The 57671-nt window shown below is 64.3% G+C and carries 47 protein-coding genes (2 of these 47 cut by a window edge); 19 read left to right on the top strand and 28 right to left on the bottom strand.

The features are described from left to right. The 4 genes from fumC to AC5ZG5_RS14940 form a co-directional block, all read left to right on the top strand. Positions 1–437, top strand: the 3' end of a protein-coding gene (gene fumC / locus AC5ZG5_RS14955) for a class II fumarate hydratase (RefSeq protein WP_456642474.1). The gene continues 985 nt to the left of window position 1, outside the view; the window shows 437 of its 1422 coding nt (coding positions 986–1422); its start codon lies off the left edge, out of view; its stop codon occupies positions 435–437. Positions 438–764: 327 nt separating this feature from the next. Beyond that, positions 765–953: a DUF4169 family protein gene (locus AC5ZG5_RS14950; RefSeq protein WP_028161785.1), complete on the top strand. Its 189-nt coding sequence runs from the start codon at positions 765–767 to the stop codon at positions 951–953. Further along, positions 950–1213, top strand: a complete 264-nt coding sequence (locus AC5ZG5_RS14945) for a ribbon-helix-helix domain-containing protein (protein WP_035688975.1) — start codon at positions 950–952, stop codon at positions 1211–1213. The genes AC5ZG5_RS14950 and AC5ZG5_RS14945 overlap by 4 nt, the downstream gene beginning before the upstream one ends. A gap of 117 nt (positions 1214–1330) precedes the next feature. Next, complete coding sequence (locus AC5ZG5_RS14940) at positions 1331–2905, top strand: ABC-F family ATP-binding cassette domain-containing protein (RefSeq protein WP_456642473.1); 1575 nt, start codon at positions 1331–1333, stop codon at positions 2903–2905. Between the two features lie 213 nt (positions 2906–3118). On the opposite strand, the gene AC5ZG5_RS14935 is transcribed toward AC5ZG5_RS14940, so the two are convergent. Further along, positions 3119–6808, bottom strand: coding sequence for an AsmA family protein (locus AC5ZG5_RS14935; RefSeq protein ID WP_456642472.1), 3690 nt, complete (start codon positions 6806–6808; stop codon positions 3119–3121). A gap of 131 nt (positions 6809–6939) precedes the next feature. After that, complete coding sequence (locus AC5ZG5_RS14930) at positions 6940–8169, bottom strand: cytochrome P450 (RefSeq protein ID WP_456642471.1); 1230 nt, start codon at positions 8167–8169, stop codon at positions 6940–6942. A 138-nt stretch (positions 8170–8307) separates the two neighbouring features. Between AC5ZG5_RS14930 and AC5ZG5_RS14925 the strand changes: the two genes are divergently transcribed. Beyond that, a complete protein-coding gene (locus tag AC5ZG5_RS14925) occupies positions 8308–8946 on the top strand; it encodes a TetR/AcrR family transcriptional regulator (protein ID WP_028161781.1) in 639 nt (212 codons plus the stop codon). Positions 8947–8987: 41 nt separating this feature from the next. Here the strand turns inward: AC5ZG5_RS14925 and AC5ZG5_RS14920 are convergent, their stop codons facing one another. From AC5ZG5_RS14920 to AC5ZG5_RS14900, 5 genes are read right to left on the bottom strand one after another with little or no spacing between them, the layout of a single operon-like run. Continuing rightward, complete coding sequence (locus AC5ZG5_RS14920; RefSeq protein WP_130230761.1) at positions 8988–10298, bottom strand: MFS transporter; 1311 nt, start codon at positions 10296–10298, stop codon at positions 8988–8990. Further along, the gene (locus AC5ZG5_RS14915; protein ID WP_456642470.1) at positions 10298–11047 is read right to left on the bottom strand and encodes an ABC transporter ATP-binding protein; all 750 of its coding nucleotides are present in this window, start codon (positions 11045–11047) and stop codon (positions 10298–10300) included. The genes AC5ZG5_RS14920 and AC5ZG5_RS14915 overlap by 1 nt, the downstream gene beginning before the upstream one ends. Beyond that, positions 11028–12827, bottom strand: a complete 1800-nt coding sequence (locus AC5ZG5_RS14910) for a branched-chain amino acid ABC transporter ATP-binding protein/permease (protein WP_456642469.1) — start codon at positions 12825–12827, stop codon at positions 11028–11030. The genes AC5ZG5_RS14915 and AC5ZG5_RS14910 overlap by 20 nt, the downstream gene beginning before the upstream one ends. Next, positions 12827–13684, bottom strand: a complete 858-nt coding sequence (locus AC5ZG5_RS14905) for a branched-chain amino acid ABC transporter permease (RefSeq protein WP_456642468.1) — start codon at positions 13682–13684, stop codon at positions 12827–12829. The genes AC5ZG5_RS14910 and AC5ZG5_RS14905 overlap by 1 nt, the downstream gene beginning before the upstream one ends. A gap of 23 nt (positions 13685–13707) precedes the next feature. After that, the gene (locus AC5ZG5_RS14900) at positions 13708–14904 is read right to left on the bottom strand and encodes an ABC transporter substrate-binding protein (protein WP_245287164.1); all 1197 of its coding nucleotides are present in this window, start codon (positions 14902–14904) and stop codon (positions 13708–13710) included. 295 nt (positions 14905–15199) lie between these two features. Here AC5ZG5_RS14900 and AC5ZG5_RS14895 point away from each other — a divergent pair, with 295 nt between their 5' ends. Then, positions 15200–15931: a cytochrome c biogenesis CcdA family protein gene (locus AC5ZG5_RS14895; protein WP_456642467.1), complete on the top strand. Its 732-nt coding sequence runs from the start codon at positions 15200–15202 to the stop codon at positions 15929–15931. Between the two features lie 94 nt (positions 15932–16025). Beyond that, positions 16026–17714 (top strand): SulP family inorganic anion transporter, encoded by a 1689-nt coding sequence (locus AC5ZG5_RS14890; protein WP_456642466.1) that lies wholly within the window; start codon positions 16026–16028, stop codon positions 17712–17714. A 206-nt stretch (positions 17715–17920) separates the two neighbouring features. Here AC5ZG5_RS14890 and AC5ZG5_RS14885 read toward each other — a convergent pair whose 3' ends face one another. Continuing rightward, positions 17921–19336 carry an FAD-binding oxidoreductase gene (locus AC5ZG5_RS14885; protein WP_456642465.1) on the bottom strand — a complete coding sequence of 472 codons (1416 nt, stop codon included), beginning with the start codon at positions 19334–19336 and terminating at the stop codon, positions 17921–17923. 86 nt (positions 19337–19422) lie between these two features. On the opposite strand from AC5ZG5_RS14885, the gene AC5ZG5_RS14880 reads away from it, so the two are divergent. Further along, positions 19423–19935, top strand: coding sequence for a thioesterase family protein (locus AC5ZG5_RS14880; RefSeq protein WP_456642464.1), 513 nt, complete (start codon positions 19423–19425; stop codon positions 19933–19935). A 10-nt stretch (positions 19936–19945) separates the two neighbouring features. Here the strand turns inward: AC5ZG5_RS14880 and AC5ZG5_RS14875 are convergent, their stop codons facing one another. The 4 genes from AC5ZG5_RS14875 to AC5ZG5_RS14860 all read right to left on the bottom strand — a co-directional run bounded on the left by AC5ZG5_RS14875 (position 19946) and on the right by AC5ZG5_RS14860 (position 22962). After that, positions 19946–20119, bottom strand: coding sequence for a DUF1328 domain-containing protein (locus AC5ZG5_RS14875; RefSeq protein ID WP_027578166.1), 174 nt, complete (start codon positions 20117–20119; stop codon positions 19946–19948). A 174-nt stretch (positions 20120–20293) separates the two neighbouring features. Further along, complete coding sequence (locus AC5ZG5_RS14870; protein WP_456642463.1) at positions 20294–21679, bottom strand: phospholipase D-like domain-containing protein; 1386 nt, start codon at positions 21677–21679, stop codon at positions 20294–20296. Between the two features lie 24 nt (positions 21680–21703). Next, positions 21704–21949 (bottom strand): hypothetical protein, encoded by a 246-nt coding sequence (locus AC5ZG5_RS14865; RefSeq protein WP_028168840.1) that lies wholly within the window; start codon positions 21947–21949, stop codon positions 21704–21706. Further along, positions 21949–22962 carry a chymotrypsin family serine protease gene (locus tag AC5ZG5_RS14860; RefSeq protein WP_456642462.1) on the bottom strand — a complete coding sequence of 338 codons (1014 nt, stop codon included), beginning with the start codon at positions 22960–22962 and terminating at the stop codon, positions 21949–21951. The genes AC5ZG5_RS14865 and AC5ZG5_RS14860 overlap by 1 nt, the downstream gene beginning before the upstream one ends. 245 nt (positions 22963–23207) lie before the next feature. Between AC5ZG5_RS14860 and AC5ZG5_RS14855 the strand changes: the two genes are divergently transcribed. From AC5ZG5_RS14855 to AC5ZG5_RS14845, 3 genes are all read left to right on the top strand, one after another. Next, positions 23208–25745 carry an ATP-dependent helicase gene (locus AC5ZG5_RS14855; protein WP_456642511.1) on the top strand — a complete coding sequence of 846 codons (2538 nt, stop codon included), beginning with the start codon at positions 23208–23210 and terminating at the stop codon, positions 25743–25745. A gap of 109 nt (positions 25746–25854) precedes the next feature. After that, positions 25855–26778, top strand: a complete 924-nt coding sequence (locus AC5ZG5_RS14850; protein WP_130230423.1) for an ABC transporter ATP-binding protein — start codon at positions 25855–25857, stop codon at positions 26776–26778. Continuing rightward, positions 26775–27536 (top strand): ABC transporter permease, encoded by a 762-nt coding sequence (locus AC5ZG5_RS14845; RefSeq protein ID WP_456642461.1) that lies wholly within the window; start codon positions 26775–26777, stop codon positions 27534–27536. The genes AC5ZG5_RS14850 and AC5ZG5_RS14845 overlap by 4 nt, the downstream gene beginning before the upstream one ends. Before the next feature lie 138 nt (positions 27537–27674). On the opposite strand, the gene AC5ZG5_RS14840 is transcribed toward AC5ZG5_RS14845, so the two are convergent. Then, positions 27675–28007, bottom strand: coding sequence for a hypothetical protein (locus AC5ZG5_RS14840; RefSeq protein WP_456642460.1), 333 nt, complete (start codon positions 28005–28007; stop codon positions 27675–27677). Positions 28008–28294: 287 nt separating this feature from the next. On the opposite strand from AC5ZG5_RS14840, the gene AC5ZG5_RS14835 reads away from it, so the two are divergent. The 3 genes from AC5ZG5_RS14835 to AC5ZG5_RS14825 all read left to right on the top strand — a co-directional run bounded on the left by AC5ZG5_RS14835 (position 28295) and on the right by AC5ZG5_RS14825 (position 31329). After that, complete coding sequence (locus AC5ZG5_RS14835; RefSeq protein ID WP_456642459.1) at positions 28295–29068, top strand: L,D-transpeptidase; 774 nt, start codon at positions 28295–28297, stop codon at positions 29066–29068. Positions 29069–29320: 252 nt separating this feature from the next. After that, positions 29321–29575 (top strand): acyl carrier protein, encoded by a 255-nt coding sequence (locus AC5ZG5_RS14830; protein ID WP_028168850.1) that lies wholly within the window; start codon positions 29321–29323, stop codon positions 29573–29575. Between the two features lie 32 nt (positions 29576–29607). Beyond that, complete coding sequence (locus tag AC5ZG5_RS14825) at positions 29608–31329, top strand: fatty acyl-AMP ligase (RefSeq protein ID WP_456642510.1); 1722 nt, start codon at positions 29608–29610, stop codon at positions 31327–31329. Between the two features lie 165 nt (positions 31330–31494). Here AC5ZG5_RS14825 and AC5ZG5_RS14820 read toward each other — a convergent pair whose 3' ends face one another. The 4 genes from AC5ZG5_RS14820 to AC5ZG5_RS14805 form a co-directional block, all read right to left on the bottom strand. Continuing rightward, positions 31495–32505, bottom strand: a complete 1011-nt coding sequence (locus tag AC5ZG5_RS14820) for a hypothetical protein (protein ID WP_165435600.1) — start codon at positions 32503–32505, stop codon at positions 31495–31497. Beyond that, a complete protein-coding gene (locus tag AC5ZG5_RS14815) occupies positions 32480–33862 on the bottom strand; it encodes an MBOAT family O-acyltransferase (protein ID WP_456642458.1) in 1383 nt (460 codons plus the stop codon). The genes AC5ZG5_RS14820 and AC5ZG5_RS14815 overlap by 26 nt, the downstream gene beginning before the upstream one ends. A gap of 58 nt (positions 33863–33920) precedes the next feature. Beyond that, the gene (locus AC5ZG5_RS14810; RefSeq protein WP_456642457.1) at positions 33921–34829 is read right to left on the bottom strand and encodes an acyl-CoA desaturase; all 909 of its coding nucleotides are present in this window, start codon (positions 34827–34829) and stop codon (positions 33921–33923) included. A gap of 169 nt (positions 34830–34998) precedes the next feature. Then, the gene (locus AC5ZG5_RS14805) at positions 34999–37260 is read right to left on the bottom strand and encodes a fused MFS/spermidine synthase (RefSeq protein WP_456642456.1); all 2262 of its coding nucleotides are present in this window, start codon (positions 37258–37260) and stop codon (positions 34999–35001) included. Positions 37261–38202: 942 nt separating this feature from the next. On the opposite strand from AC5ZG5_RS14805, the gene AC5ZG5_RS14800 reads away from it, so the two are divergent. Then, entirely contained in the window at positions 38203–39810 is a 1608-nt protein-coding gene (locus AC5ZG5_RS14800) for a phytoene desaturase family protein (RefSeq protein WP_456642455.1), read from the top strand. Between the two features lie 58 nt (positions 39811–39868). Here AC5ZG5_RS14800 and AC5ZG5_RS14795 read toward each other — a convergent pair whose 3' ends face one another. Further along, positions 39869–40141 carry a hypothetical protein gene (locus tag AC5ZG5_RS14795; protein ID WP_456642454.1) on the bottom strand — a complete coding sequence of 91 codons (273 nt, stop codon included), beginning with the start codon at positions 40139–40141 and terminating at the stop codon, positions 39869–39871. Between the two features lie 237 nt (positions 40142–40378). Then, the gene (locus AC5ZG5_RS14790; protein ID WP_165435592.1) at positions 40379–40711 is read right to left on the bottom strand and encodes an H-NS histone family protein; all 333 of its coding nucleotides are present in this window, start codon (positions 40709–40711) and stop codon (positions 40379–40381) included. A gap of 576 nt (positions 40712–41287) precedes the next feature. Between AC5ZG5_RS14790 and AC5ZG5_RS14785 the strand changes: the two genes are divergently transcribed. Both AC5ZG5_RS14785 and AC5ZG5_RS14780 read left to right on the top strand, forming a co-directional pair. After that, the gene (locus AC5ZG5_RS14785; protein WP_456642453.1) at positions 41288–42175 is read left to right on the top strand and encodes a 50S ribosomal protein L11 methyltransferase; all 888 of its coding nucleotides are present in this window, start codon (positions 41288–41290) and stop codon (positions 42173–42175) included. 218 nt (positions 42176–42393) lie between these two features. Beyond that, on the top strand, positions 42394–42684 hold the full coding sequence (locus AC5ZG5_RS14780; protein WP_456642452.1) for a hypothetical protein: 291 nt from the start codon (positions 42394–42396) through the stop codon (positions 42682–42684). A 31-nt stretch (positions 42685–42715) separates the two neighbouring features. Here the strand turns inward: AC5ZG5_RS14780 and AC5ZG5_RS14775 are convergent, their stop codons facing one another. After that, a complete protein-coding gene (locus AC5ZG5_RS14775) occupies positions 42716–42901 on the bottom strand; it encodes a hypothetical protein (RefSeq protein WP_028167486.1) in 186 nt (61 codons plus the stop codon). Between the two features lie 192 nt (positions 42902–43093). Between AC5ZG5_RS14775 and AC5ZG5_RS14770 the strand changes: the two genes are divergently transcribed. Continuing rightward, positions 43094–44923, top strand: coding sequence for an aminopeptidase P family protein (locus AC5ZG5_RS14770; RefSeq protein ID WP_456642451.1), 1830 nt, complete (start codon positions 43094–43096; stop codon positions 44921–44923). 214 nt (positions 44924–45137) lie between these two features. Continuing rightward, complete coding sequence (locus AC5ZG5_RS14765; protein ID WP_456642450.1) at positions 45138–46415, top strand: multidrug effflux MFS transporter; 1278 nt, start codon at positions 45138–45140, stop codon at positions 46413–46415. A gap of 128 nt (positions 46416–46543) precedes the next feature. Here AC5ZG5_RS14765 and ligA read toward each other — a convergent pair whose 3' ends face one another. The 8 genes from ligA to AC5ZG5_RS14725 form a co-directional block, all read right to left on the bottom strand. Continuing rightward, a complete protein-coding gene (ligA, locus tag AC5ZG5_RS14760) occupies positions 46544–48694 on the bottom strand; it encodes an NAD-dependent DNA ligase LigA (RefSeq protein ID WP_456642449.1) in 2151 nt (716 codons plus the stop codon). A 9-nt stretch (positions 48695–48703) separates the two neighbouring features. After that, positions 48704–50377 carry a DNA repair protein RecN gene (gene recN / locus AC5ZG5_RS14755; protein ID WP_456642448.1) on the bottom strand — a complete coding sequence of 558 codons (1674 nt, stop codon included), beginning with the start codon at positions 50375–50377 and terminating at the stop codon, positions 48704–48706. 18 nt (positions 50378–50395) lie between these two features. Beyond that, entirely contained in the window at positions 50396–51292 is an 897-nt protein-coding gene (locus AC5ZG5_RS14750; RefSeq protein ID WP_028167491.1) for an outer membrane protein assembly factor BamD, read from the bottom strand. Positions 51293–51533: 241 nt separating this feature from the next. Beyond that, entirely contained in the window at positions 51534–52493 is a 960-nt protein-coding gene (gene lpxC / locus AC5ZG5_RS14745; protein ID WP_456642447.1) for a UDP-3-O-acyl-N-acetylglucosamine deacetylase, read from the bottom strand. Between the two features lie 350 nt (positions 52494–52843). After that, on the bottom strand, positions 52844–54637 hold the full coding sequence (gene ftsZ / locus AC5ZG5_RS14740) for a cell division protein FtsZ (RefSeq protein WP_028167493.1): 1794 nt from the start codon (positions 54635–54637) through the stop codon (positions 52844–52846). Positions 54638–54727: 90 nt separating this feature from the next. Beyond that, positions 54728–56047, bottom strand: a complete 1320-nt coding sequence (ftsA, locus tag AC5ZG5_RS14735) for a cell division protein FtsA (protein WP_028167494.1) — start codon at positions 56045–56047, stop codon at positions 54728–54730. Continuing rightward, entirely contained in the window at positions 56044–57042 is a 999-nt protein-coding gene (locus tag AC5ZG5_RS14730; protein ID WP_028167495.1) for a cell division protein FtsQ/DivIB, read from the bottom strand. The genes ftsA and AC5ZG5_RS14730 overlap by 4 nt, the downstream gene beginning before the upstream one ends. Before the next feature lie 473 nt (positions 57043–57515). After that, a protein-coding gene (locus AC5ZG5_RS14725; RefSeq protein ID WP_456642446.1) for a D-alanine--D-alanine ligase family protein crosses the window boundary here: on the bottom strand, positions 57516–57671 show its 3' portion. The gene runs 837 nt beyond the window's last position; only the last 156 of its 993 coding nucleotides appear in the window; the start codon falls outside the window, past its right edge — the gene reads right to left on this strand; its stop codon occupies positions 57516–57518.

The following is a 57671-nucleotide window of genomic DNA, read 5'->3' as shown; positions in this document are numbered from 1 at the left end:
CGATCATGCCGGGCAAGGTGAACCCGACGCAATGCGAGGCGATGACGATGGTATGCACGTACGTCTTCGGGAACGAAACCGCCGTCACCATCGCGGGCAGCCAGGGACACTTCGAGCTGAACGTCTACAAGCCGGTGTTGGCGTATTGCATGATGAGTTCCGTTCAGCTCCTGTCGGATGTTATCCGCTCCTTCACCGAGCATTGCGTGGTCGGGATACGTGCCGACGAGAAACGCATCGGTGAGTTGATGCAGCGATCGCTGATGCTCGTCACTGCGCTTGCGCCGAAGATCGGATACGACAACGCCGCGAAAGTCGCGAAAGCAGCACATGCGCGCGGCACGACGCTCAAGGAAGAGGCGCTGCGGCTCGGCTATGTATCGGAACGTGAATTCGACTCCCTGGTGCAGCCGGACAAAATGACACATCCGGGTTAAGTGAAACTGCAAATTGCATAATTTTCCCGGGAAAAAACGGTGATGCGTTGCGCTGACTCGCTACGAATTAGCGCTAGCCCCGCGCGTGATATAATTATGGATCATAACGCCTAAAGAATAAGATCGGTTGCAGCGGGCGTTGCGTTGACGCATGGGACAGCAGCGAAATATAGGTTTTCGTGGGGCGAAGCTGACCTTTTGATGCTTATCACTAGGCGCTATATAGGGATTTCGGATGGGCATGTGCAGTGCTTGCGCGCAACTTGGCTGCGGCCTGTTTCGCCAACAGGCATTTGCGCCTTCGGATCGCTGGATGATGGGGCGAGCATGGGGGACGTGATCAACTTGAACCGAGCAAGAAAACAAGAGCAGCGCAAAGAAGCTGCGAAGCAGGCCGAAACCAACCGCGCACGATTTGGTCGCACCAAGTCCGAACGGAAAGCGGACGAGCTTCGCAAAGCGCGCGACGAGAAGCTGTTGGATCAGCATCGTATCGACGGCGGAGACGCATCATGAAATCGCCCGTCGTCAAACGTTCGATCGTGGTCGCAGGCCACAAAACCAGCGTCAGCCTGGAAGAAGCGTTCTGGAATGGCATGAAGGAAATCTCGGGCCTCCGGAACATGACGCTGTCGGAGCTGGTCGGCGAAATCGACAGCAATCGCCAGCAGGGCAATCTGTCGTCGGCGATCCGGCTTTTCGTGCTGGAGTATTTCCGTTCGCGCGCGGTCGCCGCGACGACGGTCCAGGCACCGGACAACAGGCCGCAAGCCTGATCCGTTGCAGATAGCCGGTGCTCAGGCACCGGCTTCACCGACAAACCTGAGTGGAGAGCGAAATGGATATCGCCAAGCTAACCGCGCCGCGAAACCTGTCCATTTCGGAAGCTCTCCATGCCTGCCTTTGTCGTCCTGGATTCCATCTCGCTTCACGCGCCTGACGGCCGCTCACTGTTCGATGAGCTGACGCTCGCGATTGGACGCGAGCGCACCGGCATCGTCGGACGGAACGGCTGCGGCAAATCGACACTGCTGCGCCTGATCGCGGGCGAGATCGAACCGGCAGCCGGATCGGTTTACCGTGCCGGATCGATCGGCATGCTCGCGCAGATCGCCGACGAACGGGCGACGGTGGCGCAAGCCGTCGGCGTCGATAGCGAGCTCGCGTGCCTGCGCCGGCTCGAGCGCGGCGACGGCACACTCGAGGATGCCGCCGCGGCTGACTGGACACTGGAAGCACGACTACAGACCGCGCTGACGGAAGCGGGCCTGCCCGCGCTATCGCTCGATCGCGCGGTGGCATCGCTCAGCGGCGGCGAGCGAACGCGCGTCGCGCTGGCGCGCCTGTTGATCCAGGCACCTGACGTGCTGCTGCTGGACGAGCCCACCAACAATCTCGACGCCGACGGCCGCGAGGCGGTGGCGCAATTGCTCGGGCGATGGCAAGGCGGCATCGTGGTCGCAAGCCACGACCGTACGCTGCTCGAGCATGTCGACCGCATCGTCGAACTGACGCCGGTTGGCGTCACGATTTTCGGCGGCGCGTGGCCTGATTTCGCCGAGCAGCGCGACGCGGCGCGCTCGCGTGCGGAAACCGAACTGGAGCGGGCGACTGACGCGCTGCGCAGCGCCGAGCGCGCGACGCAGAAGGCGCGCGAAAGAAAGTCGCGCCGCGACAAGGCCGGCCGAGCCTGGCGCGCCAAGGGCATCGAAGACAAGATGTTCATGGACCGCGAGAAGGAACGCGCGGAGGCCAGCGCCGCCCGCGAAGGCCATCTCGCCGAGCGCCTGATGGGCGAGCGCGCGGATGCCTTCGAGGAGGCCCGCGCGCGGGTGGAGATCGTGACGCCGCTGTCGATCGACTTGCCGAAGACCGCCCTTCCCTCCAATCGCGAGCTCGTCGCCTTCGACGGCGTGGCGATGGCCTTTGCCAACCGCCGCCTGTTCGGGCCGCTGTCGTTCGAACTGCGCGGCCCCGAGCGCGTTGCGATCGACGGCGCCAATGGCACGGGCAAGAGCACATTGCTGCGCCTGATCACCGGAGAGGCGCAGCCGACCGCCGGCATGATCCATCGTCGCACCGAGCGGATCGCGATGCTCGACCAGCATGTCGGCCTGCTCGATGCCGGCACCGGCATCTTGGACAATCTGCGCCGGCTCAACCCGGAATTGTCAGCCAATGAAGCGCATGCCGCGCTGGCGCGATTTGCCTTCCGCAACAGGGCCGCATTGCAGATCGTGGATACGTTGAGCGGCGGCGAGCGCCTTCGCGCAGGTATGGCTTGCGTGTTTGCGCGGCCGGAGCCGCCGCTATTGCTGCTGTTGGACGAACCCACCAACCATCTCGACCTCGCCGCGATCGAAGAACTGGAAGGCGCACTGCGCGACTTCGATGGCGCGCTGGTCGTCGTCAGCCATGACAGGGCGTTCCTGCAGGCGATCGGGATCGAACGGGAGATTACGCTCTGAGGCGGCGAACCCCGGGTTCACCTCGCCCCGCTTGCGGGGAGAGGTCGAAATTCGAGCACAGCTTGAATTTCGGGTGAGAGGGAGCCTCCGCGAGTCCTTCTGTCACCGTGCTCGCGGAGAGAGCCCCTCACCCCAACTCTCTCCCCGTAAGAACGGGGAGAGGAAGCGCAGCCCCGGTCGCGGACGCAGTTCGACCCTGACCTTAATCGCGCTCTAATTCTGCGCCGCCGGACGCGATGGTGGGTTGGCGACCTGGGGCGTCAGTGCGAGCGGCGGACGGGGCTTTGGTTTCGCAGCGCCCGGCGGCGGCTTGACGTCGATCGGCGGCGGCAATGGCGCGAGCTGCGGTTGGCTCGCGACTGACGCGGGCGGATTGGCGGCTGGCGCGCTGGCCGGAGGTTGGACCTGCGGCGGACGCGGTGCGCTCGTTTTCGGCTTTTGGGCTCCCTTGCGCGGATCGCGGCCCGGGATCGGCACGTCAGTTGCTGTCGGTGGGATCGTCGCGCTTGCATCGGGAGCTTCCGCCGGCTCCTGCGGCGGGATCAGCGGCGGCGTCGGCTGGAACGTTGGAGGCGGCTCGCCGCGCTCAATCGCATCCAATCGCCTGGTCTCGCGGTCGATCGCGCGTACCGCGAGCCACGACGATAACGCCGCGACATCGACGCTACGGGTGAGCCCGTCGGGCGTGCCCACCGCGAGCAACTGGATTTCCGGCCGGCTCGCCGCGGTGATCGCGGTCGGCACCAGCACCGCGCGGATGTCGGCCTGATCGGCCGGAATGTCGTAGCCGCCGGAGATCGTGGCGTTGACGCCATTGGCCGCCAGCGTGCTGGCGCCAACGCGGATCCGCCCGTCGCGAATGTTGAACGGAAGCTGGGCTGAGGCGACCGACAGCACGCCGTTTGCGAGCGCCTGCTCGACGATCTGCTTCAGCCTAGCGTCATCCGAAACCTGCCCGTTCTCGCTGGCGCGGATCGCAACGTCGAAGGCGCGCGGATCGAGCCCGGCAATGCGCGCACTTTCAAGCGTGACCGTGCCGCTGCCGGACAGCGCGCCAGCCAGCGCCGACGCGCTGCGGCCCTGGCTCATCAATGTCATCTGCAAGGAGGCGCGCCCCTTGGGCATGTTGAGATTTCGGTAGCGCAACGCCGTTCCGTCAACGCCGCTAAGCTGCACGCTCGCATTGACGGTGATGCCATTCGCACTCGGCCTTGCATCGATGGCGGCGCTGAGATCGCCGCCGCCGATCTTGCCCTTGAGGGCCTCAAAGGTCAGCGCCTGGCCATCGCTCTTGATCGTGCCGCTCACCGGCTGCACTTCGCTGCCGCCCGGCAGCTCGCCGCGCAACGCCTGGAAGACGATGTTGCCGCGCCAGCCCTTGATGATGCCCCCGCCGAGCGGCTCGGTCGAATCATGTCCGCCGGCACCGATCGCAAACGCAAACACCGGTGCAAGCGCGACCTGGTCGAGCCCGATCTCACCCTCGATGTCCTTCTCCTCCCCCATGGCGAGCGCAACCCGGCCACGCAGTCGCGAGCCGCCGATGATGCTGTCGAGATCGTCGAACGAGAGCTTATTGCCGGCGAGTGAGACGCGCGACGACAGGCGGACGCCGTTCACCGGGGTGTCCGACGGCTTGAGATCGAGCAGCGGACTGATGTCGGCGCTCCTGACCCGCAGGTTGATGCTGGCTTTCTTCGCCTCGTCCCATGGCTCGGCTGCGCCTTCGGCGTCCGCATCAAGCCCCGCGCCCCAGATCCTCGCCTTCAGCCGCAACGGCGCGCGCCAGGCGCCGTTGATCGAGCCTTCGAATTGCGCGGGGCCGTCGCCGATGGCGATGACTCGATCGAGGTTGAGCAGCGCGAGCATTGCACGCCCCTGCCCCGCTGAAAATCTGGCGTCGACGCCGAGATCGCTGCGGCTGAGGGCATCGAGATCGGTGCTGCGGATCGCTGCGACCTGCGGCTTCGCTGTCACCGTAGCGGTGCCCTTGAGCTGCACCGCGTCGAGCTCCAACGCGGCGCGAAGGCTGCCGCGATCGGCCTGTCCCTTGTCGAGATCAAGCGCGAGCTTCAGCCGCGCCGGACCGGGGATCGCAGCCAGCGTGTTGAAGCGCGATGCGGCTGACGGTGCGAACGATGAGACCAGACCGGTCAACTGGCTGAACGAGGCCGCGTTTGCGTCGAGCGCGAGCTTTCCGGTCGCGTTGATGCGATCGAAATTGCCGGTGCCCTCGATCGTCACGCTGTCCGGCTGCCCGATCTTAAGTCGCTCGAGCGAGACCATCTTCGGTCCAAAGGCAAGCTTGGCCTGCAGCGGACGCAGCTCCTGCCCGGCCGACGTCGCGCGAGCGATGTCAAGCGAGAGCTGCGCTTCCTCCGGCCATTCGGCCTGCGGTCCCGCCAGCGAGCGTATGACCGCGGTGGCCGCATCGAGATCCAGCCGGTCGGCCTTCACGGTGGCGTCGACCTTCGCGCCACGATTGCCGGTGGGATACGACACCGCGACACGTCCGGCGATCGCACCGCCGTCGATCTCGGCCTTCATGGCATCGACCGCAAAGCCGGTTGCGGCGAGCGTGACGTCGCCACGCAGCTTGAGCGGTTTTTGATTGCGAGACGGCGGATCGCTACGGCCCTGCAGCCATACCATCAGCGCATCGGGATCGGACGACTCGACATTGAGCGCCGCCTTGAAGCTGTCCGACTGGGCGCTTTGCGGGCCAGCACCGCTGAGCGAGACGCGCGTGGCGCCCGGTGCGCGGAAGTCGAGCCGCCGCACTGTCCAGCCCTTGTCGTCGCCGTGAAGCTCGGCGGCGATATCCTGCAAGGGCCGCCCGCCGAGCATGATCTGCTCGGACGAGAATTCGATCTGCGACGGCAGCGCGATGTGCGGAACGCCCGACAGCAGAGCGCGCAGCGCCGGCAGCGCATGAATCGGCTCAGCATTGTTGTCCTTCGAGGCAAAGCGGTCGACATCGAGTTGTCGCGCCGAGAGTGAGGCGCGCAGCAGCGGCGAAGCGCCGAAACGGATGTCGCCTGCGCCCGCGAGCTTCAGCGCGCGCTCGTCATTTCCATAGCTGACCTCGATCTGGTCGAGCCGCGCGGCCGAATAATCGGCTTTGATCCGGGCTCCGACACGCCAGGGCGTCGGCGCGGCCGCGTCGTTCTTTGATGCGGGCGGAGAGGCCAGCGCCAGCACGCCTTCGAAGCGCGGCGCGCGGGCCTCGAAGGTGAGTATGCCGTCGAGATCGGCCGAGAGCGGGCGCTGGCCGGGGTCGATGTTGACATGCACGCGGGTGCCATTGCCGTCGGCGCTCTGGCCGGAGGAGATCCGGAACGGATAGCGGGAGCCGTCGAACGTGAAATTGCCGTCGCCGCGGATCGCGCCGGCAAGCGACCGGACATCGCCGCTGAACGCGATGTCGCTCAATTCCAGCGTGCCACGGCTCGCGGCGTCATGCAGGGCGATGCGGCCGGTGAGGTTGACGCGATCGATCGCCAGCGAGGCGAAGTCGAACGTGCCCTGCGAGGCCGGCCAGTCGATCCGTCCCTTCTGGTCCAGACCGAGATCCACCGACATGCCATTGACGGTGAGCTGCGTAGCGCGCCATTCGCCGCGCATCAGCGAACCCAGGCTGAATTCGACGTCGAGCTTGTCGGCCCGGATCTTGCCGCGATCATTGCCGCCGCCGACCACGGCCGAACGCAGCCGAAGCTGCGGCGCCGGCAGCAGCCGCGCGTCAAGCTCGCCGCCGATGCGCACGGGCGCGCCGATGATTCGCGTCGCCTCTGCCTCGAATTGCGGACGGAACTGGTTCCAGTCAATGAAGTACGGTCCGACCAGCGCGGCGATCAGCGCAAGAATGAACGCGATTGCCAGGCCGAGCAGCGTCGTCTGCACGGTGTCTCCCTTTGAGCCCCGCCCCGCGGCGCACGTGGCCAATACAGCGCCGGAGCAGCCCAGTATATAGAGAGAAGTATGGCGAAGTCACAGCGGTATCGCGCTGCACCCGCTGGCGAGGGTCGAGAAGGTTACCAGCTCGCCGGCAGGCGCCGTAGCCCCCGCAGCACGAAGGTCGGCCGCCACTGTGGATTTTCCGCGTCATCCAGCCGCAGCTCCGGCAGGCGGCGGAGCAGCGTCGAGATCGCGATCTCGGCCTCGATCCGCGCCAATTGGGCGCCGAGACAGAAATGGATGCCGCCGCCGAAGGACAGCGGTTTCACGTTGGGCCTGGTGATATCGAGCCGTTCCGGGCGGTCGGGATAGACAGCCGGATCGTGGTTGGCCGAGCCCAGCAGGCACAGCACGGCCTCGCCCTTGGGTATGCGCTTGCCGCAGAGATCGATGTCCTCCAGAGCCGCGCGCCCGGTCATTTGCACGGAGGAATCATAGCGCAGGAATTCCTCGATCGCGTTGGTGATCAGGCCGGGATTGGCCTTGAGCAGCGCGAGCTGATCGGGATTGCGGTGCAGCGCCAAGAGGCCGTTGCCGATCAGGTTGACGGTCGTCTCGTGCCCGGCCCCGAACAGAAGGATGATGTTGGCGGTCAGCTCTTCGTTGCTGAGCTTGTGGCCATCCTCCTCCGCCTGCACGAGCTGCGTCGTCAGGTCGTCGCCGGGCTGCTTCCGCCGCAGCTCGAAGAGCTGCTGGAAATACATCTCCGACATCTTGGTCCTGGCGTTGCCCTGCTTGATCTCCTCAGGCGACAACGGCACCGGTTCGAGGATGCGCCCGCTGTCGCGCGCGCCGGTATAAAACGTTTCGCGATGCTCCTCGGGGATTCCGAGCATGTCGCAGATCACCGTCACCGGCAGGCGGAACGCAAAGTCCTCGATCAGGTCCATCCTGCCCTGCGGGATGACACGATCGAGCGTCTGATCGACGATCTCCTGAATCCGCGGCCGCATGTCCTCGACCCGGCGCGCCGTGAATGCCTTCACCACAAGGCCGCGCAGACGGGTGTGATCGGGCGGATCCTGCTGCAGCATCATCTGGCTCATGCTGCGGAAGACCGGGTCCTCCATGGCCTTTGGCCCGTAGCGGCGTATGGCACGGCCGGCATAGTCCTTGCCAAAGTGCTTGTCGCGCAACACGAAGCTCACCTCCGCGTGACGGCTCGCGACGAAAGCGCCGAACGGCGTGACATGCATCGGGTCCTCGGTGCGCAGCCGCTCGTAATGGGGATAGGGATTGCGGATGAATTCCGGCGCCAGGGGATTGAACAGCGGATCGCTGTTCGCCGGCCGAGCTTGCTCGTTCATGGTGACCTCAATCGGTTGCCGCGTTGCGACGATTTCACATTGAACGCTACCGGCCGCCGCTTCGTGCGGAGCCAAGCGTTTCCCCCTGAAACTCGATACACTCTTGTATCGAGTTGCATTGTGGCCTAAACAGGGCCGATGTCAAGAGTCAGGACCAGACCGACCAGGGACGATACCTGCGAAAAGCTGTTCGAGGCGGCGGCGCGCGTGTTCGAGGAACAGGGGATCGGCGGCGCCAGCATCGAGGCGATCGCGGCCGCCGCCGGTTTCACGCGCGGGGCGTTCTATTCGAACTTCAAGAGCAAGGAAGAACTCATCATCGCGATGCTCGAGGACCATGTCGAGCAATCGATCCGGCGCAACCTCGACCTGCTTGCTCAACACACCAACCTCGCCGACTTCATCGACGCGCTGAAGCACATGGACCGCACCAGGCAGGATCCGCTCGGCCGCTCGCCGCTTCTGCACATGGAGATGATCCTGTTCGTCGCACGCGCGGAGAAGCGCCGGCCCGAACTTGCGAAGCGCCTGCGCGCCCGGCGCAAGCTGGTCACCGACATCATCGAGACCGCGCGGAAGGATAGCGGCAGGAACGGCCGGCTGGATGCGGCGTGGACCGCCGCAATCGTGCTGGCGCTCGAGGACGGCTTTCGCCTGCACCGCCTGATCGATCCGGAGACCACGCCCGCCGACAGCTTCCTGCGCGCGATCGGCGATCTGCAGCGCACGATCGGGAGCGCCGACCGCGCCGTAGCTGTAGCCCGGGTGGAGCGCTAGCGTAACCCGGGACCCTGCGTCAGCGCGCGAGCGGCCCCGGGTTACGCTGACGCTTCACCCGGGCTACGGCTTTGCAACGTGTGCAAACGGCCCGCCACGGCACGGACCTTTCCCGGCGAAGCCTGCCAGATCGCGAAGGCGGACAACGCGCTCACGGCAATGCTGATCGCAAAGGCCGCCGTGTAGCTGCCGGTGAAATCATACAATAGTCCCGTCGCCCACGGGCCGGCGGCGCCCCCCGCAAGCGCGGCCAGCATGATGGTTCCGAAGATGCTGCCGTAATGCCTGCCCTGGAAGATCTCGACCACGACCGGCCCCATCACCGAGGTCAGGCCGTAGCCGAGCGCGCCTTGCGTGAACACCATCAGATAGACCAGCGGCAACACAGGCGCATATTTCAACGCCATCAGGCTCGCAAAGCAGATCGCAAAGCCAGCGCAACTGATCGCCCACACCGTTTCGCGCCCGATCCGGTCGGAGAGATGGCCAAGCCAGATCTGGCCGGGAATGCCGAGCAGGCTGACGACGCCAAGCGACCACACGGCGACATTCGGGCTGAAGCCGATGTCGAGCAGGAATTTGGTCTGATGCACCTGCACCGCGTACCAAATGTAAAGTCCGCAGAAATAGCCGAGCGCGATCCACCAGAAGCGCGCGGTGCGGAGCGCCCGGGACAGCGTCCAGTCGGTACCGGCCCAGACGGGATCGACGATGTTCGACACCGGCTTTGCCGAAGTGGCGGTCGGCGCGGCGTCGCCGTCCGGCAGTAGCCCGATATCTTCAGGGCGTTTTCGCACCAATAGATTGATCGGCGCGAGCACGACCAGCACGAGGATGCCGATCGCCGTGCAGGCAGTGCGCCAGCCGGTACCCTCGATCATGTGCTGCACCCACGGCAGCAAGGTCACCGAGCCGATGCCGACACCGGCAAAGGCGATCCCGATCGCGAGACCGCGACGGCGGATGAACCAGTTCGGCAGAAAGAATGATTGACCGGAATAGCCGAGGCAGACGCTGCCCGCGCCGACGAGAACGCCGATGCTGAGATAGAGATGCCAGGGCTGCGTCGTCAGCGGCGCCAGCAGGAACCCTGCGCCCATCAGCGCGACGCCGAGTTCCATCACCGCGCGCGGGCCGGCGCGATCCATCAGGCGGCCGATCAACGGACTGGCGATGCCGGAGGCCACGAAGCCGAACGAGAACGCGCCGGCGGTGACGCCGCGATCCCAGCCGAACTCGCTGAGAACAGGCGGATAGAACAGCGAGAACGCAGTGCGCGCATTGACGCCGATCGCCATGGTGACGAAGGTCACCGCGATGATGATCCAGCCGTAGAAGAAGGGAAGCCGCATCAAGGGGTCACCAACGCGTGGCTCTCATGGCCGAAATAGGCGCGCTCCAGCCGCTGCGCCAGATTGCTTTCCTCGGTCGACGCTTCCAGCACGATATTCCCCTGCACCAGGGCGTAGACGCGGTCCGCCGTGGCCAGCGCCTTCTCCAGCAATTGCTCGACCAGCAATACCGCGGTGCCCTGTGCGCGCAAGCGGCCGATGACGTTGAGGACCCGATCGACCAGCACCGGCGACAGGCCGGCCGAGGGCTCGTCGAGCATCAACAGCCGCGGGCGGCGTACCAGGCCTTGCGCGACGGTGAGCATCTGCTGTTGCCCGCCCGACAGCGTGCCGCCGCGCTCGTGACGCTTCTCGGCGATCTCGGGGAAATACGCCAGCGCTTCCTCGACGCGCTGCGCACGCTCGGCGCGCGGCACGTCGTAGCCGGCAAGCAGCAGATTGTCGGTGACGGAGATTTGCGTGAACACACGGTGGCCCTCGATCACATGGACGAGGCCGGCGCGCGCGGCATCCCGCGGCGTCGCGTTGGTCATGTCGCGGCCGTCGAAGCGCACCTGTCCCGCGGTCACGGGCAGCAATCCGGACAGCGCGCGCAGCATCGTGGTCTTGCCGGCGCCGTTGGGTCCGAGCAGCGCCACCACCTCGCCGGCGGCGACCTGGAAATGGATGCCATGAAGCACGCGGATCTTGCCGTAACCGGATTCCAGCGCGGTCACGGAAAGCAAGGGTTCAGCCGCCGAGGTACGCACTGACCACCTCCTTGTGAACGCGGATCTCGGCCGGCGTGCCCGCCGCCAGCGTGCGGCCGAGATTGAGCACGGTGACCTGATGGCAGATGTCGAAGATGAGATCGGCGTGATGCTCCACCAGCAGGACACCGGTGCCGCGTGCGCTGATCGCCTTGATCAGGGACGCCAGCCGTTCGATCTCGTCGTTGGAAAGACCGGCCGCGGGTTCGTCGAGCAGCAGGAAATCGGGATCGAGCATCAAGGCACGCGCGATCTCGATGAAGCGGAGTTCGCTGTGCTGCAGGCGGTCGGCGCGCACCTCCGCCAGCGTCTCCAGCCCGACCACGCCGAGCAGCGCCCGCGCCTTCGCCGCGAGCATCCGCTCGTCTTCGCGATTGCGCGGGGCCGACAGCACCGCCTCGACGAAGGTCGCCCTGCCCTCCACTGAGCCGCCGATCATGACGTTCTCCAGCACCGAGGCCTCGCCGATCACGCGCGGGGTCTGGAACGTCCGCGCAATGCCGCAAGCTGCGCGCAATGCCGGCAGGCCCGGCGGCAGCATGTCATCGCCCAGCGTCATCGTGCCGGCCTTAGCGGCGTAATAGCCGGAGATGACGTTGAGCGTCGTGGTCTTGCCGCTGCCGTTCGGGCCGATCAGACCGTGGATCTCGCCTGGCGCTACGTCGAGGTCGAGCCCGTCGATCGCCTTCACATTGCCAAAGCTCAGCGCGATGTCGCGCAGCTTCAGGTGCTTGCCCCCGCTGCGGCGGCGGACGATGTCGGCGAGAACGGCCGGACGCGGCACGATGGCGCGGTTGCTGGCAAGCGGACGGCGGTTGCGGAAGTCGAGCAGCGCCGCGATGCCGCCGGGCATCACCAGCACGATCACGAGCAGCAGCACGGCGTACAGGAATGTCGACCATGCGGCCAGCGGCGCGGCGATCTCGGGCAGGATGGTCAGGATGATGGTGCCGAGCATCGGCCCCAGGATCGAGCCGCGGCCGCCGATCAGGATCGCGATGAAGAACAGGACCGACAGATCGAAGGTGAAGGCATCGGGCGTGATGTAGGTCTGCAGCGTCGCGAACAATCCGCCGGCGATCGCGGCCAGCGCGCCGGCGAACAGGAAAATCGCAATCAGCATCTTCGGCTTGGAGATGCCGGTCGCTTCCGCCGCCACCTCGGCGTCGCGCACCGCGATCAGTGCGCGGCCGAATCGGCTGCGGGCGACGTTGGCGCTCATCCAGGTGGCGACCGCCGCAAAGGCGACGCAGAGCCCGTAGAAGCCCCAGGGCGTATCGAACGGCGCCGGAAATTCCGGGCCGGCGATGCCGATGCCGCCGCCGGTCACGCTCTGCCAGGCCAGCGCGATCTGCGTCACGATGGTGGCGAAACCGAGCGTCGACATCGCGAAATAGAAGGTGCGCAGGCGCAGCGCCGGCAATCCGACGATCACGCCGAACAGCGCACCGACGCAGCCGGCAATCGGCAGCGCGAGGAACACCGGCACTGCCGGCGTGACATTGCCGGCGACGAGCACGCTCGTCGTGTAGGCACCTAGCGTCAATAGCGCGACATAGCCGATCGCAAGATGGCCCGCGAAGCCGACCACGAGATTGAGGCCGGAGACCAGCACCCAATAGATCGCCATGCGCGTGCCGATCAGCGCCCAATAGTCGTTGCTGACGAACGGCAGCAGCAATGCGAGCGCGAGGATGCCGAGGAACGGCGCGACGTGCGGCAAGGCGGCGCGCCACGCGCCGCTTTCACTTTGGGCAGAGGTTGCAGTGACAGCCGTCATCACACCCTCCGCGCCGTGGTTCCGCCGAACAGGCCTTGGGGCGCCGCCAAGAGGACCACGATGAACAGAGTGAACACGGCAACGGAAGAGAAGATGCCGCCGACCAGGAAATTCGCCGCCTGCTGGAACAGGCCGAGCGCGAGCCCGCCGAAGATGGCGCCGCGGTTGTTGCCGAGGCCGCCGAGCGCCACCGGCACGAAGCCGTAGAAATTGAGCAGCGCGCCATTGGCGAAGAACGCCAGCAGGAGCTGGCCGCCGGAAAAGCCGGCGATGCCGCCGATCACCCCGGCGAGCGCATAGCTTGCGACCCTCAGATTGCGCTCGGGAAGACCGAGCGCGCGTGCGGCGAAGTTATCCTCCGCGATGGCGACGAAGGCGCGGCCGACCAGGGTGCGGCGGTAGAGATATGCGAGCGCCACGATCGTCACCGCGCAGGCAACCACCGGCAGCCAGAACTTCTCGTCCCAGACGCCGCTGCCGAGCCCGATCACGCGCGGGAACGGCTGCGGCTCGGTGCCCCATTTGATCGCCGCGACCTGCTGGATCATCAAGGCCAGCGCCAGCGTCGAAAGCACATAGAGATGCTGGTCGAGACTCTTCAAAACCGGCCGCACCGCGACGAATTCGGTGATGATGCCGACGATCGCGCACGCGGCCAGCGTCAGCACGAAGCCCACGATGATGGGCATGCCCATCTTGAGCGTGAACATCGAGCCGAGCACGCCGCCCAGCATGGCAAGCTGGCCTGCGGTGAAGCTCATCACCCGCGAGGTCGAGAACATCGTGTTGTAGGTGACGCCGACGAGCGCGTAGATCGCGCCCGCCGCGAGACCGGATGCGAGGATCGAGGCGAGCATCGGATGCACCCTCTGCCGCCGGCCTATGTATAGCCCGGCGCAAGTGCGAAGGTGCCGTTCTTGGCGGTAGAGGCCTCCGACATCACGATCTCTTCGGTCGGATAGCCGTTATGCTGCGTCGGCGTGAAGGTGTAGGTGCCGAAATAGCCGGGATATTTCGACAGCGTGTTCCAGTATTTGATGAGTCCGGCGCTTTCGGTCGAACCGCTCTCGGCAACCGCCTTGGCGATCAGCTCGATCGCGTCGATGCCACCAGCGACCCACCACAACAGCGTGTCGTTGAGCGCAATATTCGCCTTGGCCAGGCGCGCCACCAACTCCTCACTCTTTGGCGGCAGCTTGCCGGCTGCATCGTAGCTGCAGCTCTTGTAACCGACCGCGTAAACCTTCTTCCAGTTCTCCGGCTTCTCGACGAGGCCGGCGAGCTCTCCCGAGGCCAGCGAGGGATGGCCGACGAACGGCACGTCCCAGCCCATAGCGGCACGGGTGTTGAACATCCGCGCCTCCATGCCGGTGGTGACGCTCCAGACCACGATGGCCTCGGAGCCCGCATTCTTGGCGCGCAGCATGTCCGGCGTCATGTCCGGCTGGGTCGCATCGATATTGGCCTGGTAGACGACGTCGGCGCCGTCCTTCTTGAACGCCGCCACCGAGGCGCCGACGGCGGTCACGCCATAGCCCGTGGTATCGCCGATGACGGCAACTTTCTTCACTTTCAGCACGTTGAGGCAGTAATTGCGGACGGCGTCGTCCCACTGGCTGTTGGACGGCGCCATGCGGAAAGCGTTCGGATATTTGGTGGTGTCGATCAGGGTTTCGACCACGCAAGGATGAATGTCCGGAATCTTCGCTCGCGCCATGATCGGCGTGGTGGCGAGCGCTTCGCCGGAATTGACCGGCCCCCAGATGGCGTGGACCTTGGCCTGGCTGATCAATTCCTGCGTCGCGTTCACCGCCTTGGTCGGATCACCCTGCGTGTCGCGCATGACGAGCTCGATCTTGCGGCCCTTGACACCGCCACCCGCATTGATGCTGTCCACCGCAAAGTTGATGCCGCGGTTGAAACCGACGGTCGGCGCGGAACTCGGGCCGGTGATCGCCGCGAGGCACCCGATCTTGATCGGCTCGGATTGGGCAATGGCAGGCTTCGGGAATGAAAATGATGCGGCGCCCAAGGCGCCGGCGCTTCCCAACAGCAGGTTGCGGCGCGAAACAGCCATGTGATGCTCCCGTTCGTTTCCTTTTTTGCGGCGCCCATCTCTGAATCGCAGGCGTCCGCATGATTTTTATTTCCCGGCTGGCGGCCGAGGCTTGTCGCGGGATTGAAGTTTGAGCCTGACGGGACCGGCTTGTCCAGCGTTTATCCCGTAGAATTGCGGAGACGATTCGCGAACATTGCCCGGACACGGGCCTGTGACCGATCTCTTGGGCTTTGAGCGCATGAAATCTCTGGAAACTTGTCGCCGTCCACGTCAATAGGTTGCCACGCCAGATGTCGCTCTCGAAGGTCAGTTGATGCACGATGTCTCGATCCCGGCAGCCTTGATCGCCGGACTAGTCAGTTTCCTGTCGCCCTGCGTGCTGCCGCTGGTGCCGCCCTATCTGGTGTATCTGACGGGCGCGACCATCGAGCATGTCGCCCATGACGAGAGCATGAAAGCCTCGAGGCGCGCGGTGATGTCGGCGGCCTTGATGTTCGTGCTCGGCTTCTCCACCGTGTTCGTCGCGCTCGGCGCCAGCGCCTCCCTGATCGGCGGGCTGGTCCGCGCCTGGTCGGCGCAGCTCTCCATCGTCGCCGGCATCGTCATCATTGTGATGGGGCTGCACTTCCTCGGGCTGACGCGGATCGGGATCTTGATGCGCGAGGGGCGGATGAGCATGCCGAAACCGGTCGGGCTGTGGGGCGCCTATGTGATGGGGCTCGCCTTTGCCTTCGGCTGGACGCCCTGCATCGGCCCAATCCTCGCCGCCATCCTTTCGGTCGCAGCAGCCGAGGCGACCGTGACCAAGGGCGCCATGCTGCTTGCGATCTATTCCGCCGGGCTCGGCATCCCCTTCCTGCTCGCGGCATTTGCGGTCGAACAGTTCTCGTCACTGTTCGCGCGGATGAAGCGGCATCTGCGGACGGTCGAGCATGTCATGGGCGTGCTGATGATCATCACCGGCATCGGCTTTCTCACCGGTGCCGTCACCAATGTCAGCATCTGGCTGCTCGAGACGTTTCCGGCGCTGCAGAATATCGGCTGAGGCTTGTGCCAGCGCCAAAGCAAGGCTGGCCTTTGGCATCACGATGTCGAATAGTGGGCGGCCCTTACGCTAGCGCTGATCGCACCGAGGACCGATGGCCGAGGACACGCCCGGGACAGCAGGCCGCTCCTGGCCGATCTTCCGCTCGCTGGCCGCGTTCCGGCCGGGCGATTTGCCCGGCGACCTTATCGCGGGCTTGACACTGGCCGCGATCGCGATACCGGAGCAGATGGCGACTGCGCGCCTTGGCGGCTTCACCCCCCAGATCGGCTTTTTCGCCTTCATCGCAGGTTCGCTCGGTTTTGCCATGCTGGGCAGCAACCGTCTTCTGTCGTGCGGCGCCGACTCCACGATCACGCCGATCTTCGCCGGCGGGCTTGCGCTGATGGCAGCCGCCGGCTCCCCGGAGCATCTCGCGCTTGCCGCGGCCCTGGCGCTGATGGTCGGCGCGATCCTGGTCGTCGGTAGCCTGTTTCGCCTCGGCTGGATTGCAAATCTGCTGTCGACCCCGGTCACCGTCGGCTTTCTTGCCGGCATCTCCATCCACATCATGGTTTCGCAACTCCCCGTCGTGCTCGGCGCACCGCCACCGAAAGGACCGATGATCGAGCGGATCGCCGAGATTGCGGAGCATCTTCCTGCCGCCAATCTCTACAGCGTCAGCATCGGGCTTTTCGTGCTGGCCTTTGTTGCCGGATCCGAGGCCATCAGCGCCAAGATTCCCGGCGCACTCGTCGCGCTGGTGGCGGCGACCGCTGCGGTGATCTGGGGCGGATTGGAGAGCAAGGGCGTCAGCGTGGTCGGCACCGTACCGGGCACGCTGCCGATGCCAACGTTTCCTGAAATCTCGCCGGAACGATGGGTCAAGCTGTTGCCATTGGCTCTCCTGATCGCAATGGTCGTGATGGTGCAGACCGCGGCGACGACGCGGGCATTTCCTTCCGATCCGGACCAGCCTGCCGATGTCGATCGCGATTTTCTCGGCGCCGGGGCCGGCAGCCTTCTTGCAGGCCTGTTCGGTGCCTTTCCGGTGGACGCGAGCCCGCCGCGAACCGGCATCGTGGCCGCGACCGGCGGACGCACGCAGCTATCGGGACTGTTCGCCGCATCGATCGTGCTGGCGCTGCTGGCGTTCGGCGCCGCGCTGCTCCATCACGTTCCGGAGGCTGCGCTGGGCGGCGTCCTGCTTTTCGTGGCGTTGCGCATCATTCGCTTCAGGCAGATTGAAGCGATCTTTCACCAGTCGGTCGGCGAGTTTCTGCTTGTGGTGGCAACGGCAGCTTCGATCATCATCCTGCCGATCGAGCAAGGCGTCGCCGTCGGCATCGCGCTCTCGCTGCTGCATGGCATCTGGAGCACGACGCAGGCGCGGCTCGTCGTATTCGACCGCGTACCTGATACCACGATCTGGTGGCCGGCCAATCCGAACATCAGGGGCGAGCGCGACCCGAAAGTTGCCGTGGTCGGCCTGCAGGCGCCGCTGTCGTTTCTCAATGCCTCGAGCTTTCGTACCGACGCGCTGAAGATCATCAGGACGGCGACACCGAAGCCAGCACTGCTGGTGATCGAAGCCAGCGGCATCGTGGAGATCGATTTCACCGCCGCCCAAACGCTGCTCGCGCTGTTCCGTGAATGCAGCGAGGAAGGCGTGACGGTCGCGATCGCTCGCCTCGAATCGACCCGCGCCCAACAGGCATTTGAGCGCTTCGGCCTCTATCGCACGCTGCCGCAGAACCACGTCTTCCATAGCGTCGCCGAGGCCGTTCGCGCGCTGGCTGGCTAGAGCGCGATGTCATTTGGTTGAATCGGCTTGGCCGCAAGTTCACCTCTCCCGAAGGGAGAGGTCGCGCCGGAGGCGCGGGTGAGGGGTTACGGTCCCTCGATAGAGCAGATCCCCTCACCCGGCGCTACGCGCCGACCTCTCCCTATGGCAGAGGTGAGAAGAGGCAGCGCCCATGGGAACACAATTCGACCATATCTCATCACGCTCTAGGCCGGCACGATCTTGCCTGGATTGAAGATGTTCAGCGGATCGAGCGCCTTCTTCAGCGCCCGCATGGCGTCGATCGCCTCGGGCCCAAGCTCGGCTTCGAGATATTTCTGCTTGCCTTGCCCGATGCCGTGCTCGCCGGTGCAGGTGCCACCCATCGCCTGCGCGCGCTCGACCAGGCGATGCATGAATTCCTCGCCACGCGCCATCTCCTCGGCATTGTCGATGTCGCAGACCAGCGAGCAATGGAAATTGCCATCGCCGACATGACCGACGATCGGCGAGAGCAGATTGAGCCGCTTCAGATCCTCTTCGGTCTCGGTGACGCAATCGGCCAATCGCGAGATCGGCACGCAAACGTCGGTCGCGACCACGCCGGAGCCGGGCCGCAGCGCCTTCACCGACCAATAGGCGTCATGCCGCGCCTGCCAGAGCTTTGTGCGGTCCTCGGGCCTGGTGGTCCAGGTGAAACCCAGGCCGCCGCATTCGGAGGCGATCTCCTTGAAGTTCTTCGATTGCTCGGCGACCTCGGCCTCGCTGCCGTGGAACTCAAGCAGCAGCAGCGGCGTCTCCGGCAGCGTCAGTTTCGAATAGGCGTTGCACGCCTTCACCTGCGCGGCGTTGAGCAGCTCGATGCGGGCGACGGGAATGCCGGTCTGGATCGCCAGGATCGTCGCCTGGCAGGCGCCGCGCACGGTCTCGAACGAACATGCGGCTGCCGCGATCGTCTCAGGAATGCCGCGCAATTTGATCGTAAGCTCGGAGATGATGCCGAGCGTGCCCTCGGCACCGACGAACAGGTGCGTCAGGTCATAGCCGGCGGAGGATTTCTTCGCCCGCGTGCCGGTCGTGATGATCTCGCCGTCGCCGCGCACGACCTTCAGCGCCAGCACGTTCTCCCGCATCGTGCCGTAACGCACCGCGTTGGTGCCGGAGGCGCGCGTCGAGGTCATGCCGCCGAGCGAGGCATCGGCGCCGGGGTCGATCGGGAAGAACAGGCCCTGGTCGCGCAGATGCTCGTTGAGCGCCTTCCGCGTCACGCCGGGCTCGATCACGCAATCGAGGTCTTCGGCGTGCACGGCGAGCACCCGGTTCATGTCGCGCAGATCGATGCAGATGCCGCCGGCCGGCGCATTCACCTGCCCCTCCAGCGAGGTGCCGGTGCCGAAGGCGATCACGGGAACGCGATGTTTGGCGCAGATCCGCACCACATCCTGGACGTCGGCAGTTTCCTGCGCCATCACCACGGCGTCCGGCGGCTGCGGCGGCAGCCATGTCGTGGTGTGGGCGTGCTGGTCGCGCACCGCCTGCGAGGTGATGAGGCGGTTGCCGAAGCGCGCCGCCAGCGCGTCGATCGCGGCCTTGAGGACCGGCGGCTCCGGACGCGCTGGATTGTTCGAAATCGTAGTCGCCACGTGAAATATCCTCCCGGCTTCAGCCGACCGTGGCAAACGTTATATAACGGGTCAAGACCGCCAATCGAACTAACAGGGATGGAATAATGACGACCATTAATGCCGCCAGGGACATCAAGTTGCCCTCAGCCCCGTTTCTGTCCTCGGTGATGCAGATCGAGCCGCAATGGATCGACTATAATGGCCACCTCAACATGGCCTATTACCACGTGATGTTCGACCGCGCCATCGACGAGATCTGGCTCCAGCTCGGCATCGGCCCCACCTACAAGAAAGAGCGCCACGGCTCGACCTTTACCGCCGAGTGCCATGTGCGCTATTTGCGCGAGGTCCATCTCGGCGATCCGCTCCAGGTGACGGTCTATCTGCTCGGCGCGGACGACAAGCGGCTGCACACGTTCGAGGAGCTGCGCCACGCGACCGAAGGCTGGATCTCAGCCACCTCCGAAAACATGTCGCTGCATATCGACATGAACTCGCGCAAGGTCGCCCCGTTTCCATCCGATATCCGCGCCCACATCAAGGCGATCGCGGATATCCATGCATCCATCCCCCGCCCCGAGGGCATCGGGCGCAGCGTGGCGATGCCCGCACGTTAGGCCGGGCCGCCTAGACCCTGGAGCGGCCACGCACCAGGCCGACCACTGCCGAGATCAGGAACAGGATGATGGCGATGAAGAAGATCGCTTTGGCGATCTCGATGGAGACGCCGGCGATGCCGCCGAAGCCCAGGACACCCGCGATCAACGCGATGATCAAGAACGTTACGACCCAGCCTAACATGGCCAAACCCTCTGCTTTCCGTTTCCACCGGCGCGATCGATCATCGCACCAAACTTGAGGAAACAATCCGCCCCCAAAACGAAGGTTCCGGGCCGGAAAACCGCGAAATTTGCCGCTGCTCACGGAACAAAACCGCGCATTGGATGCAGCCGGGTCAGGCCTTCGCTGCTGCTGTCACACCTCCTGATAGTCGGCGGGAGCGACCCTGACGTATCCGCCGGCGCGCAGCGACTCGGGCTCGACGATCTCCTCCGCGGGAGCTGTCGGCGCGTTGCGCGCAGTCTTCCAGTCGCTCTCGAATATCTGCGTGAAGTAATCGCAGATGCCCGGATGAGAGAGCCACACGCCGGCCTCGCGATTCTTGGAGACGGCGGAATCTGACCAGTTCTGCGAACTGACCAGGACATCCTGGCCATCGACCAGGATCATCTTGTTATGGCAATGCACGAAGCGCGTCGTATCGATGTAGCGTATGTTCTTGCCGGCCACGAGGCCGAACTCCTGCTTTAGCAGCGCCAGGTTTTTCTTTTCGGCGTCGAGATCCTCCTTGCCGAAGACCTTGCCGAGAATGATGCGGATATCGAGCTTCTTGTTCTGCTTTCGCGCGTCCGCAATTGCCGTCAGCAATTTCTGGATGTCAGGCTGCTTGCCACGAATATATTGCTGCTCGATCAATATCGACTTCTTTGCCGCACGAAGCTTCCCCGGGATCACCTGCATGTAGTTGTCCGGACTGAGGACCGGTTGGACGGCAAGCGGTTTGGTGAGCTTGAAAGTCTTGCTCGGAAACAGCTTGGCGGGGATCTTCGTCGGCGCCCGCTCGATCATGAAAGCGTTGGCCGCTGCAATGGCCTGAGCCAGCGCTTCCGGTCCCGTCAGCTCAAGATTCATGTCGCTTTCTAGAATGCCGGTGAAGAACTTCGAAAGTTTCCTGGAGCGGATCGCCAGGCCGGTATCACGATTGCCGGGCCGGAAGTGGGCGGGATCGCCGCCGTCCTTCACGTTGAGGGGTATGCTGTTCTCGCTGTAGTTGCCGCTCTGCACGATGCACCATTCACCATCGATGACGATCACCTTCTCGTGCGATGAGCTGAAGAAGTGCACCCGATGACTGGCGCACGATGGCGCCGGCACGCCGTCGACCCCGGCATCGTTCAGGTCGTCGAACAGCTCCTGCTCGTCCTTGGTGTCGATATCGAGCGTGAGCTTGACCTTGACGCCGCGCGCGAGCGCATCCAGCACGAGCTGCTTGATATACTCGCCGGAAAAGTCATAGATGCCGATCAGGATCGACTTCTTCGCATCGTCAAAGAGCTTCTTGGTCACCGCGAAAGTCGAATCCGGCGAGCAATAGGCGATGATTTCCTGATCGACGTCGACCGCGGGAACCTTGATCTTCTCGTATGCTTCGAGATCGCAGTTGCGCGGAACCATTTCCGGCATGAAGACGTCGGTCCGCACCGGCACCACGCGATCGCCTTCGGCCCGAACGCTCTGCGGTTCGGCAAGAAACGGCCCACGATGCTTGAGCATCGATTGGCGCAATACGAAGCTCGGCATTTTATCCCCCCATGTTTGCGCGAATCATTCCGGTTTGAAAGGCTCGCTCCTGACGCAAACCAGCGGCACCTGGACGTCGCCCTTTTCCGTCGCGACGGTCAGCGCGGGAGGCAGCGTCACGTTGGCTTCCGGAGCGACATGCGCGACGACGACCCAGCCGCGCTTGCCGTGATCCTTCCCCGCCTCCACGCCGATGGCGTGGGCGCCGCATTTCAGCAGTTCGCGACTGTTGAGTTCGCGCGCCTTGTTGGCCTGTTGCTCGTTCGCCATCACCAATCCGCATGGCCGGTCCGCTTCTCATGCTTCACGAAGCGGAACTTCAGCGCCTTCATGACCTCGGCAATCGGATTAAAGATACTCGCGCTACCCGACCCGGCAAAGTGCAGACCGACGATCTTCTTGCTTGCCTTGTCGACGATGATTGCGCCGGAATCGCCAGGCCTCGAATAATGCGTGCACTTCACCTGGTCCAGGAAGCCGATCTTGCCGACGCCCGGATAGGGCATGACGATCCTGAAGTGGACGTCCTGGACTTCGCCATCGGCATCTTCCGACGTCCGCCCGCGCGTGACGATCTTCATCCCGCGCACCGGATCGGTGGTCGCAAAGGGAGAAGCCGCTCCGCGTATGGAAAAATCTATCTTGTCGAGAAAGTCCTGATCGATCTCGGCGAGAGCCGCATCCACGCGGTTGAGAAAATCGTCACCGGTCTTGAACTTCAGGATAGCGGATAATTTCGCGACGACCTGATCCCTGCCGCCATTGTCTGACTCGCCGGGAAAGACGATCTTGTCGCCGACCTTCCCCAATCCGCTCTTGGCAAGCACGTGGGAATTGCTGAGCACGAACAGCTTCTTCCCCTTCTTGACGATCGCCCCAAGGGTTCCCGTATCCGTCAGATTTCCGATGCTATAGCCGCTGAGCAGCGGCGACCTCTGCTTGTTGACCTGGGGCCGAACCCTTCCGATCGCCTGGACATCGGTGAATACTGCCTTGCGACCCGGCACACTCAGAACGGGAGGGATCATCTTCTGGCTCTTCATCCGGCTCTTGGCGACCTTCTTTTCGACGTAGAAGCAGACGCTCAGTTCGCCGGTGTCTTTCTTCTCGGTGATCTTGTCCGCAATTCCGATGCCGACGATGTTGGGATCTTCGAAGATGGTCCGCACGCGCTCAACATGCCTTGCCTCGAGCAGCCCCAGGGATTCCGGCCGGGCGCCCTTCTCGCCGCTGACCAGGTTGAGCGCATCAAGCAGTTCCTTCGGAGTATCGTTCCTTGCCATGACGTCTCCCCAGAGATGCAAGCCAACGAACTCAACAATCTTGAGTTGAGATTCGCATTTTGGCAAGCCCACGCGCCCGCCAGTCAATCGAATCTTGATGAAACTATTGCGATCCCGGCTGGCGTTTTGGCGACGCCCGTGGCACGCCGAAAGCGCGCCTTTTATTGGCCATGCTGCCCTCGCAAATCGGCGGCGCGAATGCCATGTTATCGACTTGAGAATCAAGGACTTCGTTATTGACTGATCTGCGCAAGCCCCTGCCACATGCCCCTGCTCCGGCGGCCTCACCCGTGCCCGGCGGCATCGCTGCGCGCGCCCGTGCGGCAGCAGGCCCGCAATATCTCGCAGGGCTCAATCCGGAGCAGCGCGAGGCAGTGGAGACGCTGGACGGTCCTGTGCTGGTTCTAGCCGGCGCCGGCACTGGCAAGACGCGGGTCTTGACCACCCGCATCGCCCATATCCTGAGCCAGGGCCGCGCGCGGCCGCACGAGATCCTGTCGGTGACCTTCACCAACAAGGCGGCGCGCGAGATGAAGCTGCGGCTCGGCCAGATGCTGGGCCAGGCGGTCGAAGGCATGCCGTGGCTCGGCACCTTCCACTCGATCGCCGGCCGCATCCTGCGCATCCATGCCGAGCTGGTGCAGCTCAAATCCAACTTCACCGTGCTCGATGTCGACGACCAGGTGCGGCTGTTGAAGCAACTGCTGCAGGCGGAGAACATCGACGACAAGCGCTGGCCGGCGCGCATGCTGGCCGGACTGATCGATACCTGGAAGAACCGCGGCCTGACGCCGTCGCAGGTGCCGGCCGGCGAAGCCGCGAGCTTCGCCAACGGCAAGGGCGGCAAGCTCTATGCGAGCTATCAGGAACGGCTGAAGATCCTCAACGCCGCCGATTTCGGCGATCTGCTGCTCGAGAACATCCGCCTGTTCCGCGAGAACCCGGATGTGCTGAGGCAATACCAGAACCGCTTCAAGTTCATCCTGGTCGACGAATATCAGGACACCAACGTCGCGCAGTATCTCTGGCTGCGGCTGCTCTCGCAGGCGCCGTCGCCCCAGTCGTCATTGCCGGGCTTGACCCGGCAATCCATCGCGTCTTCACAAGGTGGATCACCGGGTCACGACGCTGCGCGTCGGCCCGGTGACGACGAAGGGGCGATCGCAGCTCCAGCACCAACTTCCCCACCCAAGAACATCTGCTGCGTCGGCGACGACGACCAGTCGATCTACGGCTGGCGCGGCGCCGAGGTCGACAACATCCTGCGCTTCGAGCACGATTTTCCCGGCGCGAAAGTCATTCGGCTCGAGCGCAACTATCGCTCGACCGGCCATATACTCGCCGCCGCCTCGCATCTGATCGCGCACAATGAAGGCCGCCTCGGCAAGACCCTGCGCACCGAGGACCAGGATGGCGAAAAGGTCACCGTCACCGGTTCCTGGGATTCGGAAGAGGAAGCGCGCGGGATCGGCGAGGAGATCGAGGATCTGCAGCGCGCCGGCGAGAATTTGAACGAGATCGCGATCCTGGTGCGCGCTTCGTTCCAGATGCGCGAGTTCGAAGACCGCTTCGTCACACTCGGCCTGCAATATCGCGTGATCGGCGGCCCGCGCTTCTATGAGCGTGCCGAAATCCGCGATGCGCTGGCTTACCTGCGCACGATCAACTCGCCGGCCGACGATCTCGCCTTCGAGCGCATCATCAATGTGCCGAAGCGCGGATTAGGCGATGCCACCGTGCAGCTCCTGCACGATCACGCCCGCAAGCGCCGCATTCCGCTGTTCGAGGCCGCGCGCGCCGTAGCGGAGACCGACGAATTAAAACCGAAAGCGCGCGGGAGCTTGCGCGGTGTCGTGCAGCAATTCGACCGCTGGCGGGCGCAGAGCGAGGTGACCTCGCACACGGAGTTGGCCGAGATCGTGCTCGACGAGAGCGGCTACACCGAGATGTGGCAGAAGGACCGCTCGGCGGACGCCGCCGGCCGGCTCGACAATCTCAAGGAGCTCATTCGCTCGATGGAGGAGTTCGAGAACCTGCAAGGCTTCCTCGAGCACATCTCGCTGGTGATGGACCGCGACGGCGAGGCCGGCGACGAAGCGGTGTCGCTGATGACGCTGCACTCAGCGAAGGGCCTGGAGTTCGACAACGTCTTCCTGCCCGGCTGGGAGGAGGGCCTGTTTCCAAGCCAGCGCACGCTGGACGAGCAGGGCCGTGCGGGCCTTGAGGAAGAGCGCCGCCTCGCCCATGTCGGGCTGACGCGCGCCCGGCGCCGCGCGAAAATCTATTTCGCCACCAACCGCCGCATCCACGGCACCTGGTCGACCACGATCCCCTCGCGCTTCCTCGACGAATTGCCGGCGCATAATGTCGAGATCACGGAATCCAAGGGCGGCTCCGGCTGGGGCGGCGCCGGCGGCTACGGCCCCTCGCGCTTCGACAATGTCGAAGCCTTCGGCTCGAGCTATACAACACCGGGCTGGCAACGCGCCCAGGCCAACCGCGCCCGCAACCAGAACCGCGGCGGCGGCTCGCGCGGCGGATTCGACGAGGAGCAATCGCCCTTCGGCGGCTTCGGCCGCAACAAGCGCGCCCCCGTGGTGATCGAAGGCGAACTGGTCGCGAAATCCACCGGGACCGTTTCGGAATTCTCGCTCGATGACCGCGTGTTCCACCAGAAATTCGGCTACGGCCATGTGGTGAAGATCGACGGCAACAAGCTCACCATCGCCTTCGAGAAGGCCGGCGAGAAAAAGGTGGTCGATAGTTTCGTGGAGCGGGTATAGCGGATTGCGGAACGGGCCGCGCGTTCCTATGTAGGGCCGGCCCTCCTCCCTGCGCGGCCAAGCGCTGCGTCAAGCCTTGCCACACTTCCAGATCACATCACCGCCAGCCATGTCGCCGATCATTTCCGTTTCCAATCTTTCGAAGGTCTATGGCTCCGGCTTCAAGGCGCTGAACAACATCAATCTCGATATCCGGCGCGGCGAGATTTTTGCCTTGCTCGGGCCGAACGGCGCCGGCAAGACGACGCTGATCAGCATCATCTGCGGCATCGCCAATCCGAGTGAAGGCAACGTCTCGGTCGACGGCCACGACATCATCAAGTCCTACCGCGCCGCACGCTCGATGATCGGCCTCGTGCCGCAGGAACTGCACACCGATTCCTTCGAATCGGTATGGGCGACCGTGAGCTTCAGCCGCGGCCTGTTCGGCAAACCGAAGAATCCCGCTCATATCGAGAAGGTGCTGAAGGATCTTTCGCTGTGGGAGAAGAAGGATTCCAAGATCATCACGCTGTCGGGCGGTATGAAGCGCCGCGTGATGATCGCAAAGGCGCTGTCGCACGAGCCGCAGATACTGTTCCTGGACGAGCCGACCGCCGGCGTCGACGTCGAGCTGCGCAAGGGCATGTGGGAGGTCGTGCGGACGCTGCGGGATGCCGGCGTCACCATCATCCTGACCACGCATTACATCGAGGAAGCCGAGGAGATGGCCGACCGCATCGGCGTCATCAACAAGGGCGAGATCATCCTGGTCGAGGAGAAGGCCAAGCTGATGGAGAAGCTCGGCAGGAAGCAGCTCAAGCTGCATCTGGCGCACAGGATCGACGCCGTTCCGCCGGCGCTTGCGCCCTATCATCTCGTGCTGTCGGAAGGCGGCACCGAGCTGGTCTACGATTACGACACCGCGGGCGAACGCACCGGCATCACCAGCCTGCTTGGCGATCTCCGCAATGCCGGGATCCGTTTCTCCGACCTCGAGACCAGCCAGTCTTCGCTCGAAGACATCTTCGTCAGCCTGGTGAGAGCGCCATGAACTATCGAGCGATCCGCGCAATCTATTTGTTCGAAATGGCGCGCACCTGGCGCACGCTGTTGCAGAGCATCGTCTCGCCTGTGGTGTCGACCTCGCTTTATTTCGTGGTGTTCGGCGCCGCGATCGGCTCGCGCATCACGGAGGTCGAAGGCGTCAGCTACGGCACCTTCATCGTGCCTGGGCTCGTGATGCTGTCGGTGCTGACGCAGAGCATCGCCAATGCATCCTTCGGCATCTATTTCCCGAAATTCGTCGGCACGATCTATGAAATCCTCTCGGCGCCGATCTCCTATTTCGAGATCATCATCGGCTATGTCGGGGCGGCCGCGACCAAATCGATCGTCCTCGGGCTCATCATCATGGCGACGGCTGGATTGTTCGTGCCGCTGCACATCAATCACCCGATCTGGATGCTGACGTTCCTGGTGCTGACTGCCGTCACCTTCAGCCTGTTCGGCTTCATTATCGGCATCTGGGCCGATGGATTCGAGAAGCTGCAGATGATCCCGATGCTGGTGGTGACGCCGCTGACGTTCCTGGGCGGCAGCTTCTATTCTGTGAACATGCTGCCCTCGGGCTGGCGCACCATCACCCTGCTCAACCCCGTGGTCTACCTGATCTCCGGCTTCCGCTGGAGCTTCTATGGGATCGCCGATGTCGGCGTCGGCCTGAGCCTCGGCATGACCCTGGGCTTCCTCGCCACCTGCGTGGCAATCGTCTGGTGGATCTTCAGGACGGGCTACCGGCTCAAACGTTGATCGCCTCGCGGTCATTTCGGGGCATGCGAAGCATGAACCCGGAATCCAAAGATTGCGGTGCGAGATTCTGCGATGTGCAAGTGCACATCGTAGTTCGCGCTCACGCGCGCCCCGGAATGACGATGTCCCTCACGACGATCAGCGATAGCAGCGGAAATGGCCGGAGCGGGTGTAGTAGCCGCGGCAGCGATGGCCACGGTGCCAACCGCGATTAGGCAGGCCGAGCACGCCGTTGACCGCACCCACGGCACCGCCGACGCCGGCGCCAACCGCACCCCCAACCACGCCGCCGACCGGACCGGCGATCCGATTGCCCTCGTAGGCTCCCTCGTGCGCGCCGCGCACGATGCCTTGGGCATGTCCCAGATGAGGCATCGCAAGCAATGCAAGGATGATGGCGCCGGCCGCAAGCACGAGCCGCGCCGGCGTGACATCAGGCAGCGCCAGCGTCTTGACCTTGATCTTCTTCATCACAATTCCCAAAAATGCACGGCAAATTGTACCGTCAGGCGGGAGTGTGAAACGCCCTTGCGGCCAAATGGTTGCGCGTCTGTGACGAATTCGAGTCGTGTGCTCACACTCGCGAAAAAGTCAGCAGGCCAGCGCCGGATTTCTCCGACGACGCCTTGCTTGTGCCGCTCGTTATATTAACGATGCATGGCCGGGCTACTGGAACCCGAGCCGGATTCCGGGCATAGTGCTTGCCGGGGACGGAGAACCGCGGCGCTGCAATGTTAGGCCTGGAGGGCCAAAGTAAGATGCGTACGTTCCTCGTTGCTTTCACCGCCCTGACGCTGGCTTTTGCCGGCGCCGCACAGGCCAAAGTCGCCATCACCGTCGACAAGGATAACCAGCAGATGACCGTCGCGGTCGACGGCGTTGAACGGTATCGCTGGCCGGTCTCGACCGGCATCCCCTCCTACGAGACGCCGAACGGCAGCTTCCGCACTTTCCGCATGGAGGAAGACCACTACTCCAAGGAATTCGACGACGCGCCGATGCCGCACTCGATCTTCTTCACCAAGATCGGGCACGCGATCCACGGCACCGATTCCGTCAACCGCCTCGGCAGCCCTGCCTCGCATGGCTGCGTGCGATTGTCGCGCGAACATGCAGCCACGCTCTACGCCCTGGTACAGGAGCAAGGCGTGCTCAACGCCACGGTGACGCTGACCGGCTCCTCGCAGGTGGCGCTCGCGCGGAATCCGAAACGCGGCAACGCCGCGGTCGCCCGCCGCGCGCCGCAGTACGAGCAGCAATTTGGCGATGCCGCTGGCGATCCTGTGATGATCACACCGCAACAGCAGCAGCAAATGCCGCAGGTCCGTGCCGACGATGGCTACATCTATCCGGCCGACGGCAGCTCCAATGCGCAGGTGTATCCGGCGCCGCGCAGCCGCCGCGTCTACGATACGCAGACCTATTATCGCCAACCGCAACAACCGCAGCAATATTCCGACCGCTACGCGCCGGCGCCGCAAGGCTATTACTATCCGCCGCGGCCGCGCGGGTTCTTCACTTACCAGGACTGACCAGCGCCGAGTTGGTCGGCACGACAGAGCGGGATGGCTGCGTCATCTCGCTCTTTTTTCTTCTGCGCCCAATTTCCATGCCTAATCTTTGCCTGTGCGCGAACGCCTCGCATTCCCCTGAAACTCCGCTTTACGCCAATGCGATCCTGCACGTCCGGATCGTGCATGATCCTCATCAACACGCCTGCGTGAGCCCAAATTGACAACGCCCGCCGTGTCCGTATTGTGTCTAGTTGTTTCGCTGGATTTCCCATGACACAAGAAGAAATATCCGGTTTTTGCGTGGATTCGCTTGCGAAAGTGCTGCGGATCGCCAAGGACCGGATCAAGACCGATACCAAGTTCAACCGGCTCGGGCTCGACTCGGCGATGGTCGTCTATGTCATGATGGAACTCGAGGAGAAGCTCGACCTCGAGCTTTCGACCGACGACTTCTACGACTATCCGACCGTCGACGCGCTGTCGCGTTACCTCGCTGAAAAGCTCGCAGCCCGCTCCGCTGCCTGACCCCTAATCGTCGCCGGATATCATTGACCAAGATGGAGACGTTTTCCTCGCTGGTGGCGCTGCTGGCAAAGCGGGCGGAAACGCAGCCCGATGCGCGCGCCTACGTCTTCCTCTCCGACCGCGGGGCGGAGGAAGCCATCCTCACCTTTCGCGAGCTGCATGACGCTGCCCGCGCGCTGGCGGCGCGGCTTGGCGAAGTCACCCGGCCGGGCGATCGCGCGATGTTGGTGTTTCCGCCCGGTCTCGAATTCGTCGTCGCCTTCTTCGGCTGCCTGATCGCGCGTGTGATCGCAGTGCCGATGATGATGCCGCGGCGGCAGAGTGCGCGCGACTCCAGCGCCGCGATCATGGCCAATTGCGAACCTGCAATCGCGCTCACCAGTTCGGCCTTCGCCATCCGCGGCGATCTGCAGGAGCGGTTTTCGCGCGAAGGCCTGCAGTGGCTGGCCGTCGATCTCGACACGACGCCGGCGCAGCCTGCGGCCGATCTGCCGCTTCCAGCGCGAGAGGATATCGCCTTCCTGCAATACACCTCGGGCTCGACGTCCGAGCCGAAGGGCGTCGCCGTCAGCCACGGCAACCTGCTCGCCAATCTCGAGATGATCCGCATCTCGCTCGGCAACACCGAACAGTCGACCTATGTCAATTGGGTGCCGCTCTATCACGACATGGGGCTGATCCTGAACACGCTGGAGGCGCTCTATGTCGGAGCGCTCTGCGTGCTGATGGCGCCGAACGCCTTCACCCAGCGCCCACTCAACTGGCTGCGCGCGATCAGCGACTACCGCGCCGAGGTCGCCTGCTGCCCGAATTTCGGCTACGACCTCTGCGTCAGCCGCTATCGCGCCGAGCAGATGCAGGGCGTCGATCTCTCCTCCTGGAAGATCGCGCTCAACGGCGCCGAGCCGGTGCACGCCGAGACGATCAAGCAATTCATCGAGACCTTCGCCGCTCACGGCTTCGATCGCCGCGCCGTGTTCCCGGCCTATGGCATGGCGGAAGCGACGCTCTTGATCTCCGGCGGCAGCCGCGGCGCCGGCCATGTGACGCGCGACGTTAGCCGCGCCGCGCTGCAGGCGCATCGGGCCGAAGCGCCGGCTGATGCGGCGGATAGCCAGACGCTGGTCGGCTGCGGCCGCGCGCTCGAAGGCGAGCGGATCGCGATCGTCGATCCCGACACCTGCGCGCGCCTGCCCGTGGACCAGGTCGGCGAGGTCTGGGTCAACGGTGCCAACGTCGCGGGCGCCTATTGGAAGAATCCGGAAGCGACCCGGACCGGCCTGCACGCGCGCATCGCGGGCGATGACGACGGCGCGAGCTGGCTGCGCACCGGCGATCTCGGCTTCCTGGATCGGACGGGTGAAGTCTTCATTACCGGACGGATCAAGGACTTGATCATCGTCCGCGGCATCAACCACTATCCGCAGGATCTCGAGCGCACGGTGCAGGCGGCACATGCCGCGCTGCGGGCCAATTGCGGCGCGGCGTTCTCCGTCAGCGACGAGCACGGCGACGAAACGCTTGTCGTCGTGCAGGAGGTCGAGCGCACCGAACGCAACCGGATCGACGGCGCCGAGATGAAGGGCCTGATCCGCGAGCACGTCACCGACCAGCACGAATTGTTCGCGCGCCATATCGTGTTGATCCGGCCGGGCACGCTGCCGAAGACCACCAGCGGCAAGATCCAGCGCAGTCTGGCGCGCCGGCTGTGGTCCGAAGGCCGGTTCGAGGATCTCGCCGCCGACGCGGATTGACTCGCTCTTGCCGTCATCGTCCGGCTTGACCGGACGATCCAGTATTCCAGAGGCAGTAGTGCTTGAGCCGAGAGGCCGCTGGTTACTGGATGCCCCCGCCGGAGCTTGTCGTCGGCCTCGCCGAAGGCGAGACCCGGTGGCGGGGCATGACAAGAAGAACGATCATCAGAAGTCGATCTTCGCCGCTTCGCCATCGCGGATACTGGCGACGATGCCCTCCTGTATCTTGCTAGCGATGCTCGGGCGGTAGTGGATGAAATCGGCAAAATTCGCGCGATCGCGGGTCAGCGCATTGTCGATGCGGTAGTTGATGAAATTGCTGTTCGGCCGGCCGGCCACGACGCGCTTCAGAGCCGCGTTGCAAGCCTCACGGTCGGCCGCAGCGGGCGTGCCGGGCTGCGGCATTTTGCTTTGCAGGGTCGGCGGCACGACGATGACGACGCTGGTCTCGGCTGGAAGCTTCTTGACCGCCGCATCAAGTCGCGCGACGTCGGGCAACATCTCGCGCTCGGCGACCGTTGCGGCCGGCGGCGGATCGCGCGGCGGACTGATTTCGCGGAAGGTGCCGGGCAGCCAGATGTCCTCGTAGCTGAAGAAGCCGGTGGGGTCCCTGCGCTGATGCCAGCCGAGGCCGATCGAGAGCCGTTGGAACGTGCGCTCGATCGTCGTCCATGACAGCAGGTGTGTCGCATAAGGGAGAGAGCTTTCGCCATAGAGCCAATCGGGGAAGGTGCCCGGCGGCGACTGGATGGGGACGTGATGGCACCACCAGGGATCAACGACGAACACCAGTGCGCGCACCCGCTTGTGATGCCGCAGGAAGAAATCTAGCAGCATGAGCTGCTCGTGCGGATTGCCGCCAGTCATGTAGAGCTGCACGAAGTTCAGGCCGGTCGCCTTCGACAGCTCCGTCGGTTCAAGCATCTGCGCGGTCGAATTGCCGATGATGGCGGAATCGAAATTCGGATCGCGCGCGCGGCTTGCCGCAGACGTGAGCGTGTTCCGATCGTCGACGCCGTCGATGCCGAGAAAGCCAAACTTTCCGGTGTCATAGGGATCGACCAGGATCATTAGCGCGTAGAGCAGCAGCAAGCCGCCAACCAGCGTACCGACACAGTTGGCCAGACAACGGCTCCATTCGGGCGACGTGTCAGAACTGGTAGTAAGCGAAGCCACGAACGTTCCCTTCTCCGAGCAAGATCAGGATGACCAACAGACCGAGGCCGGCGACTACGCCGAGCCAGGGTCGCGGCCGCTGCATCACGCGTTCGACGATGTCCTGGGTCGCCGGCAGCAGGAAGGCCATCAGCGGAACGACGACGAGCGGCCACAGATGCTTCCCCTCCGACAGATTGGGCGGAACGGCGAGGCCGTGGAAGATGTTCAACGCCGCATCGAGCGTGCCGGCGCGGAAGAACACGCCGGTCAGAAGCACGAAGATCACCGTCAGCGCCCATCCGGCGAGCGCGGGCAGCCGCGGCCCGTAGCGGCGCCACAGCGAGCAGACCACCAGCGCCAGGCCATGCAACGTGCCCCACAGCACGAAGGTCCAGCTCGCACCGTGCCAAAGGCCGCACAGCGCCATGGTCAGCACCATCACCGCGAAATATTGCAGTTGGTAGAAGCGCCGCGGCACCATGCGCTTGTTGGCGAGCGGAAAGAACAGGTATTCGCGCAGGAACGTCATCAAGGTGATGTGCCAGCGCTGCCAGAAATCCTGGATGCTGGTGGAGCGGAACGGCGCGTCGAAATTGTACGGCAGCTTGACGCCGAACAACAGGCCGAGCCCGACCGCGATGTCGGAATAGCCGGCGAAGTCATAGAGGATCTGAATGCCGAAGCCGAGCGCCAGCCATGCGTCGCCATTGCTCACCGGCCCTTCAAGCGCCCGCGCATAGATCGGATCGATCAGCCGCGCGATGCGGTCGCCGAGTAGGATCTTTTCGACGAGCCCGATCAGGATGAAGGCGATGCCGACGCAGAACTGGCGCTGCCAGCCCGGCACATAGACCTTCTTGCCGAACTGCTCCATCACCTGCGACCAGCGCACCAGCGGTCCGGCCAGCGCCTGCGGGAAGAAAGAGATGTAAAGCGCGTAGCGGTTCAGCGAATAGGTCGGCGCCTTTCCCTTGCGCAGATCGACCAGGTACATGATGTGGTGGAAGGTGAAGAAGGAGATGCCGAGCGGCAGCACGATGTCGAGCACGGGCATCGGCCGCCCCAGCGCAAGGCCGATATTGTAGGCGAGGAAGTTGGCGTATTTGAACCAGCCGAGGACGCCAAGATTGGCAACGATCGCAGCGGTGATGATCCACGGCATCTTGGTCCTGGCATAGGTCATCGCCGCAATCCAGTTGATCAGGATCGACAGGATCAGGAGCAGGACGAAGGGCGGATTGCCGTAGGCGTAGAACACCAGCGACATCGCAACGAGCGTCCAGATCCGCCACTGCGGATGCGGATCGACAAATCGATAGATCAGGATTGCCGCCGGCAGGAAGCCCAGCAGGAAGGGGTAGTCGTTGAACAGCATCAGCCGGCAATCTCAGGCATGACCCGGGTTACTCACCTTATCCGCCGGAAGCCGACGACTATCCGTGCTCGAGCTCGGCCACGTCGGGCGCCGGCTCGTGCAGCCGGCGCAGCGCGATCTTCTCCGCACTCGGCATCTTGACGTTCCAGGCCAGTCCCAGCGCGGCAAGCACTCGGATGAAGAGATAGCCCGGATCGAACTCGAACCATCGCAACCCGAACGCCGCCGAATAAGGAAAGGCATGGTGATTGTTGTGCCACCCCTCGCCCCACGCCAACCATGCCATTACGCCGAGATTGCGGCTGTTGTCACCCCGGGTGCGGTAGGGACGTGCGCCAAACGTGTGCATGACCGAGTTGATTGCCGACATTGCCTGTTCGACCGCGAACATGCGCGCCACGCCGCCCCAGAGGAACCCGGCCACCGCGCCCCACAGGCTGCCGGCGACCAACCCGCCAATGGCGGTCGGGATCAACAGCCCCACCAGCACCCAGGCGTAATAGTAGCTGTTGACCCGGACCAGCACCGGCTGCGCCATCAGGTCCGGAACGTAATGGGCGACATTCGGATAATCATGCTCGATCATCCAGGTCAAATGCGCATGCAGGAAGCCGCGCAGACGGCCGAGGAGGCTCCCGCCATGCAGATTGGGCGAATGCAGGTCGCCCTCGTGATCGCTGAGTTCGTGGTGGCGACGATGCATGGCGGCCCAGGATACCATCGACCCCCGCCCGGCCATCGAGCCCATGATGATCAGCATCGCGCTCACGGCTGTCCCGGTTGTGAAGGCGCGGTGCGTGAACAACCGGTGATAGCCGACGGTGAGGCCGAGGCCTGTGACCAGCCACATCGCGAAGAACAGGCTGATTTCGAGCGCCCCGATCGGGCGATAGAACAGGGCGCCAAGCGCGATCAATGTCCCGATGAATGGCAATACATCGAACAGGATAAAATGCTGCCGCTGCAATCGATGAAAATGCCGGCTCCGGATAATCCGATGGTCGCGCATGAATAATGGAACAATTGGGAAACAAGTTCCATCAGTATAGAGTCGGCCCCCCGCCCGCAACCATTGCGACGGATTTGCCCTGCAGATCGCGAACGCGGGCGGCGGGTGTTGCAAAAATATCGAGCTACTACTCGCCGTCGCGCAATCGCCGGTAAACCGCGCCCAGGATGTTGGAATAGTCGTCGGTCCAGACCCGCTGCTTTTCATCGGCCTCGGTTTCGGTCCACGAGTCGGACGAGGCGAGCTTGCCGACATCGGCCTCCTCGCGGGCGGAGATCACGACCGAGGTCGAGAAAATGTACTCGCTGTCACGGCCGGAATCCTCGCTGTAGACCCAGCTCTTGAGGTCGTTGGCCTCGGCGATGCCGACCACGACGCTGGAAAGCTCGAGGTGGCGGTTGGAGACGTGCATCACCACCGCGCCCTGCGGCGCCAGCTTGGCCTTGTAGATCGCCATCGCCTCCTCCGTCGCCAGATGGATCGGGATCGCGTCGGACGAATAGGCATCGACGATGATGAGGTCGTAGATGCCATCGGGCTCGCGAGCGAAGGTGAGCCTGGCATCGCCGATCACCGGCTTCAGGTCAGGGGCGCAATTCTGGATGTAGGTGAAATATTTCGGATCGCGCGCGGTATCGACCATGGTCTGGTCGATCTCGAAGAACTTCCATTGTTCGCCCGGCTCTGCGGCGCAGGTGAGCGTGCCTGAGCCGAGTCCGATCACGGCAACCTTAAGCGGAGCGCCCTTGCGCTCGCGCATCGCCGCGATCGTCTGCCCGATGCCGCCGTCCTTATGATAGTACGTAATGGGTTCGGGCCGGCCGGTTACCGGCGTGCCGTTGTCGTTCTTGAAGCGCTCGGCGCCGTGAATGGTGGTGCCGTGCATCAGCACGTGATATTGGCCGTTCGGCGTCACCACGATCTTGTGCACGCCGAAGAAGCTGCGCACGGTCTCGACCCGGCCGTTATCGGAGGGGTAAGCGCGCAACAGCAGCAGCGCCACCACGACGGTCGCGAAGATCTTCCAGCGGCTCGCGTTGAGCGTAAGCGCCAGCAGCGCCGAGAGCACGCCGACCGCGCCGATCACCCACGACCGCCGCTCGTCCAACCAGTTGAACAGCGTCCCGGTTGAATAGGACGGCACGATCAGCGCGACCGCGACCACGGCAAGGAACGGCCAGTACCAGGCACTCCAGCGCGACAGCCGCTCTCCCCCGCCGGACGGCCGGCACAGCGCGGCGAGCGCCAGCAGGATCGGGTATTCCGCCACCCAGGAGAAGGCAAACGGCGCGATCAGGCCTGCGAACAGGCCGCCGACCATGCCGCCGAACGACAGCGCGACGTAGAAGCCGGTGAGGTATTTTGCTGCCGGCCGGGTCCGCGCCAATTCGCCATGGCAAGCCATCGCGATGATGAAAAAGGCGAGCTGGTGACCGCCCAGCGTCAGCAGCAGACTCTGTTCGCCACCAACCGCAAGCAGGATGACGACGCACGCAATTGCGATTGGCTGCGCGCGCAGCATGAACTCATGCGAAAACAGCGGGCGCGACTGGAACACCAGCACCCAGGTCAAGAGGTAAAGCGACAGCGGCAAGACCCAGAGCAGCGGCGCTGCCGCAACGTCGGTCGAGATGTGCGCGGTCACGGCGATCAGAAGGCCCGAAGGCACCGCGGCAAGGAAGATCCAGCGCAAACGCAACAGCCAGGAGGGTGCCGGCGCATCGGCATCATCGACCGGCAAATTCAGCGCCGCCGCGCTCGCGGACGAACGCATCAACAGCACGCCGCAACCCGCGATCAAGAGGATCAGCAAGCCATAACCGCCGGTCCAGATCAGGTTCTGCGTGCGCAGCGTGAACATCGGCTCCAGCAGCACCGGATAGGACAGCAGCGCCAGAAAGCTGCCGATGTTCGAGGATGCGTAGAGGAAGTACGGATCCGGACCGTTGGGATGGCCGGTGCGTACAAACCAGGCCTGCAGCAGCGGGTTGTTAGCGGCGAGCGCGAAGAACGGCAGGCCGATCGAGACCGCGAACAGGCCGAGCAACCAGAACGCGTAACCTGAGGTCGGTGGATCGCCCCAGCCGCTCTGGATCGCGAGCGGCAGCGTCAGCATGGCCGCGACCAAAAGCAAGAGATGCACCGCGACCGGAGCCGCGCGGCTCTTCAGCTTCATCAAATAGTGCGCGTAGGCGTAGCCCGCGAGCAGTAGCGACTGGAAGAACACCATCGCCACCGACCACACCGCCGGTGAGCCGCCGAGCCGCGGCAGCACCATCTTGGTGAACAGCGGCTGCACCGAGAACAACAGGAGCGCGCTGACGAAGATCGCGGTGGTGTAGACGATCAACACCAGCCGGTTTCGCGCGGCGGACGGCTTGGAAATCATGAAAGCTCCGGCTTGGGCCCGGCGGACGCCGCGGCGAGATTTCCGGCGCATGCACGCCAGAGGTTTCAATTGAGCATATGACGGTATGGCAGGCAATGTAACCCGGTAACATGGACTTTACGATGTGCCAGTGCGGAGCGACATGCCGGAGTATGAGAGGATATGAGTCCGCATTCTCGCGACGCGTTGCGTCCGAGCTTTGCTTCACTTTCCACCCTCCTCGAAAGACAGAGGGCGCAGGGAAAGCCGGGCGCTGGTTGCACCCATGGGTCCCGTGCAACAAAAAGCACGGGGGTAGGACCACAGGTTCAACCGAAGCATTCCGGCTTTCCCTGCGCGATGGTTTACGGTTTCCTTCGCGCTCTCCCCGGTGACCGGGCTTTCTTGCCACCGTCGCTCTGTTCAACGAACAGACCTTAGCGCCAGCGTCGGGGCGCCAGGACCACACGACTTCGCCGTCCGTGATACGCGTGCTCGTCAGTCACACGCATCGCGTCCACCGCATCTCACCGCAACGTTCGTGACGATCGCGACCCGCCCCTCATTTGGATGAGACGTGCGGAGTCATAGTGGTGATTTGCCCGACGGCGAAAGCGGAATGTTTTTTGCGTGAGGACTGGACCGCGCAAATCACGTTGATTGGATTAAGGAAAATCGTGCGAATGACACGACGCCGTCATGCCCGGCCTTGTCCCGGGCATCCACGTCCTTTGGCTCCGTGCGCGGAGAGAACGTGGATGGCCGGGTCAAGCCCGGCCATGACAGAGGAGAGGATTGCGCGATGCGTCCCACTGTCATTCCGGGGCGTCCGAAGGACCAGCCCGGAATGACGGAGCGGACGGAGGGCGCCCCGGAATGACGACGGGGGCGAGTGACGAAATAACTCGTGGCTTGTGCGCAACGATGAGTTACTGGCAAGCTCCTTAAGAAAATGAAGCTGACATGAACGAAACGGACGTCGTCATCATCGGTGCCGGGCATAATGGCCTCACCTGCGCGGCCTATCTCGCGATGGCGGGCTTGCGCGTGAAAGTGGTCGAGCGCCGCAAGGTGGTGGGCGGTGCGGCGGTGACTGAAGAATTCCATCCCGGATTCCGCAACTCGGTCGCCGCCTATACGGTGAGCCTGCTCAATCCGAAGGTCATTGCCGATCTCAGGCTCGCCGAGCACGGCCTGCGGATCGTCGAACGACGCGCGCAAAACTTTCTTCCGTCCTCCGACGGCAGCCATCTCCTCACCGGCGAAGGCCGCACCAAGGAAGCCGTCGCCAGGCTCAGCGCGCATGATGCGGAGGAGATCGGCATCTTCTCGCGCCAGCTCGAGGCAATCGCCGACGTGCTGCGCCAGTTCGTGTTGCGCGCGCCGCCGAACCTCGTCGAGGGGTTTGGCGCGGACGCGCTCCGCGAGGCCTTCAACGCGCTCGGCTCCGCCAACCTCTTGCGCAAGCTTTCGCTGGAACAGCAGCGCGACCTGCTCGACCTCTTCACCCGCTCGGCCGGCGAGATGCTGGACGAGCGGTTCGAGAACGACCTGGTAAAAGCGCTGTTCGGCTTCGATGCCATCGTCGGCAATTATGCGAGCCCCTATGCCGCCGGCTCGGCTTACGTGATGCTGCATCACGCCTTCGGCGAGGTGAACGGCAAGAAAGGCGTCTGGGGCCACGCGATCGGCGGCATGGGCGCGATCACGCAGGCGATGGCGGCCGCGGCACGCGCGCATGGCGCCGAGATCGAAGTGGATAGCGGCGTGCGCGAAGTGATGGTCGAGAACGGCCGCGCCGCCGGTGTCGTGCTCGACAACGGCACCACCTTTCGCGCCAAGTACGTTGCCGCCAACGTCAATCCGAAACTGCTCTACACGCAGCTGCTGCCGGCGGGCGCGCTGGCGCCGGAATTCCTGCAGCGCATGTCGCGCTGGCGCAACGCCTCCGGCACCTTTCGCATGAATGTCGCGCTAGCCGGCCTCCCCTCCTTCACCGCATTGCCGGGCGCAGCCGATCACCTCACCGCCGGCATCATCATCGCGCCGAGCCTTGGCTACATGGACCGCGCATGGCTTGATGCGCGCAGCTTTGGCTGGAGCCGCGAGCCCATCGTCGAAATGCTGATCCCCTCGACGCTGGACGACAAGCTGGCGCCGGCGGGACAGCATGTCGCGAGCCTGTTCTGCCAGCACGTCGCGCCGGAACTGCCGGGCGACAAATCCTGGGACGATCATCGCGATGAGGTTGCCGACCTCATGATCGCGACGGTCGACAGATACGCGCCCGGCTTTGCCGCAAGCGTCATCGGCCGGCAGGTGCTCTCTCCGCTCGACCTGGAGCGGCAATTCGGCCTATTGGGCGGCGATATCTTCCACGGCGCGCTGACGCTGAACCAGCTCTTCTCCGCCCGCCCGATGCTCGGCCATGCCGACTACCGCGGCCCGCTCAAGGGGCTCTATCACTGCGGTTCCGGCGCTCATCCCGGCGGCGGCGTCACCGGCGCGCCCGGTCACAACGCCGCGCAGGTGATCCTGGGCGATCATCGCTCCCTGTTCGCAAGGCGTTGAAAAGCGTGTGGACAGGGTGTGGATATCAAGTGGATGCGGATGTGCATCCATCTCCCGGTCAAGCCGCCGCGGGCCGCGACACGTCGCGATCGTCGGCAAACAGCGTTTCGAGCAGCTTCACAAGCTGCTCCCGCCCCTGGCTCGGCTGGCTCAGGAATTCCGCGAGCTCGATCTCGTCGGTCTCGATGGCATACCCGGCACCGCGGAAGTCACCCCGCTTCTTTTCGTGCTCGACGAACAGCCGGCTGGCTTCGGTATCGAACGCCAGGCGCCAGCGGTCCTCGTCGGCACCTTCCGAGCGCTGATAGAGCGGCCGTCTTAACAGGGACATGGGACCCTCCTTGTTTTGGCCGCCAGCCTATCACGACTTCGCTTGCTTCACCTCGCCCGCTTGCGGGAGAGGAGCGCAGCATCCATCGCGGCGGCATTTCAACCTGATCGGATCACACTCTAGTCAGGTGGAGAACCCTGTTGAAAACCCCGGCATTCTCGGCTGGCAACTTCTCCATGACGGCCCGTGCACGCGCCGGAAGACAATCGCGTCGCGAACTACGGTGATCGATCCGGTTTAGCGCCGCTTGCGGCGGCCGGGGCGATCGATGAGAAAATCGTCCAGCTTGGAGCCGGCACCAAGTCGCTTTGCCAGCCATAGAGGCTGTTTGCCGCGACCCGACCACGTCTCGCCAGGGTTTTTCGGGTTCCGATACTTCGGGAGAACCTTTGGATAAGGGCGGCGGCTACGATCTGGTTTCGCGGCTTCGCCGGGCGACTGAAGCTTGCTCAGCCGGTCCTCGAGCGTGGCTTTCTCGGTGATTATGCGTTGCGTCAGCTCGGCCGCTACTCGTTCATGAAGCGCCCACAGTTGGTCTGTGGACATGGATCGGAAGCCGTTATTTTTCATCGAGTCGCGCCCAGGAATAAAAACAGAGCGCACTTACCAACGACGCCGGACACAAACAAGCGTCCAGATACCACTTGGCGCATCCCTCACAGGGAGAAGTTCCGCTTCCTGTCGTCAAGGCATCAGACTCGCGCATTCAGGCGCGGCCGCGATGACGTCCTGTCCTCTCGCTTCGAGGCCGCCTGGAAGATGTTTGCCGTCGCCTCGCAAGCGCCCTCGCTTCCGCCTCCCGCACCTGTCGTCGAAGGTCGTGAAGTTCAGCAACGCGTTGGGCTATCAGCTTCACGCTCCTGCGAAGAATTCTGGCCGAGAACCTTTTACAACCACTCATTATTACTCCTAAATAAAACAACTGTAAATTTAATAAAAGCAACTGGTTACCATCATGCATTGTTCATATGAACTTTCAATTGTAGGAAAACCACGGGCTTTTGGCACGCACGCGTACCCGCTCCCAGAGCCCGATCAAAGAGTTACTCGAAGTTTCGGCTCCCTACTGCCTCGCCGGAATCCAAGATGATAATGCGATCGTGGTTAATGCTGACGTTCCGGATGAAGTCGAAACGGTTACCCTAAATGCTACCGAAACCTACCCATCGTGCCAGCCTCGCGCTTCCCGACGAGCAGACCGCCAGGCGGCTGGTCGACACGCTGACCGAGATATTCTTCGAGGGCGAGACGGCGATTGCCGCGTTCGAGCGGCCGGACGGGCGCTGGGAAGTCACCGCGCATTTTGCCGATGCGCCGGACCAGGCGTTGATGCGCGAGCTCGTCGCCAATGCGGCCGGCGAAGACCTCGCCAAGACCATTGCCTTCGACACCATCGAGGCCAAGGACTGGGTCAAGGCCAGCCTCGAGGACCTCGTCCCCGTCCCCGCCGGGCGCTTCGTCGTGCACGGCCAGCACGACCGCACCCGCGTGCCGCCGAACAAGCTCGGCATCGAGATCGAGGCCGCGCTGGCCTTCGGCACCGGCCACCACGGCACCACGCGCGGCTGCTTCTTACTGCTCGATCACGTGCTGAAGGCGCATCATCCGCGCCGCGTGCTCGACCTCGGCACCGGCACCGGTGTGCTGGCGATCGCCGCGGCGAAGGCGCTGCACGGCACAGTGCTGGCAAGCGACATCGATCCGCCATCGGTCAACGTGGCGCGTGAGAATGCCGAACTGAACGAGACCGGCCACCTCGTGACGACGATCCGCGCCACCGGCTTCTCGGCGCCGCAATTTTCCCAGCATGGCCCCTTCGACCTCGTGCTCGCAAACATCCTCGCCAATCCGCTGCGGCAATTGGCTGCTACGATGGCGCGCCATCTCGCGCCTTCCGCGCACGTGATCTTGTCGGGGCTCCTGACGCATCAGGCGCCAAGCGTAATCGCCGCGTACCGCGCGCGCGGGCTGGTGCCGTTACGGCATCTGAAAATCGAGGGATGGAGCAGCCTGCTGCTGCGCTCGGTTAAGTGAGCCCTCTGGCAAGGGAATGCGGCGATTGCACGCTTTGCTGCAAGGTCATGACGATCGAGACGCTCGCGAAGCCGGCAGGAGCGTGGTGCCCGGAATGCAAGCCTGGGCGGGGATGCCAGAGTTATGAGAACCGACCGGCTGAGTGCCGATCGTTCAATTGCCTGTGGCTGATCGATCAGCGATTTGGACCACACTGGAAGCCGAGCCAGTCGAAACTCGTGCTGACGACGTCTCAGGACGGGATCGAAATCCGGTGCGATCCTGGCTTTCCGGACGCTTGGCGACGGGAGCCGATCCGAAGCGAGATCACAAAGCTCGCTGTTTCCGGCGAGGAGCATGACGTCACCGTGCTCGTCATCATCGGAGCAAAGATGATGCTCGTAACGCCCGATCGCGAGTTCGATCTGGGTGTCGTCGGGCCCTATCAGAGGATCGTTCGGGAGCTGGAAGGAAACCGGGTGATCGGCGCAAGCGTAGTGACAGTTTCCGATCTGGACGAACGGATGTGAAATGTACCCCGCAGGCGGTCGCAAGAAAGGCCTATTCGGCCGCCTTGTTTTTGCCGAGCGCGGTTTCGCCCTTCTCCGCCTTCAGCCGGCGCCTGACGCGCCGTTCCACAAAGCGATCCAGGATCTGGACGATGACACCGCGCTGCTTCTGTTCGATCGGAGCAATCGGGCCGCGGCGAACTGGCGGCGAAATCTTCTCAAAGCTGAAAGCAGGCATTGTGTATCCCCTCGCCGTTGAGTTGAGACACTCCTGGAAGCCTCCCCGGGCATTCGTTATCGAACGGCTTGCCTTGAAAACCGTTCTGTCTTTTCTAAACCTGCATGACGGTATTGAAGCACAACTTATGCCAAATTGTGGCGATATCCGCTGACATTGCGGACCTGTCCACGCAGCCATAAAGTGACTGGCATGTTCGAAGCCCATTTCCAGACGTTCGAAGAACCCGAAGGCGGCGTGGCGCTGACGGCGCGATTGGCCGCGTTCCGTGAGGAATTGGCGCGGCGGAAGCTGACCGGATTCGTCATTCCCCGTGCCGACCAGCAGCAGAATGAATATGTTGCACCGTCCGAGGAGCGGCTGGCGTGGCTGACCGGCTTCACCGGATCGGCGGGGCTTGCGATCGTGCTGATGCAGCAAGCCGCCTTGTTCGTGGACGGGCGCTACACGCTGCAGGCGGGCAAGCAGGTCGACCAGAAGGCCTGGCAAATCCAGCCGCTGGTCGATCCGCCGCCGGAACACTGGCTGACGAAACATCTTTCCGCCGGCGACCGCCTAGGATTTGACCCGTGGCTGCACACTTCTGCGGCAGCCGAGCGTCTCGCCGCGGCGTGCGCCAAAGCCGGAGCCGAGTTGGTTGCGGTCGACAGCAATCCCGTCGACGCGATCTGGACCGAGCGCCCGCGCCCGCCGCTCGGGCCGGTCTCCATCCACGGGCTGCCATTTGCCGGCGAGGCGGAGGCTGCAAAGGTCGAGCGGATCAGGGACGAGATCAACAAGCTCGGCGTCGATGCGCTGGTGCTGTCGGACAGCCACGCGGTGGCCTGGACGTTCAATATCCGCGGCGCCGACGTCTCGCATACGCCGCTGCCGCTCTCCTATGCGCTGGTGCCGAGAGAGGGCCGGCCGACGGTGTTCATCGATCACCGAAAACTTTCGAATCTGACGCGGGACCATCTCGAGCAATCCGCCGATGTCGAGGAGCCGGACCGGCTGACGTTGAAGCTGACGGAACTCGCGCAGCGCGGTGGCTCGATCGCGCTCGACAATGCGACCGCCGCCGACGCACTGAATCGCCTGATCACCGCTGCCGGCGGCAAGCCGGTGCGCGGCAACGATCCGGTGAGCCTGTTGAAAGCCGTGAAGAACGCCGCGGAGATCCGGGGCACGCGAACTGCGCATCAGCGCGACGCGGTGGCGCTGGCGCGATTCCTGGCCTGGATCGACCGCGAGGCGCCCGCCGGCGGGCTTACCGAGATCGACACCGTCGAGGCGCTGGAGACGTTCCGCCGCGATACCGGGGCGCTGAAGGATGTCTCATTCCCGACCATCGCCGGCACCGGGCCGAATGGCGCCATCGTGCACTACCGCGTCACCCGCAAGAGCAACCGCCGGATCGCACCCGGCGATCTGCTCTTGATCGATTCCGGCGCGCAATACGAGGACGGCACCACCGATGTCACCCGCACCATCGCGATCGGCCAGCCGACAGACGAGATGCGCGACCGGTTCACCCGGGTGCTGCGCGGCCATATCGCGATTGCGCGCGCGGTGTTCCCCGACGGCACCACGGGCGCGCAGCTCGACACGCTGGCGCGGCAATATCTCTGGCAGGCCGGCATCGATTTCGAGCACGGCACCGGCCATGGCGTCGGCAGCTATCTTTCCGTGCATGAGGGGCCGGCGCGAATCTCAAAGCTCGGCACCACGCCGCTGAAGCGCGGCATGATCCTCTCCAACGAGCCCGGCTACTACAAGACCGATGCTTACGGCATCCGGATCGAGAACCTCGAGCTCGTGATCGGCATCGAAATATCAGGCGCCGAAAAGCCGATGAACGGATTCGACACGCTGACGCTGGCACCGATCGATCGCCGGCTGATCGACGTGACGATGCTTAGCGAGGCCGAGCTGAAGTGGCTCAACGACTACCATGCCCGCGTCAGGGCCGAGGTGCGCCCGCGGCTCGACGATGACGCCACGAAGCTGTGGCTCGATGAGGCGACGGCGGCGCTGAAGTAGTTGCTGTCATTCCGGGGCGCGTCGAAGACGCGAACCCGGAATCTCGAGATTCTCAGGTGCGCAAGTGCGCACCATAGTTCGATGCTTCGCATCGCCCCGGAATGACTCCGTGTTTTCTCGGCCTCCCGGAATCGGCATAGCCGCATGCCGAAACATCCGTATTCGCATCTGCGCATCTCGTTACATTCGCCGCCATGAAAGGATGCGAAGCTGAATGCATGGCGTGATGGGCAAGCCGCCCGACGCGGCAACGAAGGACATCGCGACATCGAAGCTCATGCTGCTGTTGCTCGTCGCCATGACGGGCGTGGCGCCGATCTCGCTCTATATGCTGGTGCCGGCGCTGCCGGTGCTGGCGACGACGTTCGGCCGCGACATCTCGATCGCGCAGATGACGGTGTCGCTGTTCATGGTCGGCATCGCCTGCTCGCAGCTCATCATGGGGCCGCTGTCGGACAAGTTCGGACGGCGGCCGGTGCTGCTGGCCGGCCTCGGCCTGATGGTGGTGGCTGGTATCGGCAGCATTTTTGCGGAAACCCTGCCGCAACTGATCGCGGCTCGCTTCTTCCAGGCGCTCGGCGGCGCCAGCGGCATGGTGGTGAGCCGCGCCATCATCCGCGATCTCTATAGCCGCGACCGCGTCGGCGCCATGATCAGCCTGGTGATCGCCGTGATGATGATCGCGCAGATGCTGAGCCCGCTCACCGGCGGCCTGCTCGAGACCGCGTTCGGCTGGCGCGCGATCTTCTATGCCATCACCGCCGGCTCGCTCGCGGTGGCCGTCGGAATCGCGCTGGCGCTGCCGGAGACGCGCCGCGTCCGCAGCGAAGACAGCAACTTCCGCCGCGATGTCGGCAGCCTGATCAGGAGCCGCGCCTTCATCGGCTACGTGCTGTGCCAGGTGCTGGCCTCGCAGATCATCTTCACCTTCGCCGGCGGCGGACCCTACATCGTGGTCACCCAGATGGGACGCAGCAGCGCCGAATATGGCGCGTGGTTCGCGACCACGGGCTTTGCCTATCTGGTCGGCAATCTGCTCTGCGTGCGCTTCGCACCGCGCCATTCGCTGGAACGGCTGATCTGGTTCGGGCTCGCGCTGCAACTCGGCGGCAGCCTGTTGAACCTCGTCTTGAGCCTTACCGGGGTCAACCAGGCCCCGCTCTGGCTGTTCGGCACCCAGATGATCGTGATGGCCGGCAACGCCTTCGTGATGGCGAACTCGGCGGCCGGTGCGATCAGCGTCCGCCCCGAAGCCGCCGGCACCGCCTCCGGCGCGATGGGATTCCTGCAGCAGGGCATCGGCTCGCTGGTGTCGCAGTTCGGCGCCTATCTCGGCGGCCACTCCACCACCACGCTGCCGCTGACGACCGCCATCCTCATCATCTCGGTCGCATGTGCCTCGAGCATGATCTTCCTGGTGCCGAAGCGGAACACGGTGGTGAGCGGGGAGATGATCGAGCAGGCGGAAGAGGACGAGGCGGGGATGATGTAGCTGTTGACCTCCAGCGCTGCAACAAACTCGTCATGCCCCGGCTTGTCCCGGGCATCCACGCAGCACAGATGCCCGAGACGAAAGACGTGGATGGCCGGGACAAGCCCGGCCATGACGGAGGAATGGGCTCACTCCCCGATCAGCTTCAGCCACTCGTCCTCGGTCAGCACGGCCACGCCGTGCTTCTGCGCTTCGGCGAGCTTCGATCCTGCACCGGGACCTGCAACCACATAGTCCGTCTTCTTCGACACTGAACTGGCCGCCTTCGCGCCCAGTCGCTCGGCGGTCGCCTTGGCCTCGTCGCGCGTCATCTTCTCCAGCGAGCCGGTGAACACGACGGTCTTGCCGGCGATCGCTGAATTGCTCTTTGGCTTTTCGGTATCGATGATCTCGTCGAGCTCCTTGACCAGACGCTCGACGATGCCGCGGTTGTGGCTCTCGCCAAAATAGGCGGCAACGCTCTTGATCACGGTGTCGCCGATCTGGTCGAGCGCATCCATCTCGGCAATCGCCTCCTCGTCACCCTTGGCGACGCGCAGGCAGGCATCGTGGAACGCCTCCCACGAGCCATAGCCGCGCGCGAGCGCCAGCGCCGTGGTCTCGCCGACATGGCGCATGCCGAGCGCGTAGATGAAGCGTTCGAGCGCGATCCGGCGCCGGTGCTCGATCGCGGCGAACAGGTTGCGCACCGAGGTCTCGCCGTACCCCTCGATCGCCTCGAGCTTGAGCTTCTGGTTGCGCTTGGGCAGCGTGAAGATGTCGGCGGGCTCCCGCACCCATTCCTTCTCGAAGAAAAATTCGAGCTGCTTCTCGCCGAGGCCGTCGATGTCGAAGGCGCGGCGCGAAACGAACAGCTTCAGGTGCTCGATCTTCTGGAACGGACAGGCGAACTCGCCGGTGCAGCGGGCGCGCGCGCCCTCCTCGCCCGTCGCGGTCTCCTCGCGCACGACGTCAGTATGCAGCGGGCACGGGCACTTCTTCGGGAAATGAAACTCTTTGGCGTTCTTCGGCCGCTTGTCGATGACGACATCCACCACCTGCGGGATCACGTCCCCGGCGCGCTGGACCACGACGGTGTCGCCGATCCGGATATCGCGCCCTTCGCGAAGCTGCTCGCCGTGACCGCCGATGCCCTTGATGTAATCCTCGTTGTGCAGCGTGACGTTCTGCACGATGACGCCGCCGACGCCGACCGGCTCGAGCTTGCCGACCGGCGTGAACGAGCCGGTGCGCCCGACCTGGATCTCGATATCGCGCAGCACGGTCATCGCGCGCTCAGCCGGGAATTTATGCGCGATCGCCCAGCGCGGCGTGCGTGACACGAAGCCGAGCCGCTCCTGCCAGTCGATCCGGTCGACCTTGTAGACAACGCCGTCGATATCGTAGTCGAGCTCGGCGCGCTGCTCCTCGATCTTGCGATGGAATGCGAGCAGCTCGTCGACGGAGTGGCAGAGCTTGGTCAGCGGATTGGTCTTGAAGCCGCAGCGCTCGAACCAATGGATCATGCCGCTCTGCGTGTCCTCCGGCATCGCGCTCATCTGGCCCCAGGCATAGGCGAAGAAGCCGAGCGGCCGCGAGGCGGTGATGGTCGGATCCTTCTGACGCAGCGAGCCCGCGGCCGAATTGCGCGGATTGGCGAAGACGGTGTCGCCGGCAGCCTTCTGGCGTTCGTTGAGCGCGAGGAAGGCCCTCTTGGTCATGTAGACCTCGCCGCGCACCTCGCAGATGTCAGGCACGTTGCGGCCTTTCAGCTTTTGCGGGACATCCTCCAGCGTTCGGATGTTGGCGGTGACGTCCTCGCCCTCGGCGCCATCGCCGCGAGTCGCGGCGGTGACGAGCTCGCCGCCCTCATAGCGCAGCGACATCGACAATCCGTCGATCTTCGGCTCGGCGGAGAAATCGATCTTGTCGTCACTGAGCCTGAGGAAGCGCACGATGCGGTCGACGAAGTCGCGCAGGTCGCCTTCGGCAAAGGCGTTGTCGAGGGAGAGCATCGGCAACGAATGCCGCACCTTCTTGAATCGTCCCGACGGCGCAGCGCCGACCTTCTGCGACGGCGAATCAGGGGTGACGAAGTCGGGAAAGCGCTTCTCGATCGCGTTGTAGCGCTGACGCAGCGCGTCGTATTCGGCGTCGGTGACGGTCGGCGCGTCTTCCTGGTAATAGCGCCGGTCATGCGCCTCCAGTTCGAGCGCGAGCCGCGTATGCTCGACCTTGGCCTGCGCCTTGGTGAGCTTGTCGACGTCGGGGAGTGCGCGCGCTTTTGCTGCCTTGGCCATGGCGCACGATCACGCGGTTGCCGCGCGCAACAGGCGCTCCGCCGCCGCCCTCGCCTCGGCGGTGATCTCGGCGCCGGCGAGCATGCGGGCGATTTCCTCGCGGCGGTGGTCGGCGGCAAGCGCGTTGACGCGGGTGGCGACGCGCTTGCCCTTGTCGAGCGCGTCCTTGGAAATCAGCAAGTGCTGGCTGGCACGGGCTGCGACCTGCGGCGCATGCGTCACCGCCATCACCTGCACCTTGTCGGCGAGCCGCGACAGCCGCGCGCCGATCGCGTCCGCCACAGCGCCGCCAACGCCGGTGTCGATCTCGTCGAACACCAGCGTCGGCGCCGAGCCGCGGTCGGACAGCACGACCTTCAGCGCCAGCAAAAAGCGCGACAGCTCGCCGCCGGAAGCGACCTTCATCAGCGGCCCCGGTTTTGTCCCCGGATTGGTCTGAACCCAGAACTCGACGCGATCGATGCCTTCCGGCCCGGGCGAGGCCGCGTCGGTCTCGACCTGGGTCATGAATTTCGCGCGCTCGAGCTTCAGCGGCGCCAGTTCGGCGTTGACGGCCTTATTGAGCTTTTCGGCGGATTTGGTCCGCGCCGCCGACAATCTTGTTGCCGCAGCGCCGTAGCGCTTGTCGGCTTCCGCTGCCGCGGCTTCGAGCTTCTTCAACTGGTCGGCTCCGGCATCGATCAGCGCGACGTCGGCGGCATATTTGCTGGCGAGCGCGGCCAGTCCATCGACCGGGGTCGCATATTTGCGCGAAGCGGCGCGCAGCGCGAACAGGCGCTCCTCGATGCGCTCGAGCTCGGCCGGATCGAAATCAGCGGCCGCAAGCGCAGCGTTGAGGTGCTGGTCGGCCTCTTCGAGCGCGTTGATGGCGGTATCGATTGCCTTCACCGCGGGCTCCACCAGCGCCGGCGAGCTGGCAGCGCGGCGCTCCAGGCGGCGCACGGCGGCCGACAGCGCGGCCACCGGCGAATGCGGGCCCGAGATCGCCTCCTGCGCCTCCCGCAGGTCGGTGGCGATCTTCTCGCCCTGCATCATGGTGGTGCGGCGGCCCGCGAGCTCGGTCTCCTCGCCGTCCTTCGGCGCCAGCGTCTTCAGTTCCTGCGAGGCGTGGCGCAGATAATCGGCCTCGCGCGCGGCGCGTTCCATGCCGGCGCGATGCTCCTCCAGCGCGGCGTTGGCGCTGCGCCGTGCCTCCCACAGCGACTCCAGCGCCGCCACGTCCTTCTCGAGCCCGGCAAAGGCGTCAAGCAGCCGCCGATGGGTCGAGGCATCGACCAGGGCGCGCTCGTCATGCTGGCCGTGGATTTCGACCAGTGCGGCGCCCACTGCCTTCAGGGTCTGCACGGAGATCGCCTGGTCGTTGATGAAGGCGCGGGTGCGGCCGTCGGCGAGCTGCACGCGGCGCAGGATCATCTCGCCGTTGTCGTCGAGCCCGTTATCGGCCAGCAGCTTTGCCGCCGGGTGATTTTTGGGCACGTCGAAGGTCGCCGTCACCTGCCCCTGCTCGGCGCCGTGCCGCACCAGCCCGGCATCGCCGCGGCCGCCGAGGGCCAGCGCGAACGCATCGAGCAGGATCGATTTGCCCGCGCCGGTTTCGCCGGTCAGCACCGCAAGGCCGCGGGAGAATTCGATATCGAGCCGTTCGATCAGGACGATGTCACGGATCGACAGACGCGCCAGCATGTGAGAACTATTCCAGGCCTATAATATCTTCTTGAAGGTCCTGCTGATCCAGGAACCCTGATTCTCGCTCGGCTCGAGACCGCCGGACCTTACTAGATTATAGGCGTCCTTGTACCAGCGGCTGTCAGGAAAATTGTGCCCAAGCACGGCGGCTGCGGTCTGGGCCTCGCTCGGGATGCCGATCGCCATATAGGCCTCGGTGAGCCGCGCCAAGGCCTCCTCGACATGCCGGGTGGTCTGATACTGCGTAACCACGGTCTTGAAGCGGTTGATTGCGGCGGTGAAGTCGCGCCGCTCCATGTAGTAGCGGCCGACATTCATCTCGCGGCCGGCGAGCTGGTCGCGCGCGCCTTCGAGCTTGGCCTTGGCGGAGGTCGCATATTCCGAGGTCGGATATTTGCGAATCACCTCTTCCAGAGCCGCGATCGCCTTTTCGGTCCGGGTCTGGTCGCGGGTGATGTCCGGGATCTGGTCGTAATGCGAGGCTGCGATCAGGTATTGCGCGTAGGCAGCATCCGGACTGCCGGGATGCAAGGTGACGTAACGTGTCGCCGAGCCGATGCAGGTATCGTAGTCGCCTTGCTGGTAGGAGGAGTAGGCCGACATCAAGAGCGATTTGCGCGCCCAATCGGAATAGGGATGCTGCCGGTCCACCTCCTCGAACTTCTTCGAGGCCGCACGAGGATCCTTGCGCTGGTTCATCAGGTACAAGCCCTCATTGTAGAGCTTGTCCGCGGGCTCCTCGACGAAGGTGTCGTCCTTGGCCAGGAACTTGTCCCACAGCGGACCGGTACCGCAACCACCCAACGGCAGCGCCAGCACGATCAGGCCCGCGGCCAGCCGCAACAATGACGCCCATCCGGCGCGGCCGGCCGATGAGGTGCATGATTCGTGCGTGCTACGCGATAACGGCATGAATGTGAGAACCCGGCGCCTTGGAAGCGATTGATGGCGATCTGTCCACGAACGAGGCCATGGACGGAAATTTTCCCCGCGCCTGTGCTGCCCCGTGCAACCGCAGGCCTGTCTAGCCGAAAAACGACCTTGGACCAACCGAATACGGAGCCAATCCGCCCGGATTAAGGCGGCCCCAAGACGGTCGTGATCGGCTGTGGTTACTACGGAAATTGCAGAAAAACGCTAATGGAAAGCGTGTTTAGGACACGTCCGGGCCGTAGGCCGGCGCGATCAGGCCGCCGACGGTGGCACTGCCGGCTTCGGCGACGGTGCGCGAACGACGTGCGGTCTCCGATTCGACCACCCGCCAGGCGCTGCGATCGGAAAGCAGCGCGGTCAGCGCCGCGTGGTTCAGCTTGTGACCACCGCGAACCGAGCGATAGGCGCCGAGGATCGGGAGGCCGGCCAGCGCGAGATCGCCGACCACATCCAGCACCTTGTGGCGGACGCATTCATCACGGAACCGCAGACCTTCGGTGTTGAGCAGACGAGTCTCGTCGAACACCACCGAGTTTTCGAAGGAGGCGCCAAGCGCGAAACCTGCGCTCCACAGCCGCGCCACGTCGTTCATGCAGCCGAAGGTGCGGGCACGCGAAATCTCGCGACGGAAGCTCTCGGCGGAAAGATCGAAGCAGTAGCTCTGGCGGCCGATCAAGGGATTGGCGAAGTCGATCTCGACTTCAGCGCGGAAGCCGCCGGCAAAGGGACGGAACTCACCGAAGCAGTCGCCGATCGCGACCTGCACCGGCTTCAGGACCTGGAGAACGCGGCGGGCGGCGGATTGGGTGACGATACCAGCCTGATCGACCGCGGCGACAAAGGCCGCAGCGCTGCCGTCCATGATCGGCACTTCCGGACCGTCGATTTCGATGGTGGCGTTGTCGACCCCCATGCCGCGCAGCGTAGCCAGCACATGTTCGGCGGTCGATACCAGCGGTCCCTCGCGGTCGCCCAGGACGGTCGCGAATTCAGTCGCGATCACGGCGTCGGCGGTGGCGTGAACTTCGCGGTCGGCCCCGTCGAGACCCGTCCGGATAAAAGTGTAGCCGGTGTCAACGGGAGCAGGTCCAATGGTCAGGCTGACCGGTAAACCGGAGTGAACGCCGACGCCCGTCACGGTGGCCTGCGACCGAAGCGTTGTTTGACGGCTCAATTTCATCCGATATGCGCCCACTACCCGACGTAACCTAAGACGAGGCGGCCTTACTTCCCCAACCGACTCGCTTAGGCATCCCCAAAGTTGGACAGACCATAGTCACCGCCCGAAAGCGTACAACTCACGCTTCTTTACCGATTGTTACCCCATCTCCGCCGCAATCGCGCCAAGGCTTAACCAAATTGCGGAGCGGCCGGACACCCTTTCGGTACCATGACCAAGTCATGGAATACCTGATTAATCATTTAATTTCAGTTACTTGTTTGCCGGTCTACGACTGCGGAGACGGTAAAAGAAAAGAGCCCCGGCGGGTTCCGCCGGGGCTCTGTGGATGGTCAGGACTGTAACAAAGCTCAGTTTGCCTGCCGGCGCAGGAAGGCCGGGATATCAAGATGATCGTCTCCCTGTGGCGTCGGCGCAACAGGTGCCGGCCGTCCATGGGCATCCAATCCTTGGGGCGCCGGACGCTTCGCATACTCTGATACCGGATCGTGCGCCGCCATTTGCTGCGCCACGCTGCGTTGCGGCTTGCGCTCGGGCAGCGGCGGCATGGCCGGTCCGGAGGCGCGGGCCGCCACCGGCGGTTCGCTCTCCTCCTCCCGGCGGCCGAGGCCGACATTGGCGAGCCGCTGCAACAGCGACAGCCGGGTCTTCTGCGGATGCTCCTCCTCGGCCTCGCCGCGAGCGTGGCGAATCTCGGCCTGGGCCGGCATCGGCAGATCCTCGAACTTCGGCATCCGCGGCGTGCGCACCGGCGGCCGCTCGGCGGTCGGCGGGATGAAGGTTTCCGGCGTCGCCGGCTCATGGTGCTCGACCTTGGTCGCTTCCGGATCAGGGAACAGAGTCGGCTTCTGCGCGATCGGACGGACGGTGACGTCGCCATAGGACGCCGGCTGCATCGGCGCGGCCTGCTGTTCCGGCGACACGGCGGCGGCGATGGCGGCGAGCGCGGCACGCTCGACGCTGCCCTGCTGGCGCAGCGGCGGCGGGGCGGCAGGCGCCGGCGCGGCGGGCGCAGCCATCGGGGCGCCGCCGGCTTCCAGCTTATGGGCACGCTCGGCCAGGCGCTGGTTGTCGGCGCGCAGCCGCGCGGTCAGGTCGGCGAGCCGGCTCTCGGGCGAACCGTTGCCGGTCGGCGCAGGCGCAGCGGGGGCCGCGGCGGCGGCGTTGCGGGCGATCGCGGCCTGCTCGATGCCGGTCGCAACCACGGAGACGCGGATGATGCCGTCGAGCGTCTCGTCGAAGGTGGCGCCGACGATGATGTTGGCGTCGGGGTCGACCTCCTCGCGGATGCGGGTGGCGGCCTCGTCAACTTCGAACAAAGTGAGATCCTTGCCGCCGGTGATCGAGATCAGGAGGCCCCTGGCACCCTTCATCGAGGAGTCGTCGATCAGCGGATTGGCAATCGCGGCCTCGGCGGCGGTAAGCGCGCGCTTCTCACCGGTCGCCTCGCCCGTGCCCATCATCGCCTTGCCCATCTCGCGCATCACGGCGCGGACGTCGGCGAAGTCGAGGTTGATCAGGCCTTCCTTGACCATCAGGTCGGTGATGCAGGCAACGCCCGAGTAGAGCACCTGGTCGGCCATCGCAAAAGCGTCGGCGAAGGTGGTCTTCTCGTTGGCGACCCGGAACAGGTTCTGGTTCGGGATGATCAGCAGCGTGTCGACCACCTTGTGCAGCTCGGAGATGCCGTTCTCGGCGGTGCGCATGCGGCGCTGGCCTTCGAAGTGGAACGGCTTGGTCACCACGCCGACGGTGAGGATGCCCATCTCGCGCGCGGTCTTGGCGATCACGGGAGCAGCGCCGGTGCCGGTGCCGCCGCCCATGCCGGCGGTGACGAACACCATGTTGGCGCCGGTGAGGTGATCACGGAGCTCGTCAATGACCTCCTGCGCGGCGGCCGCGCCGACATCCGGCTGCGAGCCGGCACCGAGGCCCTGGGTCACCTGCGTGCCCATCTGGATGATGCGCTGCGCCTTCGACATGGTCAGCGCCTGCGCGTCTGTATTGGCGACGACGAAATCAACGCCCTGCAGCCCGGCGGTGATCATGTTGTTGACGGCGTTGCCGCCAGCGCCACCGACGCCGAAGACGGTGATCCGCGGTTTCAGCTCGCTGATGTCAGGAGGGGTCAGATTGAGTGCCATGGTTGCCTCTCGATTACGCGCGCGCGTAGGTTCGCCCCGGCCTGCGGCCGCGGGAGCTGGTGAAAATCCTGTGGGCCTTATGAGTGGTCATCAGAAGCCCTCGCGAAGCCATCGTCCGACCTTTCCGAAATAACCGTCAGTCCCTGTCTTGAGCTGCCGCGTGTGCCGCGGTTCAACATGTTCGAGGTGAGCGTATTGCGGATAGACCAGAAGCCCGGTGGGCACCGCGAACGACGGCCCCTTGGCCTCGTTGGGCAGACGGCCGAAGCCGAGCGGACGGCCGATCCGCACCGGCCGATTGAGAATGCGGGTGGCGAGCTCGATCATGCCGGTGAGCTGCGCGGCGCCGCCGCTGAGCACGACCCGCGCCCTCGGCTCTGCCGCAAACGGGGAGGCCTTGAGCCGGTCCCGGACCATCTCAAAAATCTCCTCGGCGCGATGCCGCACGATGTTCGCAATCGTGGCGCGGGAGACGATTTGCGGCGTATCGCGTTCGTCGCCGGCGGTCGGGACCGACATCAGCTCGCGCGCATCCGAGCCGCCAGTCAGCACGGTGCCATATAAGGTCTTGATTCGCTCGGCATCCGCAATGCACGCGCCGATGCCACGCGCGAGATCCATCGTGATGTGCTGCCCGCCGAGCGCAAATCCCGACGCATGCACGAAGCGTCCGCCCGAATAGGTCGCGATCGTGGTCGAGCCGGCGCCCATCTCGACCACGGCGGCGCCGAGATCGGCTTCGTCATCGGTGAGCACCGAGAGGCCGGCGACATAGGAGCTTGCCGCCATCGCCTCGACATTGAGGTGGCAACGCTCGACCACGAGCATCAGGTTCTTGGCGACGGTGGCGTCGGCCGTGACCACGTTCATGTCGACGCCGAACTGGCGCGCCACCATGCCGCGCGGATCGCGGATTCCCTTGACGCCGTCGAGCGCATAGCCGACCGGCAGCGCGTGCAGCACGGTCCGCCCATGGGCGGTCGCGTGGATCATGCCGGCTGTGGTGACACGGCTGATGTCGGCTTCCGTCACCGAGCCGCCGCGAATGTCGGCAGCAGCCTCGACGAGCTGACCCGCAGGCCGGCCGCCGGCGACCGGCAGCAGCACGGATTCGACCCGGACCTTGGCCATGCGCTCGGCCAGCGCCACCGCATGGCGCACCGCCTTTTCGCATTCGGCGAGATCGACCACCGCGCCGGCCTTGACGCCGCGCGACTGGATCTGGCTGTAGCCGATCAATTCCACCGCATGGGTGCGGCCGCGCAGGGCTTCGCTCGGCGGCGACGGCTTCAGCCGCGCGATCATGCAGGCGATCTTGCTGGTGCCGATATCGAGCGAAGCCACAAGCGCGGTGCGCTTGTGGGCCATCGGGCGTGTCTTCGGCGTCAGATTGCGATCGAGGACGGTCATGCGTCACCGCCCTTCTTCTTGGACTTCTTGTCCTTGAACAGCTCCTCGCGCGCCTTTGCCGCGTCCTCGGACAGTTGCACCGTCAACCGATCAGGCAGGCGCATGTCGACGGCGACGATGTCGCGCGAGAATAGCCGGTCTTCCTTGTCGAGCTTGGAGAGCGCGGCGAGCGCATTGCCGACGTCGTTCTCGGGCAGGCGGATGTCGAGGCCATCCTTGAGCCGCAGGTTCCAGCGCCGTTCGCCGACGAAGATCGCGGCCTTGGTCACCGAGCGCACCTGCGGATAGCGATCGAGCAGCGCCAGGAAATCCTTGGCCCTGGTCTCGGCCCCCTTGCCGACCACGAGCGGCAACGTGAGGAAGCGGCGCGACACGTAGGGCTCGAGGACCGCGCCATCATCCGCGACCACGGACAGGCGCCCATCCTGCTGCCACAGCGCGAACGCCTTGCGCTCGACGATGTCGATCTGGAGCTGGCCCGGATAAAGCTTCAGGATCGTCGCGTCGGCGATCCAGGGATTGGCCTTCAGCCGATCACGCACGGTCGCGGCATCCAGGAACAACAGCGAGGAGCGGCCATTGACGCCGCCGATCGCCAGCACCTCGTCCTGGCTCAACTGCTTGCGGCCGTTGATGGCCACGGTGGTGATTCGGAAGCCTGCCGAGTTGGCGAGCGCGTTGCGCGCATCCGAAAGTCCCGTGACGAATTCGTCGACATGGCCGCCCTTGACGATGCCGAGGCCGGCGCTGCCGAGCAGGATGAAGACGGTGGCGGCAAGACCGACGCGGCGCGGCAGATAGCGCTCGATGAGAAGGATGAAGCGGCTGGGCGGATCGCGATCGATCACGGGCGGGGCGCGGCGGGCACGACGACTGGCACGACGGCGGGCAAAATACTCGCGCAGCAGCACCGCCGCTCCAATAGCGGCTGCTTTCAGGTCAGCTTCGGGCCTCAGCGATCGCAGTGATCGAGTGAGGCGGCCTGCACCATCCATTGCACGAGCTCGTCAAACTTTGTGCCCGCAACACGTTTGCGGGTCCTGGCGCACACAACGTCTCGGTGATGCCGGCCTGGGTGTCGAAGCCAGTAAGAAAGGCCCCCCGTCCCTCGTTACGCGTGTCGAAGTGAAAGTTCCCGCGACAGCTCACGCCCGGCAGCCAAGCGCTACATGCGCCGCCGGCGTTAACCTTCGGACTTCCTGGTAAACAAAAGGTAAAAGCGGTTAACGCAGAACAGGTTTTGATGAGCAATGTGCGTACTTTGCCACGCAATCCTTAGGATTTTAGCAATCCCGGGGCCGATTCGGGATGGAACCCGGTTCCCGACGCTTCTACACGCTCCCCCGTCATTCCGGGGCGATGCGAAGCATCGAGCCCGGAATCCATTTCGCCAGTAGCGCTGCGGCCCGATGGATTCCGGGTTCGCGCTTCGCGCGCCCCGGAATGACGGACGGAGGGATGGCGCTAACTAACCCACCCTAACCGCCCGCCGCTTGGCCAATTCGATCTGTTCGTGCAGGAAATCGACGAATTCGATGCCCTGCGCCTTGAGCGCCTTCGGGTAGAGCGAGGCCTTGGTCAGCCCAGGCAGCGTATTGGTCTCCAGATAGATCGGCCCCTTGGC

Source organism: Bradyrhizobium sp. Ses1, assembly GCF_059512365.1.
This window is presented reverse-complemented; position numbering and strand designations above follow the sequence as displayed.

Bases quoted from the DNA above. Each gene is read 5' to 3' on its own strand.
- AC5ZG5_RS14875 (WP_027578166.1), bottom strand. From the start codon at position 20,119: ATGTTAGGCTGGGTCGTAACGTTCTTGATCATCGCGTTGATCGCGGGT.
- AC5ZG5_RS14845 (WP_456642461.1), top strand. From the start codon at position 26,775: ATGAACTATCGAGCGATCCGCGCAATCTATTTGTTCGAAATGGCGCGC.
- AC5ZG5_RS14775 (WP_028167486.1), bottom strand. From the start codon at position 42,901: ATGCCTGCTTTCAGCTTTGAGAAGATTTCGCCGCCAGTTCGCCGCGGC.
- AC5ZG5_RS14945 (WP_035688975.1), top strand. From the start codon at position 950: ATGAAATCGCCCGTCGTCAAACGTTCGATCGTGGTCGCAGGCCACAAA.
- AC5ZG5_RS14940 (WP_456642473.1), top strand. From the start codon at position 1,331: ATGCCTGCCTTTGTCGTCCTGGATTCCATCTCGCTTCACGCGCCTGAC.
- AC5ZG5_RS14880 (WP_456642464.1), top strand. From the start codon at position 19,423: ATGACGACCATTAATGCCGCCAGGGACATCAAGTTGCCCTCAGCCCCG.
- AC5ZG5_RS14790 (WP_165435592.1), bottom strand. From the start codon at position 40,711: ATGAAAAATAACGGCTTCCGATCCATGTCCACAGACCAACTGTGGGCG.
- AC5ZG5_RS14785 (WP_456642453.1), top strand. From the start codon at position 41,288: ATGCTACCGAAACCTACCCATCGTGCCAGCCTCGCGCTTCCCGACGAG.
- AC5ZG5_RS14835 (WP_456642459.1), top strand. From the start codon at position 28,295: ATGCGTACGTTCCTCGTTGCTTTCACCGCCCTGACGCTGGCTTTTGCC.
- AC5ZG5_RS14925 (WP_028161781.1), top strand. From the start codon at position 8,308: ATGTCAAGAGTCAGGACCAGACCGACCAGGGACGATACCTGCGAAAAG.
- recN (WP_456642448.1), bottom strand. From the start codon at position 50,377: ATGCTGGCGCGTCTGTCGATCCGTGACATCGTCCTGATCGAACGGCTC.
- AC5ZG5_RS14910 (WP_456642469.1), bottom strand. From the start codon at position 12,827: ATGACGGCTGTCACTGCAACCTCTGCCCAAAGTGAAAGCGGCGCGTGG.
- AC5ZG5_RS14795 (WP_456642454.1), bottom strand. From the start codon at position 40,141: ATGTCCCTGTTAAGACGGCCGCTCTATCAGCGCTCGGAAGGTGCCGAC.
- AC5ZG5_RS14825 (WP_456642510.1), top strand. From the start codon at position 29,608: ATGGAGACGTTTTCCTCGCTGGTGGCGCTGCTGGCAAAGCGGGCGGAA.
- AC5ZG5_RS14905 (WP_456642468.1), bottom strand. From the start codon at position 13,684: ATGCTCGCCTCGATCCTCGCATCCGGTCTCGCGGCGGGCGCGATCTAC.
- AC5ZG5_RS14950 (WP_028161785.1), top strand. From the start codon at position 765: ATGGGGGACGTGATCAACTTGAACCGAGCAAGAAAACAAGAGCAGCGC.
- AC5ZG5_RS14920 (WP_130230761.1), bottom strand. From the start codon at position 10,298: ATGCGGCTTCCCTTCTTCTACGGCTGGATCATCATCGCGGTGACCTTC.
- AC5ZG5_RS14800 (WP_456642455.1), top strand. From the start codon at position 38,203: ATGAACGAAACGGACGTCGTCATCATCGGTGCCGGGCATAATGGCCTC.
- AC5ZG5_RS14895 (WP_456642467.1), top strand. From the start codon at position 15,200: ATGCACGATGTCTCGATCCCGGCAGCCTTGATCGCCGGACTAGTCAGT.
- AC5ZG5_RS14870 (WP_456642463.1), bottom strand. From the start codon at position 21,679: ATGCCGAGCTTCGTATTGCGCCAATCGATGCTCAAGCATCGTGGGCCG.
- AC5ZG5_RS14770 (WP_456642451.1), top strand. From the start codon at position 43,094: ATGTTCGAAGCCCATTTCCAGACGTTCGAAGAACCCGAAGGCGGCGTG.
- AC5ZG5_RS14730 (WP_028167495.1), bottom strand. From the start codon at position 57,042: ATGGATGGTGCAGGCCGCCTCACTCGATCACTGCGATCGCTGAGGCCC.
- AC5ZG5_RS14890 (WP_456642466.1), top strand. From the start codon at position 16,026: ATGGCCGAGGACACGCCCGGGACAGCAGGCCGCTCCTGGCCGATCTTC.
- AC5ZG5_RS14830 (WP_028168850.1), top strand. From the start codon at position 29,321: ATGACACAAGAAGAAATATCCGGTTTTTGCGTGGATTCGCTTGCGAAA.
- ftsZ (WP_028167493.1), bottom strand. From the start codon at position 54,637: ATGGCACTCAATCTGACCCCTCCTGACATCAGCGAGCTGAAACCGCGG.
- AC5ZG5_RS14930 (WP_456642471.1), bottom strand. From the start codon at position 8,169: ATGAACGAGCAAGCTCGGCCGGCGAACAGCGATCCGCTGTTCAATCCC.
- AC5ZG5_RS14850 (WP_130230423.1), top strand. From the start codon at position 25,855: ATGTCGCCGATCATTTCCGTTTCCAATCTTTCGAAGGTCTATGGCTCC.
- AC5ZG5_RS14840 (WP_456642460.1), bottom strand. From the start codon at position 28,007: ATGAAGAAGATCAAGGTCAAGACGCTGGCGCTGCCTGATGTCACGCCG.
- lpxC (WP_456642447.1), bottom strand. From the start codon at position 52,493: ATGAAATTGAGCCGTCAAACAACGCTTCGGTCGCAGGCCACCGTGACG.
- AC5ZG5_RS14815 (WP_456642458.1), bottom strand. From the start codon at position 33,862: ATGCTGTTCAACGACTACCCCTTCCTGCTGGGCTTCCTGCCGGCGGCA.
- AC5ZG5_RS14860 (WP_456642462.1), bottom strand. From the start codon at position 22,962: ATGGCAAGGAACGATACTCCGAAGGAACTGCTTGATGCGCTCAACCTG.
- AC5ZG5_RS14750 (WP_028167491.1), bottom strand. From the start codon at position 51,292: ATGCCGTTATCGCGTAGCACGCACGAATCATGCACCTCATCGGCCGGC.
- AC5ZG5_RS14805 (WP_456642456.1), bottom strand. From the start codon at position 37,260: ATGATTTCCAAGCCGTCCGCCGCGCGAAACCGGCTGGTGTTGATCGTC.
- ligA (WP_456642449.1), bottom strand. From the start codon at position 48,694: ATGGCCAAGGCAGCAAAAGCGCGCGCACTCCCCGACGTCGACAAGCTC.
- AC5ZG5_RS14900 (WP_245287164.1), bottom strand. From the start codon at position 14,904: ATGGCTGTTTCGCGCCGCAACCTGCTGTTGGGAAGCGCCGGCGCCTTG.
- AC5ZG5_RS14865 (WP_028168840.1), bottom strand. From the start codon at position 21,949: ATGGCGAACGAGCAACAGGCCAACAAGGCGCGCGAACTCAACAGTCGC.
- ftsA (WP_028167494.1), bottom strand. From the start codon at position 56,047: ATGACCGTCCTCGATCGCAATCTGACGCCGAAGACACGCCCGATGGCC.
- AC5ZG5_RS14765 (WP_456642450.1), top strand. From the start codon at position 45,138: ATGCATGGCGTGATGGGCAAGCCGCCCGACGCGGCAACGAAGGACATC.